This window comes from Neorhizobium alkalisoli, assembly GCF_002968635.1.
In the GTDB taxonomy this organism is placed as follows: Bacteria; Pseudomonadota; Alphaproteobacteria; order Rhizobiales; family Rhizobiaceae; genus Neorhizobium; species Neorhizobium alkalisoli.
The window spans coordinates 227,993-285,663 of record NZ_PVBN01000003.1; the positions used below are offsets into that span (position 1 = coordinate 227,993).

Below are 57,671 nucleotides of genomic sequence, written 5' to 3' on the forward strand. Positions count from 1 at the left end.
ACCGCGCTTTCCGCCGAACGGCTTGCCCTGAAACTCGAAGAGCCGGTCTTTGCGGTGGTCAAGACTGTGGCGTTGGAACGCTGATCGGCAGCCTCAGAAGGCCGCTTAGAAAATTTTGCACACGCGTACATTTTGTCATTCGGGTGTTATGGAGGCCCAATAAACCGCTCTCGTTGATCATGAATTCAGTGCTTCCGCCGCACAAGGGCAGGTGCCCGCCGGTGCCCGGAAGCAGCCATTTTCGCTCTTCGGGGAGTTAAACCATGACTGTTCTTCCGATATTGAAATCCGCCGCACTCGCGGCCGTTCTTCTCACGTCCACGGCGGTCTTTGCCTCAGCCAAGGATGTCAGCATTTCCGTCTGGTCGGGCGGTTCAGGACCGAACGACAACTACCGCGTCGATGCTATCGAAATTGCCGCCGATATTCTCGAGCGTGAAGCCGCGATCCGCGGCGAACAGCTCAACATCATCGTGCAGAAGACGCCCTATTCCGGCTGGGAAGACTTCAAGCAGGCACTGACGCTTGCCGCCGAAGCCAAAAAGGCCCCGAACATCGTCGCGACTGGTCACGAGGATATCGGCCCGTGGGCCCAGGCAGGTCTTATCGTTCCGGCTGAGGATTATATCGATCTCGACGCGTGGCCGATCAGCGATATCTATCCGAATCTGATGGAAATCTCCTCGTTCAACGGCACGGTTTACGGCATCCCGCAGGACGCCGAATCCCGCCCCTTGTTCTTCTGGAAGCCTTACATGAAGGCGATCGGCTATACGGACGCTGACATCGAAGCGCTGCCGGCCAAGGTCGAGAAGGGCGAATATACGCTGAAAAACGTCCTGGAAGATGCCAAGAAGATGCAGGACAAGGGCCTTGTCCAGGCCGGCTACGGCTTCTATCCGCGTACCAACAACGGCCCGGATTACTGGCAGTTCTACACCTCCTTCGGCGGCGTCATGGAAGAAGAAGGCAAGCTCGTCTTCGACAAGGCGGCGATGAAGCGCACCTACCAGTATTTTTCCGATCTCGTTGCAGCAGGCGTTACCAAAAAGAATCATATCGGCATGCCGGGCGACCAGTGGTGGAAGGAAGTGGCGACCGGCAAGGCCGGGATCTGGCACGGCGGCACCTGGCACTATGCGCGGCTGGTAAACCAGGAGGGGCTCAAGGACTTCTTCGACAACGTCCAGTTCACGCTGATCCCGGCAGGCGAAGGCGGAAAAGCGAATACGCTCACCCATCCGTTGACCTATCTCCTGATGGCCGGCCACGATCAGGAAACGACGCAGATTGCTGCCAATCTCGTCACGATCGCCTCCGAGCCGCGTATCAACGCGCTCCATGCGATCAAGTCGGCGCATCTCGGCATCTCGGCATCTGAGACCAAAGTCGATCTCTACGCCTCCAACCGTTGGGCCTCGGAAGCGACCGAACGTCTTCTGCCGCATGCCAATGCGATGCCGAACAATGCGGATTTCGGCAAATACTGGACGATCATGTGGAAGAACATGGAAGCGACCTGGACTGGCGCCAAGTCGGTCGATGCCGCAGTCAACGATGCCGAAGCCGAGCTGAAGTCGACGCTCGGCGGCGCCATCGTCATCCGCTGATCAAAGTCGCTGAGGTCGCGGGCGGCACCACTCCGCCGCCCGCCTTTCTTCCTAAGGTTTCCCCCATGCGAACGTCGCGAACGCTCGGCATAGTCATGATCGCGCCTGCTGCGATCATGATCTTCCTATTCTACCTGATGCCGGCAATCCTGACGGGCATCTTCGCCATGACCAACATGAGTACGGCGACCGGTATTTCCGGCGGCGTCTTTCAGGTCACCCAAGGGGCGGTGAACCGGCTGGGGCCTGATATGCCCGAGCTTGCATCAGGCATAGCGGAGCCGCGTTTTGTCATCGACGAGGAGGGATTGGCGGCGCTGGAGGCGTTGAAGCTGAAGCCGGGTTATGCCGCCGAATTGAGGGGCCAGCACATCGGTGAGGTTTTTGCCTCCCGGCGAGAGGCGGAGCGGGTCATAAAGGCGCTCAAAGACCGGCCTTCGACCCGTGAGGTGAAACAGATTTCCGATCTCTTTAATCGCTCGGTCCTCAATACCCGGTTCGAGACGCGCGATGCGTTGATCGGCAACCTGGAAAAACTGGGTTTCAGGCTGAAGCCGGAAGAGCAGGACAAGGTCGCGAGGGAAACCTATACCGGCTGGGTCTGGACAACAGACAATTTCAAGGTCATTGCCAACTCACCCGACATGGCGAAGATCTTTCTCAATACCGCCTTCTATGTCGCTGTAACCCTTATGCTCTTCAACGTGAGCTACGCGCTTTTCCTGGCCGTGACGACTCACTATATGCCGCCTGCGACCGCCTCCATTTTCCGCGCCGTCTGGCTCCTGCCGCGTATCACGCCGGTGGTGATCTATGTCTTGATGTGGAAATGGCTGACCTGGGACAACGGCTTTATTTCCATGTTCATGGGCCAGTTCGGGGTGCCGCCGAAGAACTATCTGCTCGATAATGCATACAACGCCTGGTTCTTCGTGATCCTGATCAACGGTTTCATCGGCGCGTCGATGGGAATGCTGGTCTTTTCCTCGGCGATCAAGGCGATCCCTCAAACGCATTTTCATGCAAGCGAGGTGGATGGCGCCAGCCGTTGGCAGCAGATCCGTTACATCATCCTGCCGCAGCTGCGTTGGCCGATCCTGTTCGTGACGTGCTATCAAACGCTTTCGCTGCTCGCTTCATTCAACGAAATCCTTCTTTCGACCCGCGGCGGGCCGGGGCGGGCGACCGAAGTCTGGTCGCTCGCCGCCTACCACACAGCGCTCAACAACTATACCGGTAACTTGGAATACGGCCTGGGCGCGGCCCTTGCGCTGATGCTGGTGATCATCGGGGTCATCCTGTCGCTGATCTACCTGCGCATCTTTCGTTACGACACCCTGATCTCCAAGCCGTTGATCGAGGATTGATGATGGCTGACAAGACTCAGACTTCCGCGAACTTCTCGAGCGTGCCGGTCATGCTGCTGCTGACGCTGGTCAGCTTGCCGCTCGTGCTGATGTATGCCTATCTCTTCATCGATACGATCAGCAATTCGGAGGCAGGCTCGCTGATCCCGAACGAGCTGACCCTCGAACACTGGCGATTTCTCTGGGAAACCCGGCCAGGTAAGGCCAGCATCTGGCTCGTAACCCTCAACACCTTCATTTTTGCCGGCAGCATCACGGCGGTGATCCTGATCGTCTCCTCGATGGCGGGTTATGTATTGTCGCGGCTGAATGTCCCGGCGCGCGGCTTGTTGCTAGCCGGCGTCATGGTGCTGCATGCCTTTCCCTCGGTGACCCTCATCATCTCGATCTTCATCGTTCTCCAGTATGTAGGCCTCTATAATTCACTGATCGGCGTCATCCTGGTGAAAGCGGCGATCGACATGCCGCTTGGGATCTGGCTGATGAAGGGCTTCTACGACACGGTGCCATGGGAAATAGAGATGGCAGGTCTCGTCGACGGCGCCTCGCGGTTCACCGTCTGGCGGCGGCTTGTCCTGCCGCAGATCAAGCCGGCGATCATGGCGCTCGGCCTCTTTTCCTTCCTCACCGGATGGAGCGAGTTCATTCTGCCGCAAGTGCTTGCGCCCGGCTCGCAGGTGCAGGTGCTGTCGGTCTATCTGGCAAGCCTGATCGCGGACGACAACAACTTCGATTTTGCCACTTTCAAGGCGGTCGGCGTGTTCTACGTTGTCCCGGTCCTCGTTCTCTATGTCTTTTTCCAGAAGCATCTCATGAACATCTACGGCGGAGGCACAAAGGGCTGATGCGTATTCTGCTCGATAAATTCTCGAAAAGTTTCGGGAACACCAAAGTGATCGAGGCAATGGACCTCGAGGTGGGCTCCGGAGAAATGCTGGCGCTGCTCGGCCCCTCCGGTTGCGGCAAATCCACGACCCTATTTGCGATTTGCGGCATCCACCGGCCAACGTCGGGTCGCATCCTGTTTGGCGAAAGAGACGTCACTAGCCTCCCGAGCCAGGAGCGCAATGTCGGCGTCGTCTTCCAGTCATACGCGCTTTATCCGCATATGACCGTTGAGGAGAATATAGGCTTTCCGCTGACGGTGCGGCGGCTGCCTGCCGGCGATATCAAAAAGCGGGTCGCGGAAATTTCGGCACTCGTCCACATCGACAATCTCCTCGGCCGACGACCAGCCCAGCTTTCCGGCGGGCAACAACAGCGCGTCGCGCTCGCACGGGCGCTCATCCGCCGGCCGGACGTGCTGCTGCTCGACGAACCGCTTGCCAATCTGGATGCGAAATTGCGCCTCGAGATGCGTTCAGAAATCCGCCGTCTGCAGAAGGAGACGGGCATTACCGCCATCCTCGTGACGCATGACCAGGTGGAAGCGATGAGCATGTGCGACCGTATCGCCATCATGAAAGAAGGCGAGATCGTCCAGATCGCCACGCCGTCGGAGATGTACAACGATCCACGCACCGCCTTCGTCGCCGGCTTCCTCGGCAATCCACCAATCTCTTTCCTGAAGGGCAAGGCACTGAGCGGGGCGTTCGTCTCCGGCGACGGTAATTTCAGGTTGCCTCTCGGGTCGCTTCGCGACATCGGTGATGGCAGGGCTTTGACGCTCGGTATCCGGCCCGAGCATTTCGGCCCAAAGGGCGACCTGGTCATCGAGGGTAAGGTCGCTTTTGCGGAAACGCAGGGGCGTGAAAATCTCTATGACGTCGTGCTTGCGGACGGGTCCGTGCTGCGTTCGATCCAGCCGGTGCGCGATGACGTGAAGCTCGGCGACTGCGTTCGCTGGAACCTTTCCAGCGAGGCGGCATTCGTCTTTGCGGAAGATGGCCGGAGACTCTGATCATGGATCGCTTCGCTGCTTTCTTCAGAAGATTCGGGTGGCCGGAAAACAGGGGGCGGATGCCATTCTGCATCGGCCATCGCGGCGCCAGCGGCTACGAACGGGAAAATACGCTCGCCGCTTTCCGCCGAGCCGCCGAGCTCGGTGCCGAGATGTGGGAACTCGACACCCAGATGACCGCTGACGGGGTGGTCGTCGTCTCCCATGACGATCACCTGGAACGGGTATTCGACAATGACGCATATATTTCGCAGATGAGCTTTGCCGAGCTTCGCGAGACCGTGCCTGATGTGCCGAGCTTCGAGGAGGTGGCGGCGCTTGGTCGGGCGACCGGCTGTGGGCTTTACGTGGAGCTTAAACGGCCCGGCACCGGGCCTCTCTGCTGGCAGCATCTGAAAGACATGAACCAGCGCTTTGCCTGCCTTGGCTCGTTCGACGTGCAGCAGGTGCGTGAATTGCGTGAGATGGGCTGCGATTTTCCGCTTTCGGTGCTGATCCGCGTCGGTCACGATCCGCACCTGCTGGGCGAGGATTCGGGCGCCGATATCCTGCATCTCTGCTGGGAAAAGGCGAGCGACACGCCGCAGGAATTCGTCACCGAGGAATTGATCGAAAAGGCTTTTTCCGACGGTAAGGAGATCGTGCTATGGCACGAAGAGCGACCGGATGTATTGAAGGACATCATGGGACTGCCGGTTCTCGGCATCTGTACCGACCTGCCGGACCTGATGCGTTCGAAGGAGCCGAACGGAGCGACCCGTGAGCAGCGGCGCGTTACCTCCTTCGACGTGGCACGGGCGGCGGGCGTCTCCCGCGCGGCCGTATCTCGGGCATTCACGCCGGATGCCAGCGTTTCGGAGAAGACCCGGGAGAAGGTTTATCAGGCCGCAAGAGAGCTTGGCTATCGGGTCAACTATCTCGCTCGCAGCCTGACGAACAAGCGGTCCGATTTCGTCGGACTCGTCGCCGCCGGCCTCGACAACCCGTTCCGCACCCAGCAACTCGAACATCTGGCGCGGGCGCTGATCGCCCGCAACTACCGCCCGATTCTGCTGCCGACCTCCAAGGAGGCGGATACGTCGACCGTTATCGGGCAGCTGCTGCATTACGCGGTCTCCGGCGTGATCGTCACCTCCGACGCGCCACCCTCGCATATCTGCGAGGAATGCGCCGCCGAAGGCGTGCCGATCGTGCTGATCAACAAGGGCGAAGATTTTCCTTTCGTCGACCGCGTCGTCTCCGATGACCGGATGTCGGGTTATACCGCGGCCGACCACTTGCTCGCAGCCGGTGCGACAAAGCTCGCCGTCCTCGCCGGGACGGGCGTCTCCTATTCCTCGCGCCGCCGTGCAGAGGCCTTCCAGAGCCGCTGTGCAAGCCTCGGCATCGAGGCACCGCTGATACCCGTCGCGATCAACGACTACAGGCACGGTCATGAGGCGGTAGAGAGGCTTCTGGATCTTGGGATCGACGGTGTCTTTTCGGTCAACGACTACATGGCCTGCGGCGTTCTCGACGGGCTTGCCAGGGCGGGAGCCAGCTACGGAACGGTGAAGGTCATCGGTCATGACGACATTCCCCAGGCAAGCTGGACCGCCTATGACCTCACCACTTTCGTTCAGCCCTGCGAGGTGCAGGCGGAACAGGTGATCGATCTCCTTACCAGCCGCATGTCCGATCCGGATGCGGTCTCGCGGGTGGAATTCACGCCCGTGACGCTGATCAAGAGAAGAAGCGCATAGATGGCATTCGCATTCGATATCTCTTCCCTGAGAGCCCGCGCCGAGGCTGCGATCTCGATCGCCCGCCAGGTCGGCCAGGAGGCTGCCGTCTTCCGGGCGGAAGCTCTGCCGGAAATGCTTGGCATCGAGAACAAGGGTCCGCAGGATTTTGTTACCATCGCGGACAGGCGAGCCGAACTGGCAATCCGCTCGACATTGCTCGAGGAGTTTCCGCACGATTCCTTCATGGGCGAAGAGGGCGGCGGTCAGGATGGGGCGGGAGCGGGTGACGGCGGCACCTGGGTGGTGGATCCGATCGACGGTACGACCAATTTCATTCGTGGCTTTCGTCACTGGGGTGTGTCGATCGCCTTCGTCGCCGGTGACAGGATCCTGATTGGAGTAATCTACGACGCAGCGCAGGACAGGGTATTTCACGCGATCCGCGGGCAGGGCGCCTTCAAGGAAGGCAAACCGATCGCTGCGGCCAAAACCAGCGATCCCTCCCACGCTATCGCCATCCTCGGCCATTCCCGGCGCACCGACTTTGAGGATTATCTCGCCGTCTCCCGCAAGCTCTACGAGCGTGGTATCGACTATCGCCGGATGGGGGCTGCGGCGATCGGCCTGGTCCGTGTCGCAGAAGGCATATCCGACCTCTATTACGAACGGCATCTGTCTGCCTGGGACATGCTGGCCGGCATGATCATTGCCGCTGAGGCCGGCGCGGCGGTTTCCATGCCGCCGCTTGAAAAATTGCTTCGGCACGGCGGACCGGTGATGGCTTCTTCCCCCGGATTGGCCGATGAATTCGCATTCCTGCTCGAGATCGAGGATTTCTCCGCCGCAGCGTCGTGACTGCCGGGCATCAAGATGGATTGACCGCGACCGCTGTCGGGTCAATGTATAGGAGGGATCGTTGATCCTTCCCATACCTCTGCCAAGTGACGTTCATGCCCCTACGAGACCAAAAGAAAAGCCGCGTAACGCTCCTTGATGTGGCGCGTCACGCCAATGTTTCGCGTGCGACCGCTTCGCTTGTCATCCGCAAGAGCCCGCTGGTCGGGAGCGAAACCAGAGCGCGGGTCGAGGAGGTCATGCGCGAACTCGGCTATGTCTACAACATGGGCGCGGCACGCCTTCGCGCAGAACGCAGTCACACCGTCGGCGTCATCGTACCCAACCTTACCAATCCGTTTTTTGCAGAATTGCTCTCCGGTATCGAGGCAATGATCGATGATGCAGGTCTGGTGGTCATCCTGGCCAATAGCGGCGATCTGGTCGAGCGGCAGGACGTGGTGATGCAGCGAATGCGGGAGCACGGCGTCGATGGCGTTATCTTGTGTCCCGCAGCAGGGACCGAACCCACATACCTGCGACGCGCCACCGAATGGAACCTGCCGCTTGTGCAGGTCCTGCGCCATATTTCTGATGAAGCGGATTATGCGGGCGTGGATTATGCCGGCGGGATGCATCAGGCGGTCGACTATCTGGTATCGCTTGGCCATCACCGCATCGCTTTTGCCGTGCACGGCCCCATCCATTCGGCCTATCACGAGCGCATCAGCGGCTTTGGCGAAGCAATGCGATCGCATGGCCTCGGCGCGGATATGATCATCCGCGTGCCGAACCAACTTGGCGAGATCGCCAATTCCGCAAATCTCCTCCTCAATCACTCCGAACCACCGACTGCGGTCATCTGCTTCAATGACGTCATAGCGCTCGGTCTTTCGGCCGGGCTCTATGACTGCGGGGTCAAGATAGGTTCGGATTTTTCGCTCATCGGCTTCGACGATGTGACCGACGCGGAGGCAATGCGGCCGCGGCTCACATCCGTTTCGACTGCGCCGGCGACTATTGGCGAGAATGCTGCCCGGCTGCTCTTGAGCCGATTGCGGGATCCGCTCCGGTCACCGGAAAAAATTGTGCAGCAAACGCAACTCCACGTACGTCAGTCCTGCGCGCCGGCGATGATTGCCGCGGTCTGACGCGATTAAATCCGGTTGACGCAAGGTCGAAAAGATTTTAGATCGATCTAAATGCGCATCTATCGCAGAGGAGCGATGGATGTCCGGCATCATTGGGGAGGACCCAAGTTGTATAATTTCAACTTCGAGCCCGTGCTTGCGGGATTCGATCAGCTGCTGATCGGCGCCTGGCTGACGATCCAGCTTTCCTGCGCGGCGATGATCCTCGGGCTGATCGTCTCGATCCTTTGCGCCGCCGGCAAGACCTCCGGCATAGCGCCGCTGCGATGGGTGATTGACGCCTATATCGAGATCATCCGCAACACTCCCTTCCTGGTGCAGATTTTCTTCATCTTCTTCGGCCTGCCGTCACTCGGCCTGCGTCTCTCGCCGAACAGCGCCGCACTCCTGGCATTGGTTGTCAATTTCGGCGCCTACGGCACCGAAATCATCCGCGCCGGTATCGAGTCGATCCAAAAGGGACAGGTGGAGGCGGGTACCGCGCTCGGTCTCTCGAAGCTTCAGATTTTCCGTTACATCATCATGAAGCCGGCGCTGCGCACTGTTTATCCCGCACTGACCAGCCAGTTCATTTACCTGATGCTGACCTCAAGCGTCGTTTCGGCGATCTCTGCCGACGATCTGGCTGCCGCCGGCAACGACCTCCAGTCGGCGACGTTCGCGAGCTTCGAGGTGTATATCGTCATCACCCTCATGTACCTCGCCATGTCGGTTGGCTTCTCGGCAGTCTTCTCAGTCATCGAGAAGGCCGCCTTCAAGTATCCGCTGAGCCGATAGGAGTGGCGTTATGCTGATCAGACCCTTCGGCTGGAACGAATTCTGGATCATCGTGATGGCGGCGCAGTGGACGATCGCGCTGTCGGCGATCGCTTTCGCTGGCGGTGGCATCGGTGGCCTCTTCATCGCTCTCGCGCGCGTTTCGGACTCCAAGTGGCCGCGTCTTCTTGCGACCGGTTTCATCCGTATCTTTCAGGGAACGCCGCTCCTGATGCAGCTCTTCCTAGTTTTCTTCGGCATGAACATCATGGGCTTTGCTATCAATCCCTGGCTTGCGGCCGCGGTCGCTTTGACGCTGCATGCCAGCGCCTTCCTTGGCGAAATCTGGCGCGGCTGCATCGAGGCGGTACCGCCCGGGCAAAGGGAAGCGGCGACGGCACTTGGTCTGCGCTACTATAACCGTATGCGCTATATCCTCCTGCCGCAGGCATCTCGCATCGCCGTGGCGCCGACGGTTGGTTTTCTCGTACAGCTCATCAAGGGTACGTCGCTCGCAGCGATCATCGGCTTCACCGAACTCACCCGCCAGGGCCAGATTATCAACAATGCGACCTTCAGCCCATTCATGGTCTTCGGAACGGTCGCAGCGGTCTATTTCGTGCTGTGCTGGCCGTTGTCGGTGCTGGCGCGGCGTATGGAAACGAGGTTTTCCCGAGCAACGGCTCGTTGACGGGACCCCGAGCCGGGGGGAGGAATCCGGCACAACAGAAAAGGGTAGGAAAATGAACATTTCTAGACGCATGGCAATGGCGGCAATCGGAGCAGGCCTGATGGTCGGCGCGATGGCCCCGACGGTCTCGGCGCAGACGGTCGAAAGCATCAAGTCCGCGGGTACCGTCAAGATCGGCATGCTGGTCGATTTCCCGCCCTTCGGCATCATGAACACCTCCAACGAACCGGACGGTTATGACGCTGACGTCGCAAAACTGCTCGGCAAGGAATTCGGCGTGAAGGTGCAGATCGTTCCGGTCACCGGCCCGAACCGCATCCCGTATCTCCAAAGCAACCAGGTCGATCTTCTCGTCGCTTCGCTCGGCATCACCGAGGAACGCGCCAAAAGCGTCGACTTCTCGCAACCCTATGCCGGCATCTCGATCGGTGTCTTCGGGGCGAAGGATACCGCAGTCTCCAAGCCCGAAGACCTGTCCGGCAAGACGATCGGCGTTGCGCGGGCTTCCACGCAGGACACCGGCGTTACCAAGATCGCTCCGAAGGACGCCAAGATCCAGCGCTTCGACGACGACGCCAGTGCGGTCCAGGCTCTCCTGTCCGGCCAGGTCGAGCTGATCGGCGTTTCAAACGTTGTCGCTGCCCAGATCGAAAAGGCCGCGCCCGGTCGCTTCGACCAGAAAATCCAGCTCAGCCAGCAGGTTCAGGGCATTGCGGTCCGCAAGGGTTCGACAGAGCTCCTGGCGGCTATCAATGCCTTCGTCGAAAAAGTGAAGGCGAACGGCGAACTCAACAAGATCCACGAGAAGTGGCTTGGAGCGCCGCTGCCGGATTTCGTTGCCGGAGCGAAGAAGTAAAATCGAAAGGGAGTTCCTCGCATGAATGAAGTAAATGCAAACGCATCGGCAGCAGACGTGCGGGGAGCTTCCGATCTGGCCGTGCGCATGGAAGGTGTCAACAAATGGTATGGCGAATTCCACGCGCTCAAAAATATCGAACTTTCGGTTAAACGGGGGGAGCGAATCGTCATTTGCGGTCCTTCGGGCTCCGGCAAGTCGACGTTGATCCGCTGCATCAACCAGCTTGAGACGATCAAGACCGGCCGGATCGTCGTCGATGGCCACGATCTCACCGCAGGCGGCAGGAATGTCGATATCGTGCGGCAGGAGACCGGCATGGTCTTCCAGCAGTTCAACCTTTTCCCGCACATGACGGTTCTGGAAAACTGCACGCTGGCGCCGATGAAGGTGCGCGGCGTTTCCAAGGCTGAGGCAGACAAGACTGCCCGCAAATTCCTGGAACGGGTGCGCATTCCAGAGCAGGCGGAAAAATACCCGGCCCAGCTTTCCGGCGGCCAGCAGCAGCGCGTGGCAATCGCCCGCGCGCTTTGCATGAACCCCAAGATCATGCTTTTCGATGAACCTACGTCGGCACTCGATCCGGAAATGGTGAAGGAAGTGCTGGACACGATGATCGACCTTGCGAAGGAAGGCATGACCATGCTCTGCGTCACGCATGAGATGGGTTTTGCCCGCCAGGTTGCCGACCGGGTCATCTTCATGGATCGGGGCGAGATTCTGGAAATGGGCACGCCCGACGAATTCTTCGCTAACCCGAAGAACGACCGGCTGAAGACGTTCCTCGGCCAGATCTCCTGAGCGGCATCTAATTAAAACACGGAGTTTCTGACGTGAAACCAGACATCCTTCTCGTGGAACCGATGATGCAGTTCATCGAGGATAAACTTGACGCTGCCTACACGGTGCATCGGATGTACGATCCGGGCCAGAAAGCATCGCTTGAAGCCGCCCTCCCGAGGATCCGCGCAGTCGCGACTGGGGGCGGCTCGGGCATCGCAAATGAATGGATCGAAAGACTGCCGGCGCTCGGAGTGATTGCCATCAACGGCGTCGGAACCGACAAGGTCGATCTCGGATTTGCACGCAGCCGCAATATCGACGTCACCACAACGCCCGGAGTGCTGACCGACGACGTGGCCGACACGGGCATTGCCCTGATGCTTGCGGCCCTTCGGCACATTGCTAAGGGTGACGCCTTTGTTCGCGACGGGCGCTGGGGCAAGGAACCGTTTCCACTTGGCCATAGCCCCAAGGGCAAGCGGGTCGGAATCCTCGGTCTCGGCCAGATCGGCAAGGCGTTCGGCCGCCGTGCGGAAGCTTTCGGCATGTCCGTACGCTACTGGAACCGGTCGCCCGTCAGGGACACGACTTGGAAGTCCTGCGCCTCTCCGGTGGCGCTCGCGGAAGACAGCGATGTGCTCTGCGTGATCATCGCGGCGACTGCCGAAACCCGTAACATCGTCAATGCCGAGGTGCTGAAGGCGCTTGGATCAAAGGGGCTCCTGATCAATATCGCCCGCGGTACGGTCGTCGACGAGGATGCGTTGCTCGCTGCCATCAACGATGGAACGATCGCCGGGGCTGGCCTCGACGTTTTCGTCAATGAACCAAACATCCGCGAAGAGTTCTTCTCCGCGCCAAACACCGTGCTGATGCCGCATCAAGGCAGCGCGACGGTGGAGACCCGTGTGGCCATGGGGGAATTGGTGCTTGCCAATATCGCTGCCCATTTCGCCGGCGAAAAACCGCCGACTACCGTCAACTGAGCGGGGCAAAACGAATGATCGTTCGACAAGCCTTTTTCGAAGGCACCGTCCATTCAGGCAAGGAAGACAGGTTCAGGACCTATGTCGCGGAAAAGCTGATGCCGATGTGGCTCGCTTTCCCCGGTGTCAAGGAAGTGCGCGTGCTCTACAATTTTGAGCGTGACGATGGTGCGCCATCATACCCGATGGTGCTCTCCACCGTGTATGAAAGCCGCGAAGCGCTCGGCGCAGCACTTCAGTCGCCGGTCCGGTATGAGAGCCGCGAGATGACCAAAGGTTTGATGGAGATGTTCGAGGGGCATATCCACCACCACGTCTTCGATCTCGCATTGAGCTGATCAGAGGACCACGCGCGCAAACCGGCGAGGGGAGAAACCGTAGCTACTGGTGAAGATGCGGGTCATATGGCTCTGGTCCGCAAACCCACTGGCCAGCGCTGCTTCGGCAAGGCCGGTACCCGTCGCGATCATTCGGCGGGCTAGCTGGATCCGCCGCTGAACAAGATAGGCGTGCGGCGTAAGCCCGGTCGCCCGTCGAAAGGCTCTCAGCAGCTGGAATTGGCTCATATCTGCGAGGCTAGCAAGATCGGCTAGCGAAACGGGTGCCGCCGGATCGTCATCGATCCGCTCTCGCGCTGCATGTACCTCTCGCGCGACGGAACCGGGCTTATGCGGCTTGTCGATCACATCGGTCAGCAGGGCCAGCAGCAGTTCCTGGCTATCCAGATCGGCTCCGGTTTCGCTGCTTGTCATTGCCGAAAAGAGCCGTCGGACGGTCCCTGCGAGCGGTGGATTGGAAATCACCGGATGGGAGAATTCGACGTCTTCCTCTTTGCCCTGCCGGATGTCGGCAACAGCGCTCGCAATAACGCCCGGATCAAAATAGAGCATCTGCCAGAAACGAGCGGCATCGCCAACGGGCGCACCGTCGTGTACTTCCCCGGGATTGACGGTGATGACATCACCCGGACCAGCTTCGACGGGGCCGCGACCGCTTGCCGATTTCTGGGCGCCATCATGGATCACGCCGATCCCGAATTGATCATGGGTGTGGCGGGCAAAGTGCCGACCCGATCGGGCCACGATCGCCTGCACGCCGACGATGCGGCATTTCAATATCTGAAATTCGTGTGGTCGCCTCGTCAGCATCCCATTCATCCCGATCCGGTTGCCCGGCATAACCTTCTAAGGCCCATCTCAAGTGATGTCGATTGACTCAACGGTCGACGCAGATAGCCGACATGGCGGCCGGATATTCTCCGTCAGAGAACCGTCCGCACCCGCCAAAGCTCCGGGAAGAGTTCGACCTCGAGCATTCTCTTCAGGTATTGCGTGCCTGACGTTCCACCCGTGCCGCGCTTGAAACCGATCACCCGCTCCACGGTCGTCACGTGATTGAAGCGCCACCGACGGAAATAATCCTCGAAGTCGACGAGTTTCTCCGCCAATTCGTAGAGTTCCCAATAGCGTTCCGGTGCAAGATATATCTGTTCCCAAGCATGGAGCACCTTTTCGCTGGGATTGCGGGCCGTTCGCCAGTCGCCGCGAGTGGCATCGTCGCCGATGTCGAACCCCCGTCGCGCGAGCAGCAGCAGCGCCTCGTCATAGAGGCTCGGCCGTGCCAGAATATCTTCCAGCACGGTCATGACGTCACCCCGGTGTGCATGCGGACCGAGCATCGCCTGGTTGCGGTTGCCGGCCAGGAATTCAATGGCGCGATATTGATAGGATTGGAAACCGGAGGACTTGCCGAGGGAGGCACGAAATTCGGTATATTCGCTTGGCGTCATCGTGCGCAGCACATCCCAGGCACTGTTGAGCTGCTCGAAAATACGAGCCACCCGCGACAACATCTTGAACGCCGGTTGCGGATTGTCGGCTCGAATAGCCGTCATTGCGGACGCTATTTCGTGGATGGCAAGCTTCATCCACAGCTCCGACGTCTGATGCTGAATGATGAAAAGGAGCTCGTCATGCGCGTCGGAGAGTGGCTTCTGCGCGTCGAGAATGGCTTCGAGATGGAGGTAGTCGGAATAGGACATCCGGTCGCCGAAGGACATTTCCGCACCGTCCTCTGCAGGGTCATATGGTTTCAAGCTCATTCTTCTTTCCACCTTGTCATCTAGCGACGGTCATGCTGCCTTCTTTGCGGTAGCTTGGGAAGTCTCTCCTCCTCAATCCTGGCCTTGATCCGGCGAACCTCGCGAAGTCACCATGAGAAAATTGCTATGCCCCTGCCGCCAGACGGACAATTTCATTCCTCGTCGCTTCGAAAATTGACCGTTGACAACAGGGAAAAGATCACCCCTACTATGACACTAGAAGAATACATATTACATTATAGTGTAATATTGGGAGCGGCGAGTGCCAGACCTGCTTGTCAGCCTATATTCCAAGGAAGTCGAGACGCTCACTTCTAAAGCGGTGGCGCCATCTGGTGTGGTCATTCGCGCGCCTCTTGCCCCCGAATTGCATATCGTCCGGGACTGGGTCCTTGCACAGTTCAGCGAGAATTGGGCAAGCGAGGTGATGGTCGCTTTTTCACGCCAGCCTGTCAGCTGCCTCATTGCCGTCAATCAGGCAGGCCTGCAAGGTTTTGCCTGTTACGACGTGACAGCGCGCGGGTTTTTCGGTCCGACGGGAGTTGCTCCCGAGGCGCGCGGCAAAGGGATCGGCGTTGCGCTTCTTGCCGCTTGTCTGCAGTCCATGAAAGCGCTGGGGCATGCCTATGCATTTATCGGTGATGCAGGACCTGTGGATTTTTACGTCCGCAGCGCGGGCGCCATCGTGATCCCTGCTTCCGATAGGGGGATTTACGAAGGAATGCTCAGAACCACAGCCAAGACATGAAATCCAATCGGGAGGCCAGCACATGTCCAAAACCCCGCTCGCTCTATTCGTGGGCTTGCCAAACCCCGTCCTGTCCGACGAGGAATTTGCCCTCTTCCGGGAAACCAATCCCTTAGGGCTGTTTGTCGGGCGCCGCAATTTGAAGGACCCGGATCAGGCCAAGCGGTTGATCGCCCGCTTCCGCGAGGCCGTCGGCCGCGACGATGCACCGGTCTTCACCGATCAGGAAGGGGGCCGAGTACAGCATCTTGATGCAGGCCCATGGCCGCGGTTCAGGAGTTTTGCGCAGTTTGCGGAACTTGCACACAGAGATCTCGAGCGGGGGAAGCGCGCCCTTCGTCTGTCCTCCCGTGCCATGGGGGCGATGATGACGGAGCTTGGCCTTTCGAGCGGATGCTCGCCAGTTCTCGACCTGGTTTTTCCCACGACGAGCGATGTCATCGGTGAGCGCTCTTTCGGGGCAGATCCCGATTTCGTTGCCGCTCTCGGCCGCGAGGTCGTCGATGGTTTGATGGAGACGGGCTGCATCCCGGTGATGAAGCACATTCCGGGCCACGGCCGGGCCACGCTGGATTCGCACAAGGAGCGGCCCGTGGTGGATGCCTCGGCAGAGACGCTCCAGGCCACTGACTTCAAGCCGTTCGTTGCCTTGAAGGACACGCCCTGGGCCATGGTCGCCCATGTCGTCTTCTCCGCTTACGACAGGGAACTGCCTGCCTCCATCTCGCCGGTGGTGCACGACGTCATCCGCCGGGACATAGGTTACGAAGGGGTGTTGATTTCCGACTGCATTTTCATGGAATCGCTGCGCGGCAGCTTACCAGAGCGGGTCACGCAGGTCCTCGATGCCGGTTTCGATATCGCTCTGCACAGCCACGGCGACATTCCCGAAAGCGAGGCCGCAGCTAAGGCGGCGCGCCCGCTGACGGATGTCGCGCAGAAGCGGATCGCCGCCGGCAAGGCCCGTCTCGGAAATCTCAAGATCGACTATCGCGCCGCTCACGCGGAAGTGGAGGAGCTTTTCCAGAGCACGGTTGTCGCCTGAATAGCCCATCAAGCCAATAATCAACAAAGGGGAATGAGATGAATAAAGTTGTTCTTGCAGCTGCAACGGCCCTGGCGCTGGTCTCAGGACCGGCAATGGCACAGACCGTCCTGACGGCGAATATCGAACCGGCCACGACTTGGGTGCGCAACTTCAACCCGTTTAACCAGACCTCGGCGCGTCAAAGTACGCTGGACTTTATCTATGAGCCCCTGGTGGTCTTCAATCGTTTCGACAGCAACAAGCCGATCTTCCGGTTGGCCGAAAGCTTCAAGCTTGTTGACGACCTCAAGAGCATTGAGTTTAAGCTGCGGCAGAACCTCAAATGGTCGGATGGGAAGCCGCTCACCTCGAGCGACGTCAAATTCACCTATGACTATCTGAAGAAGTTCCCGGCCCTCGATTTCGTCAGCATCTGGACCTTCATTAGCGGCGTGGAGATTGTCGATCCGCAAACGATCCGGTTCACGCTTGCCAATCCGAGTTCGCTTGCGGCCGAACAGCTTTCTCAGCTTCCCATTGTGCCGGAACATGTGTGGAAGGACATCGCTGATCCCGTAACATTTGCCAACGAGGCACCTGTCGGCAGCGGCCCGATGACCGAGATCCCTCGCTTTACCGGCCAGACCTATGACCAATGCCGCAACCCCCATTATTGGGATGCGGAGCGCCTCAAGGTAGACTGCCTGCGCTTTCCTCAGCTTGCGGACAACAACCAGATCCTGACCGCGACGGCGGACGGGACGCTCGATTGGGGGGTGTCGTTCATTCCTGATGTCGAAAATGTCTATGTAGCCAAGGATCCTGAACACTACCACTACTGGTATTCCCCAAGCAGCATGGTCGCCTTCCTGTTCAATCTGGAAACCGCCAACGAGAACAACAAGAAGGCCTTCAATGACGTCAAATTCCGCCGCGCGGTCTCCATGGCGCTCGACCGCGCGACGATGATCGACATTGCCGGTTACGGCTACCCAACGCTGAACGAAGATCCCGGTCTGATGGGTGAACTCTACAAGAGCTGGGCAGACCCGTCCGTTCAGGCCGATTTCGGCAAATATGCCAAGTATGACGCCGAAGCCGCCAAGGCTCTGTTCGATGAGGCCGGGTATAAGGACAAGGATGGTGACGGCTTCCGGGATAATCCCGACGGTTCGAAGATCTCGTTCTCGATCATCGTACCAAACTCCTGGACCGATTGGGTCGACACGGTCAACATCGCCATCGAGGGCATGCAGGCTGTCGGGATCGATGCGAAGATCGAGACACCGGAGGAGGCCGTCTGGACCTCCAGCCTTATCGGCGGCAAATTCGATGCGGCCATCAACAGTCTGCCGGCCTCCGCCTCACCCTATTATCCCTATAAACGTGCGTTTAGTGCATCGGACAAGGGCAAGACGCGGTTTACCGCACAGCGCTGGTTCAATCCCGAGGTCGAAAAGCTAGTGACGCAATTCACCCAGACCGCCGACCTTTCAAAGCAAAAGGAAGCAATGAACAAAGCTCAGCGTATCGTTGCTGAAAACATGCCTATGATCCCGGTATTCAATAACCCCAACTGGTATCAGTACAACACCAAGCGCTTCACCGGGTGGTCGACCAAGGAAAATCCGTTCGTCAACCCCTCCATCTCACGCACCAATCCGGCCCGCCTCTTGCATCTGTTGGCGCTGAAGCCGGCCCAATAAGCGCGTGATGACTTTGGTAAGCGGCGGGCCTTGCGCCGCTTCCTGATCGAGGGAGTTTACATGGCTTTCCTGTTACGTCGGCTGGGATTTTATCTGGCTGCCTTCGTCGCGGCAGCGACCGTAAACTTTTTCCTGCCGCGCCTGATGCCGGGCGACCCCGTACAGATCATGTTCTCCAGCGCAGGCGCCGAATTGCCGCCGGAGAGCCTGCAGTCGTTGAAACTGACGTTCGGCTTCGTCGATGGGCCGCTTTGGCAGCAATATCTCACCTATCTCGCCAGCATCTTCACCGGCGACCTTGGCCGTTCGATCAAGTATTTCCCGGCTCCGGTCACGTCGGTGCTGGGCCAAGCTCTCGTTTGGACGGTGGGGCTGATGGGCATCGCGACGATCATCAGCTTCACGGTCGGCAGCTTGCTTGGTGTTCTTGCAGCCTGGCGGCGCGGTAGTGCCTTCGACGTGATCGTCTCGGTCGGAGCGATCTTCGCTACCTCGGTGCCGGCGGTGGTGACTTCGCTGATTGTGGTTTTTGTCTTCGGATTTACGCTTGGCTGGTTTCCCAGCGGTTATGCCGCCGATCCTCGTCTCGATCCCGCCTTCAGCCTGCAATATGTCGGCAGCGTCCTTTACCACGGCTTCCTCCCCATGGTAACGCTCTGCGCCGTGCTGACCGGCGGGTTTGCGGTGACGATGCGTAACAACATGATCAATCTCCTCGGCGAGGACTATGTGGTCATGGGACGCGCCAAGGGATTGTCCGATCACTACGTGATGATCTGGTATGCAGCTCGAAACGCGCTTTTGCCCACCGTATCCTCGCTGGCGATCGCCATCGGCACGATCCTCGGAGGCTCCCTCGTGACGGAGGTCGTCTTCAACTATCCCGGCCTCGGCAACATTCTCTACCAGGCGATCCTGGCGCGCGACTATCCGGTGATCCAGGGACAGCTTCTGATCATGACGGCAACGATGCTGATCGCGAACTTTATCGTCGACGTCAGCTATGTCCTGCTTGATCCGCGGCTTAAGGGAGCCTTGTGACATGAGGGTTCTGTTCGACGGCCTGTTGCGCAACCGCAAGGCGCTTATCGGCGCGATCATTCTTGCCTTCGTCCTGTTGGCTGCGATCACCGCACCCCTTCTGACCCAATATGATCCCTCGGCGCGCGTGGGGCGGCCGCATCAGCCGCCGTCGTTAGACCATCTCATGGGAACCACGCGCATTGGCCAGGATGTCTTCGCGCGTTTGCTTTATGGCGCCCGCACGTCGCTTGCCGTGGGGTTCGGCGCAGGTTTGCTGATCACTGCGGTAGGGACGGCGCTTGGCATCATCGCCGGCTATCGCGGCGGCAAGACGGACGAAGTCATCAGTTTCCTGACCAATATGGTTCTGGTTGTTCCGAACCTGCCGCTCCTGCTCGTGCTTGCCGCCTTCATCGGTCAGGCGAGCCCCTTGGTGATTGCACTCATCCTCGGGTTAACCTCCTGGGCATGGGGAGCACGCGTCACTCGGGCTGAAACGCTGTCGCTCAAGCAGAAGGATTTCGTCAAGGCCGCGGAGATGATAGGCGAGCCGCAGTGGCGGATCATGGCCTTCGAGGTGTTCCCCAACTTGATTTCCATCGTCGGGATCAATTTCATCGGCAGCGTCATATTCGCAATCATCACTGAGGCGACGCTGGAATTTTTGGGCCTGGGCGACCCAAGAGCAGTCTCTTGGGGAACAATGCTTTACAATGCCCAGAAGGCATCGGCGCTTTCGGTCGGCGCCTGGTGGGAAATTCTGATCCCTTGCTTCGCCTTGGCGCTTCTGGGTCTAGGCATGTCGCTCCTCAACTTTGCAATTGACGAGGTCGCCAACCCGCGGCTGCGCACGGGAAATTGGCGCAATCGCTGGGTCTTCCTCGTTCGGTCGGGGGAGGGACGGCTTTGAAAACGCCCCTGCTTTCGGTAAAAAACCTCACCATCGATTACATCGGCGACAACAAGGATTTCCGAGCGGTTGACGACGTCAGCTTTGATGTCGCACCGGGCGAAGTCTTCGGACTTGCCGGGGAATCTGGATGCGGCAAGAGCACGATAGCCTTTGCCGTCAGCCGTCTGCATAAACCCCCGGCGCTGATCCGCCGGGAGAGCAAGATCCTTTTAAACGGGCGCGATGTGCTGGATCTGGCGCCACGGGAACTCGCGGCCTTCCGCTGGCGTGAAGTCGCAATGGTGTTTCAGAGCGCCATGAATTCGCTCAATCCTGTATTGCGGATCGAGGACCAATTCTATGATGTCCTGACGACCCACACGGCGATGACGAAAGCGAAAGCGCGCGAACGTGCCGCCGACATGCTGCGGCTCGTCGATATTTCCCCCGATCGCCTGCGCGACTATCCGCACCAGTTCTCCGGTGGCATGCGCCAGCGCATAGTGATCGCCATCTGCCTGGCGCTCGACCCCAAGCTGGTGATCATGGACGAGCCGACCACTGCCCTCGACGTTGTCGTGCAGCGGGAGATCCTCCAAAGGATCAACGATCTTCGCCGCACATTCGGGTTTTCAGTCCTGTTCATCACGCATGATCTCGGCCTGATGGTGCAGTTCTGCGACAGGATAGGCATCATGCTGGCAGGCAGGCTGGTTGAGGAAAACGCAGCCGAGGCAATCTTCCGGACGCCGAGCCATGATTATACGAAAAAGCTCTGGTCGTCCTTCCCCTCGCTGCATGGAGGCGCGCTGTTGTGAACCAGGCCATTCTCGTCCTCGACGGTGTGACGAAGACCTTCGGACATGGACCGTCGACCGTGCATGCCGCGCGATCGGTTTCCTTCTCTCTTCATGCTGGCCGAGCGCTGGCGCTGGTTGGGGAATCGGGTAGCGGCAAGACGACCTGCGCGCGCATGGCGATGAGGGAATATCAGCCGACCGGAGGGCGGATCCTATACAAGGGCAAACCCCTCGCTGGTGCGACTTCGTCCGACATTGCAGATTACCGGCGAGCGGTGCAGATGATCTTCCAAGATCCATTTGCTTCGCTCAATCCTGCGCATACCGTCGCCTATCACCTGACGCGGCCGCTGAAGCTTCATCGGCCAGAAATCGAAGGCGCGGCGATTCATGGGGCCATCCATGACCTGCTGCGGCAGGTGCAACTGGATCCGGATATCGTTACTGGCAAATACCCTCACGAGCTTTCAGGAGGGCAGCGCCAGCGCGTCAATATCGCCCGGGCGCTCGCCATACGGCCTGAAGTGATCGTCGCGGACGAGCCGACATCCATGTTGGACGTCTCGGTTCGGCTCGGAATTCTCAACCTTTTGAACGAGATGAAGCAGCAAATGAACCTTGCGCTGCTCTACATCACGCACGACATCGCCACGGCTCGCTATATCGCTGAGGACATTGCCGTCATGTATGCCGGTCAGGTCGTCGAATGGGGGCCGACCGAGCGGGTGATTGAAAATCCGATCCACCCTTATACACGGCTGCTGCTGTCGGCCGTGCCGGACCCGCAGATACGCTTCGACGACCCGCGGGCGCATCTGCGATCCGAAGAGGTAGAGGATATTCGCCGCGGGTCGGGCGTGCCGCAAAATGAAGCGTTGGAATATGAAACCGGACATTACGCGCGAAGACTTGCGATGGAGCCGGGATGATCGTGTTCCGAGCCGTTTCCAATATCGCCAGATCTGTCGGACGTGACCGCCTGTTAGGATTTTGACGGCAGGTGCCCTGATATTACCGAAGCATTATGAATTTTGCTGGATGCTGCAGACGATCAACAATGTGTTGATGTTCGGCTGACAGTAACGCCATGGCTTGAACTTCGGTTCTTTTCGATGGTGCTATCCAACCGGCGCGACTTCTGGACAGAAATTTTGCCTCGTGGAGGTGTGAACTGAACATCATGCAACAAACGGATGATCGTTGTCAGTTTCATCGTGAAGGGTCGGTGCGTCCTGGCGAAAAGGGCTGTTCGCGATGACCTTCCAAGATCTTTCGCCACTGGCGCGGCTTGAAAGCGAATTGGCAGATCAGACGGCGCGGCTTGATGCGGCGATCAACAACATGCCGCACGGATTGTGCATGTTCGACTCCGAGAAGGGACTGATCGTCTGCAATGCCGCTTATGCGGCCATGTATCATTTGCCAGAGGTGCTGACACGGCCAGGCACCCCGCTCGATGCGATACTCGAACATCGTGCCCTGAAGGGAATCGGCCCCCTCGACAAAGCGACCTACTTCAACGTGGTGGCAGAGGCCAATGTGATCGGTTCGGTCGCCAGCCAGAATATTGTCCTATCTGATGGCCGGGTGATCAAGATCACCCACAATCCCATGAAAAACGGCGGCTACGTCGCGACACATGAGGATGTGACGGCTGCGGTTGCGGTGTCACAAGAGTTGGTGAGACAGCGCGACATGTTGGAAGCGACCGTTCAAGCCCGAACAGCGGAAATTGGACGTCAGGCTCGGGAACTGGAGCGAATGCTCGCCCAGGAGAGACAGATCAACGAACTGCAGCGCCAGTTCGTCGCCATGGCCTCCCACGAATTTCGCACCCCGCTAACGATCATCGACGGGGCTGCACAGCGGTTGTTCCGCCGTCGCGGTCAGTTGGACAGCGAATTCGTTACCGACAAGATTGACCGGATTCGAGGCGCCGTTTCTCGGATCGTCGAGTTGATGGAGAGCATACTTTCGGTGGGACGACTGGATCACGGATCGGTCGAGATGTCCCGTGAGCCTCTGTCCTTGAGGGAATTGGTGCAGACCTGCTGTGACCGACAACAGTCGATCGCAGCAACCCATCGGATCCACGCAGACCTCGAGCGCCTTCCCGATCAGATCGAAGGGGACCAGAGGGCGCTGGAGCAGGTGTTTACGAACCTCCTTTCCAACGCCGTCAAATACGCGCCCTCCGCTCCGGATATCTACGTTTCGGGATGGAAGGACGCAGCAGGGATAAAGATCGCAGTGCGGGATGGGGGCCTCGGCATCGACGCAGAAGACCTGCCTCGCATGTTCCAGAGATATTTCCGAGCGCGGACATCGAGCGGTATTGCGGGGACCGGCATCGGGCTCAATCTCATCAAGCAAATCATCGAACTGCACAAGGGAACTATCGAGGTCGCCAGCAAGAAAGGCCAGGGTTCGACCTTCACGATTACCTTGCCATCGGAAATGGAACTGACTGCCGTGAATGACACAGCTCCATGGACGGAGCGGAGCAGAAGCGGTGGTGACCCCCGGGGCGCGGCTGAACTTTGCCGTTGATCCCCGGCGCGGGAACGCGGATGGGGACTAGATGCTCTCGGGAGTAATGATCTTCTTCGTCGTCAGCGGCGTTCCCGCGACAGCACTCTTCCGCGCCGTCCTGCCCAATCTCAGCGTTCTTTTTGCTTCCCGGGCAATCCTGTAGGCCTGGGAGATCATCTTCTGATCCCGGCATCTGGCCTTTTGGCGAGGCGGCCTTATGTCAAGCGACTGTCGCAGTCGGCTGCTATGTCAAACTGCCTGTTCTTTTCAGCAAGGGATTGCAAAGATGTCTTTCCTTTTCTCTCTCCCACGGTTTCATTTTGGCACTCGCCTCGCTGACCATATTGAGGGCAGCGCCGATGACGACTTCATCTTTGGCCTCGACGGTGATGATCGCGTTGTTGCGGGTGGGGGGGACGACAGGATCGTCGCCGGAGCAGGAAACGACGAGATCGACGGCGGCGCAGGCAGCGATCTCATCTTGGGTGGACGAGGCTTCGACACCGCGATCTATTCAGGAAGTGTGTTCGATTATCGTTTGCCGCGGCTAACCAGCTTATCCGACAATATCTTTACGGTCACCGATGCCAACGGCGATCGGGATATCTTGAACGATGTCGAGGCCATCCGCTTTGAGGCAAGCGACTACACGCTCTACCTCGATGGGCGCAACAATGCAGTGCTTGCGGCCAGCGACGAGGTTGCGACCGACGAGGACAGCACGCTGGCGATCAACGTGGCCGATCTTACGTCGAATGATCGGGACTTTGACGGCGATCAGATCGGGGTTGTCGCCGTTTCGGAAACAAGCGCGGCAGGCGCAGCCGTTGCGCTGGCGGAGGGTGTGGTATCCTATAATTCCGGCACCATCTTTCAGTATCTGAACGAAGGCGAAACCGCTGTCGACAGCTTCACCTATACCGTGGATGACGGGAAGGGGGGCACCGATACCGCAACGGTCGCGGTGACGATAACCGGCGTGAATGATGCCGCCGTCGTTTCGGGCGACACGAGCGGATTGGTCGTCGAGGCCTCCGGTGCCGGTTCGGAAACGTCGACCACGACCGGCACTCTCGTTTCCGACGATGTCGACAACAATGACCGCTTCCGGTCCGCGAGCGACCAGGCGAGCGCCATGGGTTACGGCATCTACAGCATCGACGAAAATGGCAACTGGACTTATGCGCTCGACAACGAGAACGCTGCCGTCGATGCACTCGGCAGCGGCGAAAGTCTCATCGACCGTTTCACGGTCCTGAGCACCGATGGGACCGCGCAAGAGGTCACGATCACCATCAACGGAGCGGATGACACCGCTCCTGCCGCGCCACGCATCAACGAAATCCACTATGACAACGTCGGCACCGATGCGGGTGAGTTCGTCGAGGTTCGCGTCGCGGCCGGCTCTGATGTCGCAGGGCTCCTGGTCGAACTCTACAACGGCAATGGCGGTTCCACATATGGTTCGACCGCCGTATCCGGTCTTTCGATGACCTCGGACGGAGAATACGACTATTACCTATGGAACCTGCCGGCCAATGGCATCCAGAACGGCGCCCCGGACGGTGTGGCGCTTTCCGAAAATGGAACCCTGATCGAATTCCTCTCCTACGAGGGAAGCTTTACGGCGGCGAACGGATCTGCCGCGGGCACGGCCTCCACGGACATCGGAGTGGTGGAAGCGGGCAACGATGCGGTTGGCCTGTCACTCCAGCGGATAGGCGACGGTCCGACGGAGTGGGTCGGCCCCGAAGAGCAGACCCCCGGATCGGCAAATGAAAGCGACCCTGGTGGTGGCGAGCCGACGTCCTATCTCATCTCGGAAATTCAAGGCAGCGGCACGGCAAGCTTGCTTACCGGCGAATATGTGCTCGTCTCTGCGATCGTGACCTACACCGTTGCGGACGGTTTCTATCTGCAGGAGGAAGACGGCGACGCGGACGGCAATGGCGCGACTTCGGAAGGCATTTTTGTCTTCACCGGAGGTGCGCCGAGCGTGGCCGTCGGCGACAAGGTCGAGGTCGCTGGAACGGTGACGGAATATTTCGATTTTACCGAAATCACCGACGTGACCGACATCATCTCCATCTCGAGCGGCAACACGCAGCCGACCTCGGTGGCGCTTTCGCTCTCACCGGACTTTGCAGCCAATCTCGAACATTACGAGGGCATGGCGATCACCTTGATGAGCGGCACGGACGATCCGCTGACGGTCATTGAGAACTTCGATCTCGACCGTTATGGCGAGATCACCGTCTCAGCAGGCTCCCAAATTCAACCGACCCAGATTTATGATCCCACCACTCAGCAGTCAGAGATCCAGGCCCTACAGGCGGCCAACGCCAACAACCGGTTGACGATCGACGACGGATCCTCCGTCCAGAATCCTGACGAATTCCGCTACATTCCGGCCTCCACTGGAGACAACGGCAACGGTTATCTGGATGCCGGCGATACATTTACCGAAGATGGCCCCACGCTCAGGCTTGGTGCTGAGCTCACGGGATCGGTCGAAGGCGTCCTCAGCTATGGCTTCGGGGCATACAAAATGCTGGTTGACGGCATCCTGCCTGTCGATGAGACGACCAATGGGGCCGCTCGTCCCGATGCACCGGAGGACGTCGGCGGCAGGCTGACGGTTTCCAGCTTCAATCTTCTCAATTTTTTCACCACCTTGAATGACGGCTCCGGCGCCGGGTCGGGTCCGAACAATCTCGAGCCGCGCGGTGCGATCAGCGCGGAGGATCTTGCGCGTCAAACCGACAAGATCGTGGAGGCCATGCTGCAGATCGATGCCAGCGTCTTCGGCTTGCAAGAATTGGAGAACAACGGTTTCGACAGCGCTTCGGCTATCTCCACCCTGGTCGATGCCTTGAACGCTGCCGCTGAGCCTGGCGTGACCTATGCCTTTGTCGATCCTACGGAGCCGGGATCTGACGGTTTCATCGGAACCGATGCCATTACCACCGGTCTGATTTATAAAACCAACGAGGTCAGTCTCGTCGCGTCCGACTTCCTTGTCTTTGATGATGGCAGCCAGCAGCAGAGCCGGCCGGCCGTCACGGCGACATTCGAAGAGAACGGCACCGGTGAGCAATTTACCGTCTCGGTCAACCACCTGAAGTCGAAGAGCGGGACCGGAACAGGCGCCGATGCAGACCAGGGCGACGGACAGGGCGCATTCAACGCAACCCGGACGGCCGCGGCCCAGCAACTCGCCGAATGGCTGTCGTCCGACAATCCTGACGGATATCTTGCGCAGAACGGCGTCGGCGATACGGATGTCCTTGTTATCGGAGATCTCAATTCCTACGCTCAGGAAGACCCGGTCGACGCCATGCGTGATGCCGGCTATGTCGATCTGATCGACAGTTTTGTCGGTCAGCAGGACGCGTTCAGCTACATCTTCGACGGACAACAGGGGACGCTGGACCAAGGCCTGGCATCACAGTCTCTGGCCGGTCAGGTCAGCGGCGTTACTGAGTGGCACATCAACGCGCAGGAGCCGGGTCTCTTCAGCTATTCCACGGAGTTCAAAGACCCTGCATTCTACAATGACGACGTGTATGCGACATCGGACCATGATCCGTTGCTGATTGGCCTCAATCTTGGAGATAATCCGTTCATTGCCTGATTGGACGAGATTGTTGCTGTCTTAAAGACGCCCGGCTTTTGCAAGACGAGCGTCCATAAGAGGAAGAAGGTCAACCCTGTTCAGCCGCGTTCACGGCGAGATCCCTTGCGGGCCGCTGATCAGGCGAATTTGGCTGTGTCTGCGCCAAATGTTTCGAGCAACGCAGCGATGTAGCCATAACAAAAGGCGAAGGCCACGCCGGTTGGATCGCGGCCGTCGATGCGCGGTACATGATCCGGCATGACCATGTACGGGTATCCCACCTCCTGATACACCTTCAAGGAGCGGACCATATCCATGTCGCCCTCTTCCGGAAAGGTCTCCATAAACGAGAGCTTGCCGCCCCGGATATTACGGAAATGGACGTTGAAGATCTTGCTGCGGCTTCCAAACCAGCGAATGATATCGTCGATCTCTTCGCGCGGATTGTCGAGCATCTCGCCGATCGAACCCTGGCAGAAATTGAGGCCGTGATAGGCGCTTTCGCGCATCAAGACGAATTTCTTGAGGCCCTCCACGGTGCCGAGCACCCGCGTAACACCCTTGTAGCCCGGTGGCGTGTATGGATCGTGCGGATGGCAGGCGAGCCGAACGCGGTTGCTCTCCGCCACAGGCACGACGCGTTCGAGGAAATAGTCGATTCGCTCCCAGTTTTCATCCTCCGAGAGCACGCCGGCCAGTCCGGGCGCGGCTTCCTGGTCGGTTTTTTCCCACCGGAAGGCTTCGTTCAACGCGCCGCCGCGACCGCGCTCCAGCTCGGTGCGCGGAATACCGATCAGATTCAGGTTGTATTTGACAGCCGGAATTCCAACCTTGGCGCAATTCTCAATCATTTGAGAAACGGCGTCGATTTGACGGTCGCGCTCAGGCCCGGCAAGCAGGATATCAGGATAAGACGCCTGTTCGATCGGTTTCGAGGGGAGGGGAAGCTGAACCATGTCGAGGACAAGCCCGAAACTTTCCACATGATCACGATGGCGTTCCAGATCTTCAAGGGTCCAGCTCGAAGGCGGCCCTGGCGGATCGGCGGAAATATTTTTCACACCAAGCTGCGCCCATACCCTGTAGTCGTCGTCATCCCGTGCTGCGACTTGTGTTCCCAGATACACTTTGAACCTCTCCCTAATGGATCATCATCATATGACATAATATGAGCTATAGGTTCATGTCGAGAGCATGTTGCTGCTCTGCCATGATCCGATAGCGGCGTTGGCTGGCGTTGATGTGATCGCGCATCGCCTTCCTTGCCCGCTCGGGGTCCTGATCGGTGATCGCATCCAGTATGGCCACGTGCTCGGCATGAACCTTGAAGAGGTAGACCTTATCGGTAACCTCAGGAAGGGTAGGAAACTGGCCGCGAGGAATCGCCTTGGCGCCGAACTGGCGGAAAACCTCCACATAGATACGGTTGTTGGTGGCCGCAGCAATCGCCATGTGGAAAGCAAGGTCGGCCTCGACGGTCGGCAGCCCCTGTTCGATCAGCTGCCACATGCGCCTATTTGCCAAGCGAATCTCGCTCTCCTGTTCGGCCGTTCTGCGATAGGCGGCGATTGCAGCGGCCTCTCCTTCAGTCGCAAGCCGGAACTCCAGGAGCTCCAGGGTTACCGGAATATTGTTGATCTCTGTCGGTGTCAGTCTAAAGCCATGACCTGGCTGAGGATCGCCAACGAACACGCCCTTGCCCTGGACCGGACGGACGAGACCTGCCGCCCTGAGATCGGCGATCGCTTCCCGCACGACCGTGCGACTGACGCCAAACTGCACTTCGAGTTGCGGCTCGGTGGGAAGCCTGTCGCCATTCTTGAGGCGTCCTATTTCGATCTCATTGCGGAAATGATCGATTACTTTCTGCGCCAGCCGCTGCCGAACCGGTTTCATTCACACCCCACTTTCATTTCCCGCTTCGGGTTCAGACCCCTTGCCATCTGCATCCCGGGCCGATAATCATATCATGACATACGAGCAACATACTATGTTATGTATGTTATCCTTGGGAGGGAAATCTATGAAGCAATTTTGCGCGCGACTTCTCGTTGGTGCTGCGATCAGCATCATGACGCTGACTTCGCCGACGGCTTTCGCCAAAACGCCCGACAACCAGCTTGTCATCGCGACATCGCTCGCGCAGGTTCTGTCGCTCGATCCGCATCAGGCCACCGAGGCGAAGGCCAACGAGATCATGGCCAATCTCTATGATCGGCTGGTTTCCGTCGACGGGTCCGGCAAGATTGCCCCCCAGCTTGCGGAAAGCTGGCAGATCGACGAGAAGGGCATCACATTCAAGCTGCGCAAGGCCGATTTTGCTTCCGGCAATCCTGTAACCTCCGCGGATGTCGTCTTCTCCATTACCCGCTTGCTCAAGCTCGATCAGGCCGCCGCCGCAAACCTCAAGCGCGTCGGATACAATGGGGGAAATGTCCAGAAACTGGTGACCGCCCCGGACGAAAAGACGGTGCGCATCGACCTCTCCGGCGAGACCACCTCCGAACTCCTTCTCTACCGTCTCGCAATGGTGATTGCGAGCGTCGTCGACAGCAAGGAGGTCAAGTCGCACGAGGCGAGTGGCGACTGGGGTAACGGCTGGATGCGCACCAATTCCGCTGGTTCCGGCCCGTTTACGCTCAACCGCTGGACCCCGAATGAGATCGTCATCCTGGAGGCGAATAAGACCTATACCGGTGGCGAACCCAAGATGCGTCGCGTCGTCATACGCCACGTTCCTGAAAGCCAGGTGGAGCGTCTGATGCTGGAACGCGGCGACGTCGATATCGCCAGCGCTCTCACCGCGTCGGATCTTTCTGCATTCAACGGCAAGCAGGACTTCCAGATTCAGCGAGTGCCGACCGGCGGTTTCTACGTGCTGTCGATGAATGCCGGCAAGGAACCGCTCTCCAACCCGAAAGTCCGCGAAGCGATCGCCTATGGCATCGACTACAAGGGTATGGAAAAGGCGATCATGGGCCCATATGGCCGAGCCCGCACCATACCGGTTCCGGAAAATTTCGAATATGCCATTCCAAGCCCCGACTGGCAGCTTAACGTTGACAAGGCCAAGGCGCTTCTTGCCGAAGCCGGCTACAAGGACGGTTTCTCGCTGACGCTCAAGACCATCGCCCAGACGCCGCGCATCGATCTTGCCACCGCCATCCAGGCCTCGCTTGGTCAGATCGGCATCAAGGTGAACATCCAGCAAGGAAACGGTGCGGACATCATCGCCGCGCACCGTGCACGCGATTTCGATCTGCTAATCCCGCAGACCGGCGCTTATATGCCCAACGTACTTGGATCGATGGAGCAGTTTTCCAGCAACCCAGACAACTCGCTTGCCGCCAACAATGCCGGGAATTTCGTATGGCGGTCGGCCTGGGACATTCCGGAGCTGACGGCGTTGACGGCAAAGGCATCGCTTGAACCGGATGCGAAAAAACGCGGCGAGATCTACGTGAAGATGCAGGAAACCTTCGTCGCCCAGAAGCCGGCGGTGCTGCCGCTCTTCGAACGTTATGAGCCCATCGTCGTCACCACGCGGGTAAAGAACTATGTCGGTCACCCGAACGCGACGACGCGGCTCGAAGGTGTGACCAAAGACTAGCCAAGGCAGCCGATCATGAAGGAATTGTCCCTAGGCGGATTGGCGCGACGCGTCCTGCAGTTCGTCGTCAGTCTATTCATCCTCTTATGTGTCACCTTCGTGATCGGCCGCATCATGCCGACGGATCCGGTCGGTGCAATTGTCGGCGAGCTCGCAGATCCGGCGGCTTACGAGGCCATGCGCGTCAGGCTCGGCCTCGATCTGCCGCTCTACCAGCAGTTCTTCATCTATCTCAAGGGGCTGCTGTTCGGTGATTTCGGGACGGCGGTGCTGACCGGAAATCCGGTCAGCCGCGACCTTTCTCAAGCTTTCCCGGCCACGCTGGAGCTTGCCACGCTTGCGATCCTCATATCGACGATTGTCGGCGTGCCTCTCGGCCTAGCCGCCGCACTCTTTCGCGACAGCTTCATCGACAAGTTCGCACGCGTCTTCGCGTTGGTAGGGCACTCGATCCCGGTATTCTGGTTCGGTATCGTCGGCCTCGTCATCTTCTATGCGTGGCTTTCACTGGTCGGCGGACCGGGCAGGGTAGATGTGTTCTATGAAGGAATCATCGAACCGACCACGGGGCTGATGCTCGTCGACAGCCTTATCGAGGGCGAGACGGAAATTTTCTGGAATGCGCTTTCGCATATCATTCTGCCGGCGGCGATCCTCGCCTATATGGCGATGGCCTATATAACCCGCATGACCCGCAGCTTCACTCTGGAGCAGCTTAATCAGGACTATGTCATCGCCGCGCGTGCCAAGGGGGTTAGCCCGGCCCGCACCGTCATCAATCACGTTCTGCCGAATATCGCCGTTCAGCTTATCACGGTGCTCGCCATCTCCTACGGCAACCTTCTCGAAGGGGCGGTGGTGACCGAGATCGTCTTCTCCTGGCCGGGTATCGGTCAATACATGACGAATGCGCTGATGATCGGCGATATGAACGCGATCCTCGCGAGCACCATCATCGTCGGCTTCATATTCATGTTTCTCAATTTCGCAGCCGACATCGCTTATGTGCTGCTTGACCCACGCACCAGGGAGGCCGCATGACCCGCACCTTGCAAGGGACACAGGCGGTGCAGCCGCCTGGGATGACGCAACGTTTCTGGGCCAGCACGTCGCGGGTAATCGGCAAGCTCGCCGACGAGCCCTTGGGAATGGCCGGGTTCCTGATCCTTGCGCTGCTCGTCCTGATCGCTATCTTCGCTCCGCTGATTGCGCCCTACGATCCAGCGCGGCAAATGCTGGGCGATGCGCTGCAGCCTCCGAGCCTTGCGCATTGGGCCGGCACCGACGAATTCGGCCGCGACATCCTGAGCCGGCTCATCTACGGCACCCGCATCACAATTCAGACCGTGCTGTCGGTCTCGCTCATCGTTGGCCCGATCGGCCTTGTCATCGGCGTCGTCGCTGGTTTCTTCGGTGGACGGACGGATGCGATTCTGATGCGCGCGACGGACATCGTGCTGTCGTTTCCTTCGCTGATCCTCGCATTGGCTTTCGCGGCGTCGCTCGGTGCGGGACTGGGTACCGCAATCGTTGCGATCTCGTTGACCGCCTGGCCACCCATTGCACGCCTTGCGCGCGCCGAAGCGCTGGTCGTCCGCAACGCCGACTATGTCGCGGCCGCACGTCTTTACGGTGCATCGCCACTGCGGGTCCTGTTTTTCTACATTGCTCCTATGTGCGCACCCTCCGTTATCGTGCGTCTGACATTGAACATGGCCGGTATCATCCTGACGGCCGCTTCCCTTGGGTTTCTGGGCCTTGGCGCCCAACCGCCATCGCCCGAATGGGGGGCGATGATATCGAGCGGCCGCAAGTTCATGCTGGATTATTGGTGGGTTGCGGTCATGCCCGGTGTGGCGATCCTGCTGACCAGCCTTGCCTTCAACATCGCCGGCGACACGTTGCGCGATCTACTGGATCCTCGCCATGCAAGATCGTGATCTCTCGCCCATCCTTTCCGTCCAAAACCTGAATGTGCGCTTCGGCCGCAATGCAATCGCGGCCGTGTCCAACGTCAGTTTCGACGTGGCCCGCGAGCGGATCGGCATTGTCGGCGAATCCGGCTCGGGAAAATCGACGACGGGGCGGGCTATCATGCGCCTGCTTCCTGCCCGCGCCAATGTCATTGCTGACCGGCTTGATTTCAACGGTGAGCCGCTTCTCGAGAAAACCGAGAAAGAGATGGGTCGACTCAGAGGCAAGGACCTTGCCCTGATCATGCAGGATCCGCGCTATTCGCTCAATCCGGTATTGACGATCGGCAGGCAGATCGCTGAATCGGCCAAGCTTCATCTCGGGCTCAAGGGCGAGGGCGCGATGGCGCATGCGCGCCACATGCTGGAGCGGGTACGCATCAAGGATCCGGATCGGGTGCTGAAGCTTTATGCGCACCAGATATCGGGCGGCATGGGCCAGCGCGTGATGATCGCCATGATGCTGCTTGCCAAGCCGAAGCTGGTGATCGCGGACGAACCGACGTCGGCTCTCGACGTCAGCGTCCGCAAAGATGTGCTTGTGCTGCTCGACGAACTGGTTCGCGAAAACAATTCAGGTCTGATCCTGATCAGCCACGATATCCGCATGGTCGCGGCCTTCTGCGAGCGTATCCTGGTCATGTATTCCGGCCGTATCGTCGAAACTCTGACAAATCTGGAAGAGGCGCAGCACCCCTATACCAAAGGGTTGATTGCCGCGATGCCAGACCCACGCCGCCCCGTCCGTCGTCTCAAGGTGTTGGATCGGGCATCGATTGAAGCGAACATAGCCCCATGATCAAAGTTGAAAATCTCGATGTTGTCTATGGTTCGAAGAATGCGTCGAACCACGTCGTGCGGAGCGTCAGCTTTGACGTTGGACGCGGTGAAACCTTGGGTATCGTGGGAGAATCCGGTTGCGGGAAATCGACCTTGCTGCGATCCCTGGCGGGATTGGAACGAGGCTGGACGGGCTCGATTGCCTTTGACGGCAAACCGGTCGGAACAGCGCGCAATCGCGAAGAGTTAAAGCTGGCGCAAATGGTGTTTCAGGATCCCTACGGTTCCCTGCATCCACGTCATCGCATCGGCACCGCACTTGCAGAGCCTCTTCGGGCAATGGGGCTGAGCGACGGTTGGTCGGAAGCGTCCAAGGCACTGCGGCAGGTGGGGTTGCCGGAGCATTTTGCCAACCGGTTTCCGCATGAACTTTCGGGTGGACAGCGCCAACGAGTGGCAATCGCCCGGGCGCTTATCCTTTCGCCCCCGATCCTGCTTCTCGACGAACCAACATCGGCGCTCGACCTTTCGATCCAGGCGGAGGTTTTGAACCTGCTTGCCGATCAACGCGAAGAGCGCAACCTGACCTATGTGTTGGTCAGCCATGACCTTTCCGTCATCGCGCATATGTGCGACCGGGTGCTGGTCATGCAGAATGGCATCTTCGTCGACGAACTCACCAAGGCAGATCTCGCAGAGGGCGTCACGCACGCAGCTTATTCCCGCGAGCTCTTCGAATCGAGTTTTCTTTGATGCTCAGCGGAGCGAGCCTGGGATTTTTACCCTCCCTTCCTACCTGACAGGCGGGTGGATTGCCGCCCCGGAGACATAGAGCTGCTCACCCCGCAAGAGGGTGTCGACATGCGAGTGTACCTATCGCTCCAGTTCATGAATTCGCTAAAAAGCGCAGGTTTATCCGATACCTGATCGCTTTCCTCTCGGGTTTCATGAACAGGATCGATAACTCTATGCGATTGGAGCCCCCTAATCGCCGCACGACTGTCCTCTACCTTTTAAGCCGCATTATTGCTCGAGCAATCTCATGCGCCTTACCCCCATGGTCCTCACCATCGAAATGGAGCCGGACATGCAAAGCCCCACCCAACTTGAAATCTCCCGCCGAGATTTACTTATCTCGTCGGCCGCGGCCGTCGCGGTCACCGGAGTCGCAGCTGAGGGAGCGGCGGCACAATCTGCGGGAAAGATAATGGATCACACAACGAAGATTTCCTTCACCGTTAACGGCGAAAGGCGGGATCTCCACCTCGACAACAGAACCACGCTGCTCGATGCCCTGCGCGAGCACTTGCATCTCACTGGAACCAAGAAGGGCTGCGACCATGGCCAGTGCGGCGCCTGCACCGTGATGATCGACGGCCGCCGCATCAACGCTTGTCTGACGCTGGCGGTCATGCACGAGGGGGACCAGATCACGACCATCGAAGGTCTCGGAAAACCCGGAAATCTTCATCCGATGCAGGCTGCCTTCGTCAAACACGACGGCTTCCAGTGTGGCTACTGCACGCCCGGACAGATCTGTTCCTCCGTGGCGGTGCTCGAGGAGATCAAGGCAAACATCCCGAGCCACGTCACCGGCGATCTTACGACACAGGCACAGGTCACGCCTGCAGAGATCCGCGAGCGGATGAGCGGCAACATCTGTCGTTGCGGCGCCTATTCCAACATTCTCGACGCCATCACGGAAGTCGCGGGGACAAGAGCATGAGAGCCTTCACCTACGAACGCGCCTCCTCTGTCGAGGCTGCGGCCAAGGCGGCCGCCTCCAATCCCGAAGCGAAGTTCATCGCAGGCGGAACGAACCTGCTCGATCTCATGAAGCTCGAGATCGAGACGCCGACGCATCTGATCGATGTAAACGACCTCGGCCTGGACAAGATCGAACCGACACAGGAAGGCGGTCTGCGCATCGGAGCGCTTGTCCGCAATACGGATTTGGCCGCGCATAAAACCGTCCGTCGCGACTACGGGCTCCTCTCCCGAGCACTCCTGGCCGGTGCGTCCGGGCAGCTGCGCAATAAGGCCAGCACCGCGGGCAATCTCCTGCAGCGTACGCGCTGTCCTTATTTCTATGACACCAATCAGCCGTGTAACAAGCGCCAACCCGGCAGCGGCTGTTCCGCCATCGGCGGCTTCAGCCGCCAGCACGCGGTCGTTGGCACGAGCGAGGCTTGCATCGCGACCAACCCGAGCGACATGGCCATTGCCATGCGAGCGCTGGACGCGGTCGTGGAGACCGTGAAAGGAGACGGCAGCCGTCGCGCCATCCCCATTGCCGATTTCCATCGCCTGCCGGGCGACACGCCGTACATTGAGACGGTTCTCGAAGCCGGCGAGATCATTACGGCAGTGGTGCTGCCGCCGCCAATCGGAGGCCGACAGATTTATCGCAAGGTCCGCGACCGGGCCTCCTATGCCTTCGCTCTCGTCTCCGTCGGCGCCGTCATCCAGCCGAATGGGACTGGTCGCATCGCCGTCGGGGGCGTCGCTCACAAACCTTGGCGCGTCGAGGCGGCCGAGGCCGAGCTGCCGACAGGAGTGCGCGCCGCCACCGGTGTGCTTCTCGCGGACGCCCGTCCTACCGAACAGAACCGTTTCAAGGTGGAGCTGGTCGAGCGCACGCTCGCAGCCGTCATCTCGGAAGCCAGGGGGTAGTCATGCAGTTCGATACACCAGCAACCACGAACCCGATCGACCGCCTGAAGGTCGTTGGGCAACCTATCCACCGCATCGACGGCCAGCTCAAGACGACCGGCCGAGCGATGTATGCTTATGAATGGAACGATCCCAATGTGTCATATGCCTACGGCTATCCCGTGGGCGCGGCCATCGCCAAGGGGCGCATCAAGTCGATGGATGTCTCCGACGCGAAGAAGGCGCCGGGCGTGCTTGCCGTCGTGACGACACTGGACGTCGGCGAACTGAAGAAAGGCAATTTCAATACTGCAAAACTCTTCGGCGGCGACGAGGTCCAGCACTATCATCAGGCGATTGCGGTCGTCGTCGCGGAGACCTTCGAGCAAGCGCGCGCCGCCGCCGCACTTGTAAGGGTCGACTATGCCGAGGAGAAGGGTGTCTTCGACCTTGGAAAGGCGATGGACACGGCGGTCAAGCCGGAGGAGTCGCAGGAGCCGGACACGGCCGTCGGAGACTTCGATGTGGCGTTCACGTCTGCCCCGGTGACCCTGGATGAAACCTACACGACACCGGATCAATCGCATTGCATGATGGAGCCGCATGCCTCCATTGCAGCCTGGAACGGCGATGAACTCACTGTTTGGACATCGAGCCAGATGATCGACTGGTGGCGTTCCGACCTGGCGACGACGCTCGGGATCGACAAGGAAAAGCTCCATCTCATGTCGCCCTTCATTGGCGGCGGTTTCGGCGGCAAGCTGTTCCTGAGAGCTGATGCCGTGCTCGCTGCGTTCGGGGCAAAGGAGGCGGGACGCCCCGTCAAGGTCGCTCTTCCACGACCTCTCATGCCAAACAACACGACCCATCGCCCCGCCACAATCCAGCGCGTTCGCATCGGGGCGGATCGGGACGGCAGGATCACAGCGATCGCTCACCAAAGCTGGTCGGGCGACCTTCCCGGCGGTGGTCCCGAGACTGCCGTCAATCAGACCCGTTTGCTTTACGCCGGAGCGAACCGTATGACGGCGATGCGGCTTGCCGCGCTCGATCTTCCGGAAGGCAACGCGATGCGGGCCCCAGGTGAAGCTCCCGGTCTGATGGCGCTCGAAATCGCAATCGACGAGATGGCCGAGAAGCTCGGAATGGATCCCGTGCAGTTCCGCATCCTCAACGACACGCAGGTCGATCCGGAAAACCCCGAGCGTCCGTTCAGCCAGCGCAACCTGATCGGCTGTCTGGAGGTCGGCGCAGAGCGCTTCGGCTGGAACCAACGCAGAGGACCAGGATCAAGGCGCGACGGCAATTGGCTGATCGGAGTGGGAGTTGCGGCAGCCTTTCGCAACAACCTCCTCGTGCCATCGGGAGCGCGGGTGCGGCTCGATCGCGAGGGCATCGTGACCGTCGAAACCGATATGACCGACATCGGGACCGGCAGTTATACGATCATCGCCCAGACCGCGGCAGAGATGCTGGGACTACCCATCGAAAAGGTTGCGGTCCAGCTCGGCGATTCCCGCTTTCCCGTATCTGCGGGCTCGGGCGGACAGTTTGGCGGCAACTGTTCGACTGCAGGTGTCTATGCGGCCTGCGTGAAACTTCGGGAGGCAGTTGCGCAGAAGCTTGGCTTCAACTCCGATGATGTTGTCTTCGAAAATGGTCAAGTCCGTTCGGGGAACCGCGCGGTGCTGTTGGCCGAGGCGGCCGGTTCGGACGGTCTTGTCGGTGAGGACACAATTGAGTGGGGCGACCTTTCCAAGACGCATCAGCAATCGACCTTTGGAGCACATTTCGTGGAGGTTGGCGTCGACGTCGCAACGGGTGAGAGCCGCATCCGCCGCATGCTCGCGGTGTGCGCGGCAGGACGCATCCTCAACCCGATCACCGCCCGCAGCCAGGTAATCGGTGCGATGACCATGGGCGTTGGCGGGGCTTTGTACGAGGAGCTTGCCGTGGATACGCGATCGGGCTTCTTCGTCAACCACGACCTTGCCGGATACGAGGTTCCCGTTCACGCAGATATCCCCCGTCAGGAGGTGATCTTCATGGAGGAGACCGACCCGATGTCGTCACCGATGAAAGCAAAGGGCGTCGGCGAACTTGGACTTTGTGGCGTCTCCGCCGCGATTGCCAACGCCATCTACAACGCGACCGGCATCAGAGTTAGGCGTTATCCGATCACGCTCGACAAGCTGATCGGTGGCCTGCCGGACGTTGCCTGAGTAATCGACGGCGGCCCGAGCTCGAGGCCGCCGTTACCCTTTTACCGTCCGTCGAGCCGCATCTTTTCCTTCATCCGCCAGGCGCGGGGCGTCTCGGAGGTCTGCTTGAAGAAGAACCGCGAAAAATAAGCCGGATCGTTGAAACCGAGGCGATGGGCGATTTCCTGCACGGAAGCGAGAGAAAAGACGAGTTCCCGCTTTGATTCCTCCACCAGCTTCGCGCTGATCAAATCATGGACCGTATGGCCGGTCGTTGAGCGCACGATACGGTTGAGATGAGTCAGCGATATGCCGAGTTCGGCGGCATAAAAAGACGCCGGTTTATGCGAGCGGAAATGCCGCTGGATGAGGCCGCTCAACAACTCCATGCGCTTTTCGCCTTCTTCTGCAGGAAGTTGGCTTACATTGCCTTTGTGGGAGATCCGGGCGGTCAGCCTGAGGGAAAGCGCTATGTAGGATGACAGGAGCTCATTGCGACCACTGCTTCGATGCTCGAACTCGTCGCCGATACGTTTCACCGTCTGCATCAGGTAGGCCGCGTCCACATTTTGCGGATCCAGCGCCGTCAGATGCGGTAATGCCAGCCATTCGCCATAGCGGCCGCGTTCGCCGGGAGCATGGCTCAAGTGAGAAGCAAGGACTGTGATTACCAGTCCCTCAATGTCGCGGGAAAACCTGAAGCCGTGGTTCAGGCCCGGCGGGACCGTCAGGATCGATGGTGGATGGATCGGAACGCTTTTACGGTCGAAGGTGGCATCTCCCGAGCCTGCCTCGATGTACAATATCTGAAAGAACGACTCGTGCCGGTGCAGCCGGATTTCCCATTGGTGCCGGCTGCTTCGGGACTTGATCGTTTCGCAATGCACCCAGAAGTCCGGCTCCTTGCCGGTTTCTTCGCCGTAAAGCTGATACGTGGGTACGTGCCGGTACATCCGTGGCCTCCGGGGTGAAATGTTCATTTTGTGCAATTTTTCGGCCTGAAAGTCCATTGCTGCCGGCGCGGAAGCCGAGCAGAATTTGTCAAAAGGCAAAAACGCATGGGAGGATGCGCTTGAGGACGCAGGTGGCCATTATTGGTTCCGGACCGTCAGGTCTCTTGCTTGGCCAGCTTCTGACCGAAGCGGGCATAGACAACGTCATTCTCGATCGGGTCAGCAAGGACTACATTCTTGGCCGCGTCCGTGCCGGAGTGCTTGAGGAAAGCACGGTTGCGCTTCTCGACCAGGCGCATTCCGGTAGCCGCATGCATGCCGAAGGTTTGCCACATGACGGATTCTCGCTTGCTTTCGATGGACGCGACCATCGTATCGATCTCTATGGCCTAACCGGTGGCAAGCGGGTCATAGTCTATGGTCAGACCGAGGTGACGCGCGACCTGATGGAAGGACGCGAGAAGAGCGGCCCTATTACCATTTATGAGGCGGGCAATGTTCAGCCGCACGATTTTGACGGCGGCTCGCCTTACGTCACCTACGAAAAAGACGGCGGGACCTACCGCATCGACTGCGATTTCATCGCCGGTTGCGACGGTTTTCACGGTGCGAGCCGCAAGGCAGTGCCGGAAGAGGCGATCCGCGTATTCGAAAAGGTCTACCCGTTCGGCTGGCTCGGCATCCTGGCCGAGGTTGCGCCGGTCAGTCACGAGCTGATCTATGCCAACCATCCGCGCGGCTTTGCGCTCTGTTCGATGCGTTCCGCAACCCGCAGCCGCTACTACATCCAATGCGCCCTCGACGAGAAGATCGAGAACTGGAGCGACCAACGCTTCTGGGACGAGCTCCGCCGCCGCTTGCCTGCGCACCACGCCGAGGCACTCATCACTGCACCGTCCTTCGAGAAGTCGATCGCGCCGCTGCGCTCCTTCGTCGCCGAACCGATGCGCTTCGGCAGCATGTTTCTCGTCGGAGACGCGGCGCATATCGTGCCGCCGACCGGCGCCAAGGGACTGAACCTCGCAGCAAGCGATGTGCATTACCTCTTCAACGGACTGCGGGAGCATTATCACGACCGCTCCGAGGCCGGTCTTGATGTCTATTCGGAAAAGGCGCTTGCTCGTGTCTGGAAGGCCGTGCGCTTCTCCTGGTGGATGACGACGATGATGCATCGCTTTCCCGATACGGGCGACTTCGATCAGAAGATTCAAGAAGCCGAGCTTGATTATCTCACTCATTCGCGGGCCGCTTCCACGGCGCTCGCGGAAAATTACGTGGGCTTGCCGTTCTGAGCTTTCCGCGGGAGTTGGCTTCACGGAGATAATTGCATCGGCGGATCCACGCTGCTTTGATTTTGAAACCGGTGCACGGGCTAAAACGCTCGCACCGTTTGATAAGGGAGGACTAAACATGAAGAAGACCATTCTCTGCGCCCTTGCGGCTTTGGCCTTGAGCAGCACGGCTTATGCCGACGTCATCAAGGTCGGCGTGGTCGGTCCGTTCTCGGGTCCGTTCGCGCTGCAGGGCAAGAACTTCAAGGCCGGCATCGATGCCTATATGGCGCTCAACGGCAACAAGGTCGGCAGCGACACGATCGAGATCATCTACCGAGACATCCCGACCGCCGATCCGGCGCAGTCCAAGGCGCTCGGCCAGGAGTTGATCGTAAAGGAAAAGGTCAAATATCTCGCAGGCTTCTACTTCACCCCGGACGCCATGGCCGTTACGCCGATCCTGAAACAGGGCAACGTGCCGATGGTCATCATGAACGCCGCCACCTCGGCGATCATGAAAACCAGCCCGCTCGTCGTGCGGACCTCGTTCACCACCTGGCAGACTTCCACGCCGATCGCGAAGGTGGCGTTCGATGCGGGCGTGAAGAAGGTGATCTCGGTGGTCAGCGACTATGGTCCGGGCATCGACGCGGAAAACGCCTTCAAGGCAGGCTTCACAAAAGCTGGCGGCGAAGTGGTGGAGTCGATCCGCATACCACTCGCCACCAACGACTTCAGCCCGATCATGCAGCGCATCAAGGATTCCGGTGCCCAGGGCGTCTTCGCCTTCCTGCCTTCCGGTCCGACAACCCTAGGCTTCGTCAAGGCCTATAACGACAACGGCCTGAAGGCCGCCGGGATCAAGTTTTTCGCGCCCGGCGACCTGACGCAGGAATCGGATCTGCCCGCACTCGGTGATGCGGCCCTCGGCATTCAGACGACGTTCCACTACGCCGTCTCGCACGAATCCCCGGAAAACAAGACGTTCGTCGATGCTGCGGCCAAGGCGATTGGCAACAAGGCGGAACTCTCCTTCCCGGCTGTCGGCGCCTATGACGGCATGCATGTGATCTACAAGATGATCGAGGCGACGGGCGGCAAACAGGATGCCGAGAAGGCAGTAGAAGCGGTAAAGGGCCTCTCCTGGACGAGCCCACGCGGCCCGGTTTCCATCGATCCGGAAAGTCGTCACATCACGCAGAACATTTATCTGCGCGAAGTCGCCAAAGGTACGGACGGGACCTACATCAACAAGGAAACCCAGACCTTCGAGAAGCAGGGCGATCCGGGCCTCGCTGCGGCCAAGTAACACGTCGAGAGAGTTCCGAACCCTCGGCGGGCTTGCCGTGGCCCGCCGTTTCCGGACAGGACATCCTGATGCAGACAGTCTTCAGCATAGCCATCGACGCGCTTGCCTATGGCATGGTGCTGTTCGTCATATCGATCGGTCTTTCGGTCACCATGGGCCTGATGCGCGTCGTCAACCTCGCGCATGGCGCTTTCGCGATGATCGGCGGCTATATCGCCTCCTACGTGGCGCGCGACCTGGGACTTGGTTATGCCGTCGCGGTGATCGCTGCCGTCGTCATCACCATCATCATCGCCATCCCGATCGAGCGGCTTCTCTATCGCCGCATCTATGGCCAGCCGGAACTGACGCAGGTGTTGATGACCATCGGCATCACCTTCTGCATCATCGGTATTGCAAATTATGCGATGGGGCCGACGTTGAAGACGATTCCGCTCGCGGAGCCGCTACGGGGATCGGTGGATCTCGGCTTCCGCACGATTTCTATCCACCGGCTGTTTGCCATCATCTGTGGCCTGGCAGTCGCGCTTGGTCTCTGGTTCGCGATCGAGAAGACCAGTTTCGGCGTGAAGCTGCGCGCTTCGGTGGACAATGCCGCCATGGCAGCGGCACTCGGCGTGCGAACCGAGATCGTTTATGCGATCAGCTTTGCGGTTGCTGTCGGGCTTGCCGCCTTCGGTGGAGTGGTAGGCGCCGAACTGCTGCCGGTCGAGCCGTATTACGCGCTCCGCTACATGGTCACCTTCCTGGTCGTCGTCTCCGTTGGCGGGGCGGGGTCTATTCCCGGCGCGCTGATTGCCTGCCTCCTGCTCGGGGCGATCGATACAACGGGGCGTTACCTGATGCCGGAATTCGGCGAGTTCTTCTTTTATCTCGCGGTGATCGCAATCATCTGCGTCTTTCCCCGCGGCCTTGCCGGGCGCGTGAAGTGAGGCGAACTAGGTAAACATGACATTGGCTGTGAACAATCAGAGCATACCTAGCCGGCCGCGGGGCGGCTCCTTCAGGCGCGATCTGATCGGCGTCGCGGTGATCGCCGTCTTTGCCGCGGCGGGCTACATCCTCTTCCCAGATAATCTCGCGCTGCTGACCCGCATTCTGGCAGTCGCCTTGCTTGTTCTCGCGCTCGATCTGGTGACAGGTTATTGCGGCGTAGCGACGCTCGGCCATGCCGCGCTCTTCGGTTCCGGCGCCTATGCCGCCGGCATTCTTTCAGCTCACTACGGCATCAACGACCCGCTGCTGATGACGCTCGGTGGCATCGTAGCCGGCGCCGTCGCAGGGCTTCTCTGTGCCGTCGTCATGTTGCGCGCGCATGGTTTGCCACAGCTCGTGTTGTCGATCGCGCTGATTTACCTGTTTCACGAACTTGCCAACAAGGCTTCCTCCTGGACGGGTGGCAGCGACGGCCTTTCAGGCATCATGCCGGATCCCGTTTTCGGCGTGTATGAGTTCGACCTCTTTGGCCATACCGCTTATTTCTTCGGCGTCGCGCTGCTGCTGATCGCCTTCGTCCTGCTGCGCCTCGTGGTCCGTTCTCCGTTCGGCATGTTGTGTCGCGGCATCAAGGAGGACCCCTTGCGCATTCGCGCCATGGGCGCCTCGCCGAATGCGGCACTTGCCAAGATGTACGTGATTTCCGGTGCAGTTGCCGGCACAGGGGGTGCACTCAGCGCGATCTCGACGCAGGTGGTCGCGCTCGATGCGCTATCGTTTACCCAGTCGGCCGAAGCGCTGGTCATGCTGGTGCTGGGCGGCACGGGATCTCTGTTCGGCGCGCTTGCCGGCACGCTGATCTTCATGCTGTTCGAAGACTATGTATCGGCCGCCAACCCCTTCCATTGGCTCACCATGGTCGGCGTGCTCTTGATCGCGGTCGTGCTGTTTGCCCCGAAGGGCATCTACGGAACCGCGGCTGCGTACTTTACCCGCCGCGGGGAGGCGAACCGATGAGCCCCGTTTTCGAAGTTGCCAATCTCAAGCGGTCGTTCGGTGGCCTTGTCGTCACCAACGACGTGTCGCTTTCCATGGCGCCGGGCGACCGGGTTGCCCTGATCGGGCCGAACGGCGCCGGCAAAACAACTTTCGTCAACCTCGTGACCGGCAACCTGCCGCCGAGTTCCGGCGAGGTTCGCCTCGGTGGCGAGACCGTTACCAGGGTCGACGCCATCGGTCGGGTGCGTCGCGGTCTCGTCCGTTCGTTCCAGGTGACGCGGCTCTTCCAGGACATGACGCCTGCCGAGCACGTGGGGCTTGCGGTCCTGCAGCGCGATGGCCGCGCCGGTCGCCTCTTCGGCCGCTTCCTCAACATGACAGAGGTGATGGCGGAAGTCTCTGAACTGCTGGAAAAACTGGGCTTGGCGGAGCTGGCGTATCGCAAGGTGCGCGAGATCGCCTACGGTCAGCAGCGGCTTCTGGAAATCGCCGTTGCTTTGGCTCTGAAGCCGAAGGTGTTGCTACTCGACGAGCCTGCGGCCGGCGTGCCGCAGAGTGATACGGGCCGAATCGAGCAGGCGCTAGCGGATCTGCCGCCGGACTTGGCCGTGCTGATGATCGAGCACGACATGGATCTCGTCTTCCGGTTCGCCAAGCGGGTGATCGTGCTGGCCGCCGGCACCATTATCTTCGACGGCCTGCCGGCCGATGTCACCAAGGATGCCCGCGTTCGCGAGGCCTATCTCGGAAATTATGCCAATGCCAGCCACGTCGCTTGAGGTTGAGAACCTTTCCGCAGGATACGGGCCGACCAGGGTTCTGGAAGGCATATCCTTCATGGTGCCCGCGGGCCAGCGGCTCGCCGTCCTCGGTCGAAACGGCATGGGCAAGACGACGCTGCTTGCCTCGCTCGCCGGCCAGACGAAACGTTATGAGGGTAGCATCCGCCTCGGCAATGCCGACATTACGACTGCGCCGAGCGCTTCCCGTGCTCTCAAGGGGCTAGGCTACGTGCCGCAGGCGCGCTGCATTTTCCCGACACTGACGGTGGAGGAAAACCTCTTCGTCGGCCTCAAGGGTCGGCCGAAGACGGCGCTTGAGGAAGCCTACCAGATGTTTCCGCGCCTGAAGGAACGCCGGCGCAACCTCGGCAATCAGCTTTCCGGTGGCGAACAGCAGATGCTGACGACCGCGCGCAGCATCCTTGGCCGCCCGTCCGTCCTGCTTCTCGACGAGCCGTTGGAAGGGCTGGCGCCGGTCATCTGCGAAGAATTGATGGTGGCTTTTGCCGAACTCGCAAAGACGGGCGACATGACCATCCTACTGGTCGAACAGCGCATCCAGAGCGCACTCGATTTCGCTGACAGGGTCATTATTCTGGAGCGCGGCAGACTGGCCTGGACTGGCACCCCGCAAGAGCTTTCCGCGAACCGTGACGCTGTGGACCGGTTCCTTGGCGTGGGCGGCCTGCACTAGTGTCCCGGCGCTTGCTTGTTCTCTCAGCAGTTCGGCGTAGAACCGTTCTTCCCGGACCCGGTTGAGCGCTGCAAATTCTTCCGTTGCGGCGATAGCGCCTTCCTCGTTGATTTCTGGAGTGCCGTTGCGGGAATTCGCACGGCCGCGGTTCGGATTGTTGACCTCGGCCGCTTCAACCGTAAGCAGTGCTCCGGACGACGTGATCGTCAGCAACGGGATCGGCCTTTCTCCGGACGGCCGCCGGATGCGCCGTTATCTAAGCCGGGTTTTCGATACGGACCGGATAGCGGATCGATCTCCAACTCCATTATTCGATGACCGGTGAGCGGCCGGACGGCGCTTGCTTCGATGGGGAAGGGGAGGCAATCGATGGGGGAGGGTATCATCAACAAGCGGCAGCATTCACCTTTACCTTGCTGGCGCTGCTCGATGCCCTAAAGATGTTCAAAGGCCCAATCACCACGGTGATGGCTGGCCTTGGCGCGAGTGGATATCCACTGGCCGTTGAGCCATGAGCTGCTGATAGCAGAAGATAAAAGATGGCCAGATGGGCATTTCTGAGAAAGGCGAGCTAGGTTTCGCCGCGCGCCAGCGGCGATCTTACGCGTTCATCCGGATTAATGAGAGCAGGTGGGTCTCATTGCAAGCCGCACTTCATTCTTGAACTCACCCTGTGTTGTCCGCGTATCGCATAAAATGAATTATGGAACTGCAACGACACCCCTGGATATCATCGATAAATGTAAAAACGGAACCAAGTATGGCCCAAACTGTGAGCTTCTGGCCCAAACCGGAACGTAGCGTGGCCCAATCCCTCATCTGACGAAATTCGAACGCCTCAACGAATACCGGCTCTTCGAACGGAAACCAACAGACTTAATGGATTTTCCCTGCAGGTGCGCCTCGCCATAAGCTTGCCTGGCATGGGGCTGAGGTCGTCACTCATGCGGTCGTCGAACAGACGATATGCCGTGGACAGCTTTTAAAATGGACTTGCTCTCATCGCGAATCACTCATATTTTCTTGATGTTCCCTGGCAGGAACGTGCCACCCGTCAGTTGCGAAGCTGTTGACAGCACTGCCTTAGATGAACTTTGAACCCGATCATGTTTTACTCGGGGCTCAAGAGGTGGTTGACGGGTGACGCTTCTGAAGGCCAGGAGAAAAACATGTCATCTGCAAGTGTTCGTCCCACAACCCTTGAAGGCATTAAGCGGCTCGCAAAATTGCTGTCGAAAGAGCAAGGCGTCCCGCACTCTTCCGGACTTGATCTAGCTTCTCACCAGGCTGGCTTTGCAAACTATCAAAATGCTCGCCGAAACCTCCGCTCGTCCGCAAGCCATAGGGATAGCCGTAGGCAGGAGCCCGCCGTAAGCTCATTTCCCGTCTACATCAATGTCTTTTGGAAAGATTCAAAGACAAAGGAAACAGGCACAGAGATTATCGAGGTGCCTCTCTCCAAGCCGCTCGATGATATCATTGAGAGCCGCTACTATAAGAAGGTGCGCGGGCTCAGCAGATTCAAACGTTGGGCATCCGATCATATCCTCTGCCAAGTCACAATCGACGGCCAAAGCTCAGCGATTGCAGAAGCTTGTAAAGCAGCACGTGCTCTGCAGTTCATGATGGCGACAGGCTTGAAACCATCCCCGAAAAGCCTGCCGATGAGCGATTATGGGCGCAATAAATTGCCGGGACGCGACCACCCAAGTTCCTGGTATGATCCCATTAGCAAGAAGTATATCGGCGTTGACGAGCCCTATGCCGCTTCAGTTGAAGAAAAGAAGACAGAAAGGGCGGCCTGGGCGACACGTCTCGGACAAGAGATCGTGAAACCCGAATGGGCGGGTATGTACTATCCAGAGGGTGGCAGCGAGCTATATCTCATTTCCGACAAAGAGAAGGGTTTGTCCGCCGAGTTGGTTGCCGCTGCCTTGGCAACCTTGGATGCTCCGATTGTTCCGGAAAACTGCAAATCAGTCGAAGTTAAAGACGGCGACTATTTTCGCTCGCCCGGTGAAATCAGCGCCCAGACCAAGGCGACGCGGCCCAAGGGCGAGAAAAAGCAGCGGGCTTCAGCTACGACTGTTCCATACCAGATGTTCATGGCATCTGGCCGACGGCCGAGCGTTCGGATGGCGAGTGAAAAACATGCTGAGTTGGGGCAGCTTTTGAAAGATGTGTTGAGCGCTACTTATGAGCGGAAAGGCGTCTACAAGCGAATCGATAAGGTTAGGTGCGAACTGGATGACTGGGTGCAAGCTGAATACACCAGCGAGGAACTCAGCGACCAAGTCTTCTTCGATCTCTACTATCACGAGCGCCACGAGGTGCCAGATAACGAGCAAGGCAAGAAGGGTCGGGAAGTCCACACCGAACGGCTGCGAAAGGTCCAAGCCATCCTTCGGAAGGAGTATCCGGATTGCGAGCCCGTCCGGACTTTGGTCCGAAAGCTCGATCTAGCAATCAAGTCGCTTACGATCTGGAATTGAATTCACCACGATTGCGCGGTCACCACGACCGCGCAATCGTGTTCAGTTGCGCCCAAATGTCGACGGCGCACATCAACCGCCCATTGGAATGGTGTCACTCCGAGACGATACCTGTCCCCAACGATGACAGTCGCCCCGTCTTAAAGTTGTTAGCTGACCTACTTCTCACCCACCTGAAAAATCCGAAAGTAATCTCGTTCGATATTCGGCAGGATTTTCACAGCCCGGCCAAAGGTGTCGAAGGTTTTTGCAAAATTCGATTTGTCCTCTTCTTTCTCAGCAGTTCCAGTCAACGCGAAACGCCAGACCCCGCTCAGTAAGTAAGCACCGTGGTTGTACTGATCCGCTTTGCTGTCAAGCATGCTTTTGCTGATCCCAAAAAAAGCCTCGATCTCGCCGACTTCGAGAGTTTGCTTCATTGCCCGGTGAAAGAAATCTGGCTTTAGGACCTGCCAGAGGACCAGAGAAATGATGACGACCTGATAACCGAAGTAGAATTGTCCGAACTCCTTTCTGCGCGGCAACAGTGCGAGGCGCGTGAGAAGTTTTTCAACGTCGCGGAGTGACACGTTGTTCTTGTTGATAGCCAGCTCGATTTGCTCAACGGCAATCTCGATAGCTTTCGGCTCGATCCCCATCTCGGAGCCAGCTGACTGCAGGTATTTTATCGTCGCATGCATGTTAGAGTGCTGGCCGACCAACTGCGGCAACTGCGTAGATAGGGACACAAAGCGCTTCAAGTAGTCCGCAGCATCGACCCCTGCCCCGTACCGAACTCGGACGATATGTTCCAAACCGTCCAAGTTCACGCCCAAGACGAAGTGAACTCTCTCTACCGCAAAGAAGTGTTTAATCACCTCCAAGACGGAGAGTGCGTAATCCGGTCTGCAACGGTCGAGTTCGTCGACAACGATGATGAGCGGATTGCCGTCTTTTGTTAGTTCACCCAATGCAGATCGAAATTGTAGCATGGCGGCTCTCCGGCCGTCTTCACGCTTCCAGAAAGCTTCCGCCGCCTTTTCTGCTTCCTTTCCACCAGCCTCTATCGCCGCGTCAACGAGAGGTCCTGCGATCTCTGTAACCCCCGCAGTCGTGACAGCAGCACCAATTCGCAGAGCAGGACGAGCGAGAGTAACGGCTATTTTCTTTGCCTTTTTCCAGGTTGCCCCGGTTTTCTCGGCCGGTAGGCGTTCGCCGATGGCCCCAGTCAAACTGATCAAAGGGTCGTCCAAATAGTCATTGGCGAAAGCGTCGAAGTACACCGTTGTAGCCGAACCGCCATTTTCGGTCCGGTGTGCACCCACCCACCTTTTGAGAAAATAGGACTTACCGCTGCCCCAGGGCCCATCGACGGCTAAGACTATCGGGTCTTCTACCCGCTCTAAAAGCTCGGAAATCTGCTCTCCAGCCGATTTTCGTTGCAACAAGTCGTTTTCGCCGAAACCTTCTTCGTAAAGGACGATTTCTTTTTGGAGAGGGTACAAACGCATCAGGGGCTCGGATGATGAAATCGATTAGTCGATAAAATGCCAGCAGTAACTGGCCGCAAGCAAGGAGCACCTCGCTACGGGGCCAGGTTTCCCCTAAGTTGCATTGCCAAAAGAGCGTTCTAGTGACGATGCGCTTCAAAACAAGCGTTCGTCTATGAGCCGCCCGGCCCGCCTTCTGTCAGACGTTTACGTGCCTCTTGGGTAATCGTCACGCGCCGACATTCGACGACGAACTCGTCAGCGCCATCTGTGACCACCAGCTTTCCAACGGTCCGGACGAAGTCAAAAAAACGCTTCAATTCCTTATCCTGCTCGCTCAGCTCAAGGAATTCTGGTCGTATTGTGTTGGCCAAATCCACCCTCTCAAATCAGAATTCCTTGCAGTCAGCTCGCTTTTGTAATCGGGCTTATAGGAGATTATGCCGGATTTGTTAACATCAAGAGGAGATGCTTGGCAACCAATCACATAAATGAGGGCTTATATATGTATTTCTAATTTATTATTTTGATGGATATGTAAATAGGGAATAAAAAGTAATATATTTATAGTTCTTGTAAAATATTAACGTTTGATTGATCGTTTAATTCGGAAAGAAGCGTCATTACAGTTCGAGTGATGGCGATGACAGAAACTTATATTTTGGACACATGCGTTTTGAGTGAAGTCAGCAGAGACCGACCAAATCGCTCAGTGGTCCGATTTCTTGAGATGGCGGCAGAGTTGAAATTGCCCAGTGCGGTTTTGATGGAGTTCCAGCTTGGCATCACTGAGGCGTCGGCAAAGGACCCTGTTCGCGCAGTCAAGCTAAGTAACTGGTACCAGCGCGTGATGTCTGCCGGGTTTCCTATCTTGGATACGACCAAAGAGGTTGCGGAGGTGTGGGGTATCCTTGCCGCTGATCCACGCCTGAGAAATCTGGTTGTTGGGCATGCCAAAGCAAAGAAACCACGTAACGGGCAGGACTTGCATATCGCTGCCTTTGCTCTTGTTCATCGGCTTCCCATCGCAACCATGAATGTGCGGGACTTTGAGCTGATTGATCGATGTTATCCACTGCCGGGCATCTACAATCCGATGGAAGAAAGTTGGCATGCTCGAATGAGCCCCCTGCCCTTCGCGGACATTCGAGAAATTTGATACAGCAGTCTATGCCATGCGCGCCGATCTATCAGCGGCAATCTTTTAGCCTGCTCGAAATCCAAAGCGCAACGAGGTGCTGGAGGTTCTTGGCCCCTACTCCCGCCTTGAGTCGCTCGATCCGATGTTCAATCGTCCGCGACGACAGCTCCAGCTTGAGTCCGATTTCTTTCTGCGCCCGCTCCTACGAAAATTTCTGTTTCCCCTGCCTGGTCCTCTGGCGGGACCGCTTGACGGTTGGGTAAGTTTCGCGGGCCATCATGACCGTGGCAGCCGGGGGATGGCTGCTTACCGCCTCCGGTAATGTCCGCGCACATAATGGCCGTTTCGATAATGCCCACGGACGTACGTTGAGCCACCACTATAACGTGGCGATGCCCAAGAACTATATCCATCGTACCCACCTGGCCGAGACGCAGCGCTACGTGCGCCGCAACGACGTCCAGCCGCGTCGAGGCTTTCCGGCGTCGGACAATTACCGGTGTAAACACGCCCCGAGGACACACCGCCGTAAGATGGCAGATAGGTCGTTGAATAGGTTACAGGTACTGACGAGTTCGAGGCCAAGCTAGATGATCCGGTACTCGGCTGCATACCGAATCCACCGGCCGCCCCCAGGGAAGCCAATTCCGATGTACCGGTCAGCGATGGCTGGAGCACACTGCTTGCTTGATCACCAAAGGCGACCGGCCCACGTCCACCGTCCGCTAACAAGACGGTTCCTGACCCCCCTCGACCGCCGGGAGACCGAAGAACGGTTATCGTTCCGTATCGACCATCCGAGCACCGGAAGGGAGCGGACAGTGTCGGACGAGTGTCGAGCGCGTCGTAAGTGCCAGAGCATCCGACCGAACCACTCGGATTGTTAACGGTAAACGTCCCTCCAGATACCGCAGCCGTCGTCGTTCCGATTAAAGCTTCACCGCTATCCATCTTTACTGCGGCGGGAACTGTCAGCGATCCGCAGCTAGCCAGCAACAGTGGCAAGAAAGCCACCACTCTCCAAGTTTTCCACATTGGTAATCCCCAACCCAGGAGAGCATCATGTCATAGTTCAACACTGAGTCGAGTCGATTCCTATAGATCGAAGCTAGCCGTCATCCGGCGATTACCCTCAACAAGCAACTCAAATTTCTGAATCGAACCGCTGCGTAACATCTGCTTCTCTATGGCCAACTTGCGGTAGAGGGCGTAACATCCGGCAATCTTGGGGGATGAAGTGACTACCGTGCATTTTGAAAAGCCGCGATGGATTCGAGACTTACGCAGATTTCTTCCATTGAAGAGCCAGTTCGTCATAACTGGCTGCGTCCGCGATCTCCAGGCACGTGAGGTAAGCGATGGCGTTGTCGCCGCCCTGTCCCTCATCAACTGCTTGGAAAGCGAACTGCGGGAGGTCGGCTACAGTGACGTAGTCACGTTTCGCCCCTTCTCAGGCTTCAGCCTGCCGTCGGGCGGATCAGCCGAACAGCTGACACAGGTGATGACAAGGCACGGCCTCGGTTCTGAGAACCCCTGCGGACACGGCATCGACGCTCTCGCCGCCGCTATTGATCCGTTCGTTCAGTCAAACGAAGCGCCCGCCGCCCTGATTATTGATTTCGCATCTAGGCTGGTGAATCGGCTTGATGTACTTTCGTCGGCGGAACAGGGTCTGTTCACGAGAGCCCAGATCGCTTCCCACACCGCCCGCCCTCGTCCCGGTGGCCCGACGCGAGCACCATTCTACAACTCGATTATCTGGGTAGCAGATCGCGAGACCGATCTTCCCGGCTGGCTGACCCTAGAAAATCCACGCATCCGGCACATTAGCATTCCTGTTCCCGATAGCATCATTCGTAAGTCAGTTGCGCCGATGATGCTGCGAACCTTGCCTGACGCCCCCGCAAGCGGCAGTCCCGAGCTGGCCGCCCAGGCTGACTTGTTCGTGAACCTGACTGAGGGACTTCTTCTCGCTGATCTCAATTCAATCGCGCAGCTCGGCCGAAGCGAGGGCATCAGTGTTGCTGAAATCGCTGACGCTGTCCGCCGATACAAGGTCGGCGTGACCGAGGACCCTTGGAAAAGAATTGACCGCTCGAAGATTGCTGCTGCGGAAGGTTTCGTCCGAAACAGGGTCAAGGGGCAGGACCACGCCGTCCAGCATCTGGTGGATATAATAAAGCGTGCGGTAACTGGCGTCGGCCGCTCGAATGCAAGTGGCCGCCCGCGAGGAGTGGCATTCCTGGCGGGGCCGACAGGGGTCGGGAAAACCGAGCTGGCCAAGACAGTAACGAGTTTGCTGTTTGGGGATGAATCTGCCTACATCCGCTTCGACATGTCCGAATTCAGCGCCGAGCACGCCGACCAGCGCCTGATCGGAGCGCCTCCTGGATATGTGGGATATGACGCTGGCGGCGAGTTGACCAATGCAATTCGCGAAAGGCCGTTCAGTGTCGTTCTTTTTGACGAGATCGAGAAAGCCCACCCTCGAATACTCGATAAGTTCCTGCAGGTGCTCGATGATGGGGTGCTGACATCGGGACGTGGGGATCGGGTCTATTTTTCCGAGGCGATTATTCTATTTACGTCGAACCTCGGCATCTACCGGACTGATGCGACAGGGCAACGCGTCGCTAATGTTGGACCAGCCGATAAACGAGACGTACTGACCGCGAAGGTCCGACAGGAGATCGAAAACCACTTCAAGCTGGTTCTCAACCGTCCCGAGATACTCAACCGTATTGGCGAAAACATCATCGTTTTCGACTTTATTCGCAGAGATATCGCCGAGCAGATTTTTGATCAGCAGGTTGAACGGCTGCTTTGGGACACTCGCGCACTTGGTTTCGATGTTACTCTTTCGACTGCGGCTCGGGAAAGCTTGCGTGATCTATGTCTTTCCGACCTTTCGAATGGCGGGCGCGGTATCCGCAACATGATCGAGGCTTATCTTGCCAATCCCTTGGCCCGCGCGGTCTTCGATACCGGCAAGTTATCCGGTTCCTTCGAGATCACCAATCTCGTCGTAGGCGATAAAATCAATCTCATGGTTGAGGAACGGAGCGTCTTATGACGTCCATCGACATATCGCGACTTCATTTCCCAATCACGACGCTCGGGCCTGGCAGGCGCGTCGGCATCTGGTTTCAGGGGTGCTCGATCCGTTGTCCCGGTTGCATTTCGGCAGACACCTGGGCGACTGGCCGAGGACGGACCACCGTCGATGACGTTCTGAAAGCAATCACTCGTTGGGCGCGAAAGGCCGATGGAATCACTGTTTCGGGTGGCGAGCCTTTCGATCAACCTGAGGCTCTCCTTGAGCTATTGCGAGGTCTGCGCGAGCGAATCGCGGGTGACATCTTGGTCTATAGCGGCCATCCCCGCGAGGCGCTCGATTCTCGCTTGGCCATGATGGATGGACTGATCGACGCCCTCATCACCGATCCGTTCGAGATTGATGAGCCGAATACACTGGGGTTGCGTGGCAGCGACAATCAGCGGCTTCACTTGTTGACGCCAATGGGTCGCGCTCGGTTCAAAACCGACAGTGATGGCTTTTCCGCGCGCCGCTTCGATTTGATGATCGATGATTCAGGCGAGGTTTGGATGGCGGGAATTCCTGGTCGGCACGACTTCAAGAATCTCGCCGGACTGCTCAACACGTTCGATACCTTCACAACCACCCAAGATCGTTCCGTTTCGAAAATCGCTGCATCAAAATGATCAGATATTGCCCGAACTGCCAAACAGAACGTCCGCTCAGCGAATTTTACTGCGAGGGCCAACTCGCCGACGGGCAAACCTGCAATTGGGACCTCTCAAGCGTCGCAATTCGACCGCCCGGAGCAGGCTCGACGGAACTGTTGTCGCGACCGTCCCCCGTCTCTGGTAACGAAGCGGTTGTGCAGGAAGCGCCAACCGGAACCTGCCCGAACGGCCATCACGTTGATGAAGGCGATCTAATTTGCATGATTTGTGGCGCGGAGGTCGTGCCAAGTTCAGTGTCCGCACCAGCGATCATCGCAACCGAACCCGACACTGGTCCTCGCACGGACGCGCTACCGACTGAGATCGGTGCCTGGGAGTTTCAACATCGTCTCTCTAATGCGAGTTCAGTGCGAGAGGTATTCATCGCCCGACACCGGGATGATGGCCGTGAAGCTGTGCTCGAATTATATACCCCCGGTTCCGAGCCCGACCGAGCCGTCCAGGACGCGCTTTCGACGATGCCACTGGACCATCTCCCCAAACTGATCGAGTTCGGCCGTTGGCAAGATCGTCCATTCGAGGTTCGAGAGAATGTCGGTGGTGGAAATCTTCTTGCACTGAAAATCGCGTCAACCGATTTCGATGGCATCAAAGCCGTGGCGATAGAGCTTGGTCGAGCACTCGCGTCATTTTCCCAAGCAGGCCTCCGTCATCGTGATCTGCGGCCGGAAAATGTTCTGATCAGAACACGCGATCCCCTTGACCTCGTCATCACCGGGTTCGGGTCCGCGCGTTTGTCGGACTTCGACCTCGATGTCGTCGCACCACTCGAAACAACGCGATACATGGCTCCTGAAGCCATCGCGGGGGGCGTAGCCGCCGCTTCCGACTGGTGGAGCCTCGGTATGGTTCTCCTCGAACTCGCCACGACCGGTTCCTGCTTTGAAGGCGTAAATCCACAGGCCTTCTTGATCAACGTGCTGACGAATGGTGTCGATGTACCGTTCGATCTCGACCCTTCGCTGCGTCGCCTGCTGCTTGGGCTGTTGGCTCGCGACCATCGCACGAGATGGCAATGGGATGAGATGCGCCGCTGGGCCGACGGCGAGGACGTCGCGCTACCGCCCGAGGCAACCGTCGCCCCATCCAGCGGGGACGAGACCAGTCAAGCAAGCATCCAACTCGGCGGGAAGGCATTCCATCGCCCGTCCGCTTACGCACTGGCCGCAGCGGAACCCGCTAACTGGGACGAAGCACGAACTCAAGCTGTTCGGGGTGCACTCGTCGCGTGGGCGGAGGAAGCCAATGTCGGAAGCGCCGAACTTTCCGGTTTAAGAAGGCTTTCGCACACCGAAGACATCTCAGAAGACTTCCGGCTAGCCTTGGCGCTGAAGGTTCTTCACCCATCGATGCCGCTTGTCTTGAAGGGCAACATCATCACGCCCGGATGGCTCCTTGATCACCCGGAGGAAGCCACTCATCTGGTCTTTGGCGCGGCCACGGAATTTCTCGCAAGGTTGGGTGCCGAGGAGTGGCTTTCAAAACTGCGCCAACGCGGGGCGGCGGTCAGGGCAAGAGCGAAACAGTTCGAAATCGCCCTCAATGAAGACGAACTGAAAATTCATTTGCTTTCGACCTCCAGGGCTCGTCTTGCCGCCCTATGGGGCGAAAAGCGGAAGCTGCTTCCAGACACCGATCACCCAGGTTTGAACTCGCTGCTGGAACGCCGCCAGACGACAGAGGAGGATTTCATACTCCTCCTTGCTGCAGAAGTCAGCCAATTCCGGTCAGCGGACGAGATTTTGTCCGAGGCGGAACAGACGGCGGCGCGCGCGGGCGTACCGGATTTCGACCGCGTCAGCGCGGCAGAGTTTCTGTCCAGTTCGAGGCGCGATCTCCACAAAATGATCGACCAGAGGCTGGAGGGGTTTGCGCGATCAGGCATCGTCCGGGTCGACGAATGGGCGGATCAATTCCGACTTGATCGCCGCATATCGTTGGACAGGGTTCTGGTCCTTCTCTCGATCCCTGAAGAACGGTGGCACGAGCCGCCGAAGCAGTCCTATGTCTCGACGCTTCTCGACTACTTCTCGAAGAAAATTGCCGGGAGCATCCTGCGCGGCGCGCTTACCCGTATGACCATCGGTAAGACGACACCGCGCGTCGATCTCATGGAACTCGACACGGTCCGCCGTCCCGCCCCCGCCCTGCTCGACCTCATTCTCGCCCGAACAGATCGATACGAAAGCCTCGATCCGGCAGCTTTCATGACGTCGGAAACCCTTGAAAGGCGCATGAGGGCGCTCCATCAGCACTCCCTCCTCTACAAGCGCGACACCGGCATCGACGGCCTCTATCTGGGCTTTCCGTTTCTGATCCACCGCGACGACCGGACAAAGCCTAAAATCGCTCCGATCTTGCTTTGGCCGATCAGGCTCGTTCCTGAAGTTGGAAATCGTGGCCACGCGACAATCGCGTTCGACCGGGAACGTGAGGAAGTTCGCCTCAACCCAGCATTTGAGGGCATGATCGGATTGGAAGCTTCACGTCGCTGGCAAGAAGCCACGAATGATCTCCTGGGTCGCGCGACCTTGACCACCGCCGACGTCGTGGACGGGTTCGCCGCGCTTGCCGACCCCATCGGAAGGAGATTGGTGGGCCTCCCTGGAAAGGACGTGAACACCGAGATGGGCCGTCCAAAAGTCGCTTGCGCCGCGACGCTGTTCCATCTGGCCTACATGGGTCAGGCGATAGTCGAGGACTTGAGGCACCTAAAGAGCCGCCCGCTCGACGCCACCGCCTTGCAGACAGCGCTGAAGGTGACGGATGCCCCGCCTCCGACGCGTGCCACTGAGCGGATTCCAGAAGTCGAGAAATTCTTCACGGTGGCAAGCGATCCGTCGCAGGAGGCGGCCGTCATCGAGGCCCGCCAGGCCCCCGGCCTACTTATCGAAGGGCCTCCAGGCACGGGCAAAAGTCAGACCATCGTCAACATGGTTGCCGACGCGATTGGCCGCAAGAAAAGCCTGCTCGTGATCTGCCAGAAGCAGGCGGCCCTGGAGGTTGTGAAAAAGCGGCTGGAGGCAGAAGGCCTCGAAGATCGGATATTCATGATAACCGATATGAATAAAGATCGGGAACCCGTCCTGAAGGCGGTCCGTGATCAAATTGAATCTCACCGCGCTGGCTACGGCAATCAATCCTGGCGAAGAGATAGGCAGCTGGTGGCGCAGAGGATCGAAAGCCTGGAGGCTGATCTCGACCGCCATCACTCGGCGATGCATGACGAGGACAGCGCGTCGGGATTGTCCTATCGCGGCGTCCTTGGTGAATTGCTTTCTGTCGAAGGGGATCGGCCACCAGTCGACGTTCCGGCTTTACGGCGTGTTCTTGCGCCACTCACCGCCGAGGAAGTCTATGCCTTGGAGGACGTCTGTGGACAGAACGCGCGCCTTTGGCTCCCTTCCAGATACGAAGGTAACGCGCTGCAGCCGTTAAAGATATTCCAACCTGACGCGGCGACAGTCGAGGCGTTCATCGCTGATCTCACTGCTCTCAGGAACGCCGAAAATCAGAGGCAGACTGTCTATCGACG

General features: G+C 58.6%; 49 protein-coding genes and 3 pseudogenes (2 of these 52 running past the window's edge). 44 read left to right on the forward strand and 8 right to left on the reverse strand.

Annotation, left to right across the window (positions count from 1 at the left end; genetic code table 11):
- The 15 genes and pseudogenes from modC to C5L13_RS08610 all read left to right on the forward strand — a co-directional run.
- On the forward strand, positions 1–84 hold the 3' portion of the coding sequence (gene modC / locus C5L13_RS08545) for a molybdenum ABC transporter ATP-binding protein (RefSeq protein ID WP_105382851.1). The gene continues 987 nt to the left of window position 1, outside the view; the window shows 84 of its 1,071 coding nt (coding positions 988–1,071); its start codon lies beyond the left edge, outside the window; it ends in the stop codon at positions 82–84.
- A gap of 179 nt (positions 85–263) precedes the next feature.
- Entirely contained in the window at positions 264–1,610 is a 1,347-nt protein-coding gene (locus C5L13_RS08550) for an extracellular solute-binding protein (RefSeq protein WP_105382852.1), read from the forward strand.
- Positions 1,611–1,675: 65 nt separating this feature from the next.
- Entirely contained in the window at positions 1,676–2,977 is a 1,302-nt protein-coding gene (locus C5L13_RS08555; RefSeq protein WP_105382853.1) for a carbohydrate ABC transporter permease, read from the forward strand.
- Positions 2,978–2,979: 2 nt separating this feature from the next.
- A complete protein-coding gene (locus C5L13_RS08560; RefSeq protein ID WP_105382854.1) occupies positions 2,980–3,822 on the forward strand; it encodes a carbohydrate ABC transporter permease in 843 nt (280 codons plus the stop codon).
- Positions 3,822–4,877, forward strand: a complete 1,056-nt coding sequence (locus C5L13_RS08565; protein WP_105382855.1) for an ABC transporter ATP-binding protein — start codon at positions 3,822–3,824, stop codon at positions 4,875–4,877. Before C5L13_RS08560 ends, C5L13_RS08565 begins: the two co-directional genes overlap by 1 nt.
- Before the next feature lie 2 nt (positions 4,878–4,879).
- A pseudogene (locus C5L13_RS29125) lies at positions 4,880–5,611 on the forward strand (glycerophosphodiester phosphodiesterase); the annotation flags it as partial.
- Positions 5,606–6,619, forward strand: coding sequence for a LacI family DNA-binding transcriptional regulator (locus C5L13_RS08570; RefSeq protein ID WP_105383129.1), 1,014 nt, complete (start codon positions 5,606–5,608; stop codon positions 6,617–6,619). The pseudogene C5L13_RS29125 and the gene C5L13_RS08570, both read left to right, overlap by 6 nt.
- Entirely contained in the window at positions 6,620–7,456 is an 837-nt protein-coding gene (locus C5L13_RS08575; RefSeq protein WP_105382856.1) for an inositol monophosphatase family protein, read from the forward strand.
- Between the two features lie 95 nt (positions 7,457–7,551).
- Positions 7,552–8,586, forward strand: coding sequence for a LacI family DNA-binding transcriptional regulator (locus tag C5L13_RS08580; RefSeq protein ID WP_105383130.1), 1,035 nt, complete (start codon positions 7,552–7,554; stop codon positions 8,584–8,586).
- 108 nt (positions 8,587–8,694) lie between these two features.
- Complete coding sequence (locus tag C5L13_RS08585) at positions 8,695–9,363, forward strand: amino acid ABC transporter permease (RefSeq protein WP_105382857.1); 669 nt, start codon at positions 8,695–8,697, stop codon at positions 9,361–9,363.
- Between the two features lie 13 nt (positions 9,364–9,376).
- On the forward strand, positions 9,377–10,033 hold the full coding sequence (locus C5L13_RS08590) for an amino acid ABC transporter permease (RefSeq protein ID WP_105383131.1): 657 nt from the start codon (positions 9,377–9,379) through the stop codon (positions 10,031–10,033).
- A 52-nt stretch (positions 10,034–10,085) separates the two neighbouring features.
- Complete coding sequence (locus C5L13_RS08595) at positions 10,086–10,889, forward strand: transporter substrate-binding domain-containing protein (RefSeq protein WP_105382858.1); 804 nt, start codon at positions 10,086–10,088, stop codon at positions 10,887–10,889.
- A gap of 21 nt (positions 10,890–10,910) precedes the next feature.
- The gene (locus C5L13_RS08600) at positions 10,911–11,690 is read left to right on the forward strand and encodes an amino acid ABC transporter ATP-binding protein (RefSeq protein WP_105382859.1); all 780 of its coding nucleotides are present in this window, start codon (positions 10,911–10,913) and stop codon (positions 11,688–11,690) included.
- 62 nt (positions 11,691–11,752) lie between these two features.
- Positions 11,753–12,658, forward strand: coding sequence for a 2-hydroxyacid dehydrogenase (locus C5L13_RS08605; protein WP_105383132.1), 906 nt, complete (start codon positions 11,753–11,755; stop codon positions 12,656–12,658).
- A 14-nt stretch (positions 12,659–12,672) separates the two neighbouring features.
- Positions 12,673–12,996, forward strand: a complete 324-nt coding sequence (locus C5L13_RS08610) for an antibiotic biosynthesis monooxygenase (RefSeq protein WP_105382860.1) — start codon at positions 12,673–12,675, stop codon at positions 12,994–12,996.
- On the opposite strand, the gene C5L13_RS08615 is transcribed toward C5L13_RS08610, so the two are convergent.
- Together C5L13_RS08615 and kynA are read right to left on the reverse strand one after the other, a co-directional pair.
- A complete protein-coding gene (locus tag C5L13_RS08615) occupies positions 12,997–13,806 on the reverse strand; it encodes an AraC family transcriptional regulator (RefSeq protein WP_105383133.1) in 810 nt (269 codons plus the stop codon). It lies immediately after the preceding gene.
- Positions 13,807–13,919: 113 nt separating this feature from the next.
- Positions 13,920–14,759 carry a tryptophan 2,3-dioxygenase gene (kynA, locus tag C5L13_RS08620; RefSeq protein ID WP_105382861.1) on the reverse strand — a complete coding sequence of 280 codons (840 nt, stop codon included), beginning with the start codon at positions 14,757–14,759 and terminating at the stop codon, positions 13,920–13,922.
- 262 nt (positions 14,760–15,021) lie between these two features.
- Between kynA and C5L13_RS08625 the strand changes: the two genes are divergently transcribed.
- The 9 genes and pseudogenes from C5L13_RS08625 (at position 15,022) to C5L13_RS08665 (ending at position 27,121) form a co-directional block, all read left to right on the forward strand.
- Positions 15,022–15,507, forward strand: a complete 486-nt coding sequence (locus C5L13_RS08625; protein ID WP_105382862.1) for a GNAT family N-acetyltransferase — start codon at positions 15,022–15,024, stop codon at positions 15,505–15,507.
- 22 nt (positions 15,508–15,529) lie between these two features.
- Positions 15,530–16,552, forward strand: coding sequence for a glycoside hydrolase family 3 N-terminal domain-containing protein (locus C5L13_RS08630; RefSeq protein ID WP_105382863.1), 1,023 nt, complete (start codon positions 15,530–15,532; stop codon positions 16,550–16,552).
- A 38-nt stretch (positions 16,553–16,590) separates the two neighbouring features.
- On the forward strand, positions 16,591–18,240 hold the full coding sequence (locus C5L13_RS08635; RefSeq protein WP_105382864.1) for an ABC transporter substrate-binding protein: 1,650 nt from the start codon (positions 16,591–16,593) through the stop codon (positions 18,238–18,240).
- A 60-nt stretch (positions 18,241–18,300) separates the two neighbouring features.
- A complete protein-coding gene (locus C5L13_RS08640) occupies positions 18,301–19,281 on the forward strand; it encodes an ABC transporter permease (RefSeq protein WP_105382865.1) in 981 nt (326 codons plus the stop codon).
- Position 19,282: 1 nt separating this feature from the next.
- Positions 19,283–20,173, forward strand: a complete 891-nt coding sequence (locus tag C5L13_RS08645) for an ABC transporter permease (RefSeq protein WP_105382866.1) — start codon at positions 19,283–19,285, stop codon at positions 20,171–20,173.
- Complete coding sequence (locus C5L13_RS08650) at positions 20,170–20,973, forward strand: ABC transporter ATP-binding protein (protein ID WP_105382867.1); 804 nt, start codon at positions 20,170–20,172, stop codon at positions 20,971–20,973. Before C5L13_RS08645 ends, C5L13_RS08650 begins: the two co-directional genes overlap by 4 nt.
- Positions 20,970–21,884, forward strand: coding sequence for an ABC transporter ATP-binding protein (locus C5L13_RS08655; protein ID WP_105382868.1), 915 nt, complete (start codon positions 20,970–20,972; stop codon positions 21,882–21,884). The genes C5L13_RS08650 and C5L13_RS08655 overlap by 4 nt, the downstream gene beginning before the upstream one ends.
- Before the next feature lie 307 nt (positions 21,885–22,191).
- Positions 22,192–23,505 (forward strand): annotated as a pseudogene (locus C5L13_RS08660) (sensor histidine kinase); the annotation flags it as partial.
- 268 nt (positions 23,506–23,773) lie between these two features.
- The gene (locus C5L13_RS08665; protein ID WP_158693413.1) at positions 23,774–27,121 is read left to right on the forward strand and encodes an ExeM/NucH family extracellular endonuclease; all 3,348 of its coding nucleotides are present in this window, start codon (positions 23,774–23,776) and stop codon (positions 27,119–27,121) included.
- Between the two features lie 119 nt (positions 27,122–27,240).
- Here C5L13_RS08665 and C5L13_RS08670 read toward each other — a convergent pair whose 3' ends face one another.
- Together C5L13_RS08670 and C5L13_RS08675 are read right to left on the reverse strand one after the other, a co-directional pair.
- Positions 27,241–28,230, reverse strand: a complete 990-nt coding sequence (locus C5L13_RS08670; protein WP_105382871.1) for a mannonate dehydratase — start codon at positions 28,228–28,230, stop codon at positions 27,241–27,243.
- A 46-nt stretch (positions 28,231–28,276) separates the two neighbouring features.
- Positions 28,277–28,999: a FadR/GntR family transcriptional regulator gene (locus C5L13_RS08675; RefSeq protein WP_105382872.1), complete on the reverse strand. Its 723-nt coding sequence runs from the start codon at positions 28,997–28,999 to the stop codon at positions 28,277–28,279.
- Between the two features lie 175 nt (positions 29,000–29,174).
- On the opposite strand from C5L13_RS08675, the gene C5L13_RS08680 reads away from it, so the two are divergent.
- From C5L13_RS08680 to paoC, 8 genes are all read left to right on the forward strand, one after another.
- A complete protein-coding gene (locus C5L13_RS08680; RefSeq protein ID WP_407070417.1) occupies positions 29,175–30,713 on the forward strand; it encodes an ABC transporter substrate-binding protein in 1,539 nt (512 codons plus the stop codon).
- A 15-nt stretch (positions 30,714–30,728) separates the two neighbouring features.
- Positions 30,729–31,754, forward strand: a complete 1,026-nt coding sequence (locus tag C5L13_RS08685; protein WP_105382874.1) for an ABC transporter permease — start codon at positions 30,729–30,731, stop codon at positions 31,752–31,754.
- A gap of 41 nt (positions 31,755–31,795) precedes the next feature.
- Entirely contained in the window at positions 31,796–32,653 is an 858-nt protein-coding gene (locus tag C5L13_RS08690; RefSeq protein ID WP_407070418.1) for an ABC transporter permease, read from the forward strand.
- The gene (locus tag C5L13_RS08695) at positions 32,640–33,485 is read left to right on the forward strand and encodes an ABC transporter ATP-binding protein (RefSeq protein ID WP_105382876.1); all 846 of its coding nucleotides are present in this window, start codon (positions 32,640–32,642) and stop codon (positions 33,483–33,485) included. Before C5L13_RS08690 ends, C5L13_RS08695 begins: the two co-directional genes overlap by 14 nt.
- Positions 33,482–34,219, forward strand: a complete 738-nt coding sequence (locus C5L13_RS08700) for an ABC transporter ATP-binding protein (protein WP_105382877.1) — start codon at positions 33,482–33,484, stop codon at positions 34,217–34,219. The genes C5L13_RS08695 and C5L13_RS08700 overlap by 4 nt, the downstream gene beginning before the upstream one ends.
- A gap of 322 nt (positions 34,220–34,541) precedes the next feature.
- Positions 34,542–35,192 carry an aldehyde dehydrogenase iron-sulfur subunit PaoA gene (paoA, locus tag C5L13_RS08705; protein WP_105383134.1) on the forward strand — a complete coding sequence of 217 codons (651 nt, stop codon included), beginning with the start codon at positions 34,542–34,544 and terminating at the stop codon, positions 35,190–35,192.
- The gene (locus C5L13_RS08710) at positions 35,189–36,139 is read left to right on the forward strand and encodes an FAD binding domain-containing protein (RefSeq protein ID WP_105382878.1); all 951 of its coding nucleotides are present in this window, start codon (positions 35,189–35,191) and stop codon (positions 36,137–36,139) included. Before paoA ends, C5L13_RS08710 begins: the two co-directional genes overlap by 4 nt.
- Positions 36,140–36,141: 2 nt before the next feature.
- Entirely contained in the window at positions 36,142–38,340 is a 2,199-nt protein-coding gene (gene paoC, locus C5L13_RS08715) for an aldehyde oxidoreductase molybdenum-binding subunit PaoC (RefSeq protein WP_105382879.1), read from the forward strand.
- Between the two features lie 41 nt (positions 38,341–38,381).
- Here paoC and C5L13_RS08720 read toward each other — a convergent pair whose 3' ends face one another.
- Positions 38,382–39,272, reverse strand: a complete 891-nt coding sequence (locus tag C5L13_RS08720) for a helix-turn-helix domain-containing protein (protein WP_105382880.1) — start codon at positions 39,270–39,272, stop codon at positions 38,382–38,384.
- A gap of 119 nt (positions 39,273–39,391) precedes the next feature.
- Here C5L13_RS08720 and pobA point away from each other — a divergent pair, with 119 nt between their 5' ends.
- The 7 genes from pobA to C5L13_RS29225 all read left to right on the forward strand — a co-directional run bounded on the left by pobA (position 39,392) and on the right by C5L13_RS29225 (position 47,758).
- Positions 39,392–40,564 carry a 4-hydroxybenzoate 3-monooxygenase gene (gene pobA, locus C5L13_RS08725; protein ID WP_105382881.1) on the forward strand — a complete coding sequence of 391 codons (1,173 nt, stop codon included), beginning with the start codon at positions 39,392–39,394 and terminating at the stop codon, positions 40,562–40,564.
- A gap of 118 nt (positions 40,565–40,682) precedes the next feature.
- The gene (locus tag C5L13_RS08730; RefSeq protein ID WP_105382882.1) at positions 40,683–41,855 is read left to right on the forward strand and encodes an ABC transporter substrate-binding protein; all 1,173 of its coding nucleotides are present in this window, start codon (positions 40,683–40,685) and stop codon (positions 41,853–41,855) included.
- A 68-nt stretch (positions 41,856–41,923) separates the two neighbouring features.
- Positions 41,924–42,787 (forward strand): branched-chain amino acid ABC transporter permease, encoded by an 864-nt coding sequence (locus C5L13_RS08735; RefSeq protein WP_105383135.1) that lies wholly within the window; start codon positions 41,924–41,926, stop codon positions 42,785–42,787.
- Positions 42,788–42,803: 16 nt separating this feature from the next.
- The gene (locus C5L13_RS08740; RefSeq protein ID WP_105382883.1) at positions 42,804–43,808 is read left to right on the forward strand and encodes a branched-chain amino acid ABC transporter permease; all 1,005 of its coding nucleotides are present in this window, start codon (positions 42,804–42,806) and stop codon (positions 43,806–43,808) included.
- Positions 43,805–44,569, forward strand: coding sequence for an ABC transporter ATP-binding protein (locus C5L13_RS08745; RefSeq protein WP_105382884.1), 765 nt, complete (start codon positions 43,805–43,807; stop codon positions 44,567–44,569). Before C5L13_RS08740 ends, C5L13_RS08745 begins: the two co-directional genes overlap by 4 nt.
- Positions 44,550–45,266 carry an ABC transporter ATP-binding protein gene (locus C5L13_RS08750; protein WP_105382885.1) on the forward strand — a complete coding sequence of 239 codons (717 nt, stop codon included), beginning with the start codon at positions 44,550–44,552 and terminating at the stop codon, positions 45,264–45,266. The genes C5L13_RS08745 and C5L13_RS08750 overlap by 20 nt, the downstream gene beginning before the upstream one ends.
- Positions 45,267–46,435: 1,169 nt before the next feature.
- The gene (locus C5L13_RS29225) at positions 46,436–47,758 is read left to right on the forward strand and encodes a DUF5623 domain-containing protein (protein WP_158693414.1); all 1,323 of its coding nucleotides are present in this window, start codon (positions 46,436–46,438) and stop codon (positions 47,756–47,758) included.
- A gap of 158 nt (positions 47,759–47,916) precedes the next feature.
- On the opposite strand, the gene C5L13_RS08765 is transcribed toward C5L13_RS29225, so the two are convergent.
- Positions 47,917–49,248, reverse strand: a complete 1,332-nt coding sequence (locus C5L13_RS08765) for a KAP family P-loop NTPase fold protein (protein ID WP_105382887.1) — start codon at positions 49,246–49,248, stop codon at positions 47,917–47,919.
- A 152-nt stretch (positions 49,249–49,400) separates the two neighbouring features.
- The gene (locus C5L13_RS08770; protein ID WP_105382888.1) at positions 49,401–49,601 is read right to left on the reverse strand and encodes a hypothetical protein; all 201 of its coding nucleotides are present in this window, start codon (positions 49,599–49,601) and stop codon (positions 49,401–49,403) included.
- A 263-nt stretch (positions 49,602–49,864) separates the two neighbouring features.
- On the opposite strand from C5L13_RS08770, the gene C5L13_RS08775 reads away from it, so the two are divergent.
- The 4 genes and pseudogenes from C5L13_RS08775 to C5L13_RS29230 all read left to right on the forward strand — a co-directional run.
- Positions 49,865–50,386, forward strand: coding sequence for a PIN domain-containing protein (locus C5L13_RS08775; RefSeq protein WP_105382889.1), 522 nt, complete (start codon positions 49,865–49,867; stop codon positions 50,384–50,386).
- Between the two features lie 1,219 nt (positions 50,387–51,605).
- Entirely contained in the window at positions 51,606–53,441 is a 1,836-nt protein-coding gene (locus tag C5L13_RS08780) for an AAA family ATPase (RefSeq protein ID WP_105383136.1), read from the forward strand.
- Positions 53,438–54,091 carry a 4Fe-4S cluster-binding domain-containing protein gene (locus tag C5L13_RS08785; RefSeq protein WP_105382890.1) on the forward strand — a complete coding sequence of 218 codons (654 nt, stop codon included), beginning with the start codon at positions 53,438–53,440 and terminating at the stop codon, positions 54,089–54,091. The genes C5L13_RS08780 and C5L13_RS08785 overlap by 4 nt, the downstream gene beginning before the upstream one ends.
- A 503-nt stretch (positions 54,092–54,594) precedes the next feature.
- Positions 54,595–55,104 (forward strand): annotated as a pseudogene (locus C5L13_RS29230) (protein kinase domain-containing protein); the annotation flags it as partial.
- Between the two features lie 909 nt (positions 55,105–56,013).
- Here C5L13_RS29230 and C5L13_RS29235 read toward each other — a convergent pair.
- Positions 56,014–56,385: a hypothetical protein gene (locus tag C5L13_RS29235; protein ID WP_245571208.1), complete on the reverse strand. Its 372-nt coding sequence runs from the start codon at positions 56,383–56,385 to the stop codon at positions 56,014–56,016.
- Between C5L13_RS29235 and C5L13_RS08790 the strand changes: the two genes are divergently transcribed.
- On the forward strand, positions 56,371–57,671 hold the 5' end (the start) of the coding sequence (locus C5L13_RS08790) for an AAA domain-containing protein (protein ID WP_245571194.1). 2,701 nt of this gene lie beyond the right edge of the window; 1,301 of the gene's 4,002 nt are visible here — the first part of the coding sequence; its start codon is at positions 56,371–56,373; the stop codon falls past the right edge of the window. The genes C5L13_RS29235 and C5L13_RS08790 overlap by 15 nt on opposite strands.

Excerpts from the sequence above, each read along its gene's own strand:
- C5L13_RS08550 (WP_105382852.1), top strand. The coding sequence starts at position 264 with ATGACTGTTCTTCCGATATTGAAATCCGCCGCACTCGCGGCCGTTCTT.
- C5L13_RS08555 (WP_105382853.1), top strand. The coding sequence starts at position 1,676 with ATGCGAACGTCGCGAACGCTCGGCATAGTCATGATCGCGCCTGCTGCG.
- C5L13_RS08560 (WP_105382854.1), top strand. The coding sequence starts at position 2,980 with ATGGCTGACAAGACTCAGACTTCCGCGAACTTCTCGAGCGTGCCGGTC.
- C5L13_RS08565 (WP_105382855.1), top strand. The coding sequence starts at position 3,822 with ATGCGTATTCTGCTCGATAAATTCTCGAAAAGTTTCGGGAACACCAAA.
- C5L13_RS08570 (WP_105383129.1), top strand. The coding sequence starts at position 5,606 with ATGCGTTCGAAGGAGCCGAACGGAGCGACCCGTGAGCAGCGGCGCGTT.
- C5L13_RS08575 (WP_105382856.1), top strand. The coding sequence starts at position 6,620 with ATGGCATTCGCATTCGATATCTCTTCCCTGAGAGCCCGCGCCGAGGCT.
- C5L13_RS08580 (WP_105383130.1), top strand. The coding sequence starts at position 7,552 with ATGCCCCTACGAGACCAAAAGAAAAGCCGCGTAACGCTCCTTGATGTG.
- C5L13_RS08595 (WP_105382858.1), top strand. The coding sequence starts at position 10,086 with ATGAACATTTCTAGACGCATGGCAATGGCGGCAATCGGAGCAGGCCTG.
- C5L13_RS08600 (WP_105382859.1), top strand. The coding sequence starts at position 10,911 with ATGAATGAAGTAAATGCAAACGCATCGGCAGCAGACGTGCGGGGAGCT.
- C5L13_RS08605 (WP_105383132.1), top strand. The coding sequence starts at position 11,753 with ATGATGCAGTTCATCGAGGATAAACTTGACGCTGCCTACACGGTGCAT.
- C5L13_RS08610 (WP_105382860.1), top strand. The coding sequence starts at position 12,673 with ATGATCGTTCGACAAGCCTTTTTCGAAGGCACCGTCCATTCAGGCAAG.
- C5L13_RS08615 (WP_105383133.1), bottom strand. The coding sequence starts at position 13,806 with ATGCTGACGAGGCGACCACACGAATTTCAGATATTGAAATGCCGCATC.
- kynA (WP_105382861.1), bottom strand. The coding sequence starts at position 14,759 with ATGAGCTTGAAACCATATGACCCTGCAGAGGACGGTGCGGAAATGTCC.
- C5L13_RS08630 (WP_105382863.1), top strand. The coding sequence starts at position 15,530 with ATGTCCAAAACCCCGCTCGCTCTATTCGTGGGCTTGCCAAACCCCGTC.
- C5L13_RS08635 (WP_105382864.1), top strand. The coding sequence starts at position 16,591 with ATGAATAAAGTTGTTCTTGCAGCTGCAACGGCCCTGGCGCTGGTCTCA.
- C5L13_RS08640 (WP_105382865.1), top strand. The coding sequence starts at position 18,301 with ATGGCTTTCCTGTTACGTCGGCTGGGATTTTATCTGGCTGCCTTCGTC.
- C5L13_RS08645 (WP_105382866.1), top strand. The coding sequence starts at position 19,283 with ATGAGGGTTCTGTTCGACGGCCTGTTGCGCAACCGCAAGGCGCTTATC.
- C5L13_RS08665 (WP_158693413.1), top strand. The coding sequence starts at position 23,774 with ATGTCTTTCCTTTTCTCTCTCCCACGGTTTCATTTTGGCACTCGCCTC.
- C5L13_RS08675 (WP_105382872.1), bottom strand. The coding sequence starts at position 28,999 with ATGAAACCGGTTCGGCAGCGGCTGGCGCAGAAAGTAATCGATCATTTC.
- C5L13_RS08680 (WP_407070417.1), top strand. The coding sequence starts at position 29,175 with ATGACGCTGACTTCGCCGACGGCTTTCGCCAAAACGCCCGACAACCAG.
- C5L13_RS08685 (WP_105382874.1), top strand. The coding sequence starts at position 30,729 with ATGAAGGAATTGTCCCTAGGCGGATTGGCGCGACGCGTCCTGCAGTTC.
- C5L13_RS08690 (WP_407070418.1), top strand. The coding sequence starts at position 31,796 with ATGACGCAACGTTTCTGGGCCAGCACGTCGCGGGTAATCGGCAAGCTC.
- C5L13_RS08695 (WP_105382876.1), top strand. The coding sequence starts at position 32,640 with ATGCAAGATCGTGATCTCTCGCCCATCCTTTCCGTCCAAAACCTGAAT.
- C5L13_RS08700 (WP_105382877.1), top strand. The coding sequence starts at position 33,482 with ATGATCAAAGTTGAAAATCTCGATGTTGTCTATGGTTCGAAGAATGCG.
- paoA (WP_105383134.1), top strand. The coding sequence starts at position 34,542 with ATGGAGCCGGACATGCAAAGCCCCACCCAACTTGAAATCTCCCGCCGA.
- C5L13_RS08710 (WP_105382878.1), top strand. The coding sequence starts at position 35,189 with ATGAGAGCCTTCACCTACGAACGCGCCTCCTCTGTCGAGGCTGCGGCC.
- paoC (WP_105382879.1), top strand. The coding sequence starts at position 36,142 with ATGCAGTTCGATACACCAGCAACCACGAACCCGATCGACCGCCTGAAG.
- C5L13_RS08720 (WP_105382880.1), bottom strand. The coding sequence starts at position 39,272 with ATGTACCGGCACGTACCCACGTATCAGCTTTACGGCGAAGAAACCGGC.
- C5L13_RS08730 (WP_105382882.1), top strand. The coding sequence starts at position 40,683 with ATGAAGAAGACCATTCTCTGCGCCCTTGCGGCTTTGGCCTTGAGCAGC.
- C5L13_RS08735 (WP_105383135.1), top strand. The coding sequence starts at position 41,924 with ATGCAGACAGTCTTCAGCATAGCCATCGACGCGCTTGCCTATGGCATG.
- C5L13_RS08740 (WP_105382883.1), top strand. The coding sequence starts at position 42,804 with ATGACATTGGCTGTGAACAATCAGAGCATACCTAGCCGGCCGCGGGGC.
- C5L13_RS08745 (WP_105382884.1), top strand. The coding sequence starts at position 43,805 with ATGAGCCCCGTTTTCGAAGTTGCCAATCTCAAGCGGTCGTTCGGTGGC.
- C5L13_RS08750 (WP_105382885.1), top strand. The coding sequence starts at position 44,550 with ATGCCAGCCACGTCGCTTGAGGTTGAGAACCTTTCCGCAGGATACGGG.
- C5L13_RS29225 (WP_158693414.1), top strand. The coding sequence starts at position 46,436 with ATGTCATCTGCAAGTGTTCGTCCCACAACCCTTGAAGGCATTAAGCGG.
- C5L13_RS08765 (WP_105382887.1), bottom strand. The coding sequence starts at position 49,248 with ATGCGTTTGTACCCTCTCCAAAAAGAAATCGTCCTTTACGAAGAAGGT.
- C5L13_RS08775 (WP_105382889.1), top strand. The coding sequence starts at position 49,865 with ATGGCGATGACAGAAACTTATATTTTGGACACATGCGTTTTGAGTGAA.
- C5L13_RS08785 (WP_105382890.1), top strand. The coding sequence starts at position 53,438 with ATGACGTCCATCGACATATCGCGACTTCATTTCCCAATCACGACGCTC.
- C5L13_RS29235 (WP_245571208.1), bottom strand. The coding sequence starts at position 56,385 with ATGGAGCGCCCTCATGCGCCTTTCAAGGGTTTCCGACGTCATGAAAGC.